We start from the raw sequence: 57,671 nt of genomic DNA, 5'->3' as shown, positions 1-57,671 counted from the left end.
CCTCTCTCCTTTCCGGTTTTCCCAGGATCGTCATAACGAGCGCATCTGGCCGATTACCTCGCACCCTGCTGATATTCACGGGGCGTACATCCAAACTCGCGACGGAAGACCGTGTGCAGATACTGCGCGGATTTGAAACCGCAACTGCGGGCAACGTCCGCAATCGCGGTGTCAGTGTTCTCCAGCCCGCTGGTGGCCGCCGCCAATTTGAAACGCAGGATCTCGTCGTGCACGCTGCAGCCTCGCACATTGCGAAAGTGCGCCTCCAGCGATGAGCGCGACACGCCGACATAAGCCGCGACCTGCGCCGTCTTGATGCCCTGGCAGGCATATTGGCGGATAAACAGCAGCGCTTGCATGACGTAGGGGTTGCCCAACGGCTGGTGCAAACTCGACACCTGCACGTTGATCGCATCAGGCGCAATCAGGATGTGCGTGCCCGTGGACGGCATGCCGTGCAGCATCTGGTGAAGTAACTGTGCGGCGGTGCGGCCCATGGTTTCGGTGCCCTGGATAACGGAACTCAGGGGGACCCGGGTCAGGCTGCGTGTCAGGGGGTCGTTGTCGATACCGATCAACGCCACCTGCTCCGGTACGGCGATCCCGGCGGTCAGGCAGGCTTGCAGCAACTGCCGGGCGCGGGCGTCACTGACGGCGATGATACCGATCGGCTTGGGCAGGCTTTGCAGCCAGGCGATCAGCTGTTCGACGGCGCTGTCCCACAGCGGAGCACTGGTGCCCATGCCGCGATAGACCTCAGCGTGCAAGCCGTCACGTTGCATCAATTGGCGAAAGGATTTTTCCCGTTCCTGGGCCCAACGATTGGCTTGCGCTTCCGGCAGGCTGAAGCAGGCGAAACGTTGCAGCCCCGCCTCGATCAAGTGTTCGTAAGCCAGGGTGATCAGTGCGTTGTTGTCAGTGGCGACGTAAGGAATGCCTTTCGGATAGGCGCGCTCATCCTGGTAGGAGCCACCCACTGCCACCACCGGCAACTTGATGTCGGCCAGCGCCTCGCCAATCTGCGGATCGTCGAAGTCGGCAATGATCCCGTCACCTTGCCAGCGCTCGATCCCTTTCAACCGGCAGAGAAAATCCTCTTCCAGGAACAGGTCCCAGGACGCACGGGTACTGCTCAGATAGTTGCCGATGCCACTGATGATGCCCCGGTCATAGATCTTGCTCCCGTTGAACAACAGTGCGATGCGGTGAACAGGCGGTACTGTTTTCATTGTTTTTATGCTTGTTCCGAGCCCCTTCTCACGGCGGCGGTCTGCACAGACTAGGCGTACATACGACGAATCTCAATACGCAAAATCGCACCCCGCGTTGGTGATTTTCATAATCAGCAGGCATAGGGCCGTTGCTAGTATCGAACCACCGCCAAGAACAACAAGGACATTGCCAATGCCGTACTTTCCCGATGTCGACAAGATTCGCTACGAGGGCCCTGCCAGCGACTCTCCCCTCGCCTTCCGTCATTACGACGCCGACAAAATCATCCTCGGCAAACCCATGCGCGAACACCTGCGCATGGCCGCCTGCTATTGGCACACCTTCGTCTGGCCGGGTTCCGATGTGTTCGGCGCCGGAACATTCAAGCGTCCGTGGCAACACGCCGGCGACCCGATGGAGTTGGCCATTGGCAAGGCCGATGCCGCGTTCGAGTTCTTCTCCAAACTGGGCATCGACTATTACTGCTTTCACGACACGGATGTCGCCCCGGAAGGCAACTCGCTGAAGGAGTATCGCAACCACTTCGCGCAGATGATTGATCACCTGGAACGACACCAGGAACAAAGCGGGATCAAGCTGCTGTGGGGCACCGCCAACTGCTTCAGCAATCCGCGCTTTGCCGCCGGCGCAGCAAGCAACCCGGACCCCGAAGTGTTCGCCTTCGCCGCTGCGCAGGTGTTCAGCGCGATGAACGCGACCCAACGCCTGAAGGGCTCCAACTACGTGCTGTGGGGTGGTCGCGAAGGCTACGAAACCCTGCTCAATACCGACTTGAAACGTGAACGCGAACAACTGGGCCGTTTCATGCGCATGGTGGTCGAACACAAGCACAAGATCGGTTTCCAAGGCGACCTGCTGATCGAACCCAAACCGCAGGAGCCGACCAAACACCAATACGATTACGACAGCGCCACCGTGTTCGGTTTTCTCCAACAGTTCGGTTTGGAAAAGGAAATCAAGGTCAACATCGAGGCCAACCACGCGACCCTGGCCGGTCATAGCTTTCACCACGAGATTGCAACAGCCGTCTCGCTGGGTATTTTCGGCAGTATCGATGCCAACCGCGGTGATCCGCAGAACGGCTGGGACACCGATCAATTCCCCAACAGCGTCGAAGAAATGACCCTGGCCACCTATGAAATCCTCAAGGCCGGCGGCTTCAAGAATGGCGGGTACAACTTCGACTCCAAGGTTCGCCGCCAGAGCCTCGATGAGATCGATCTGTTTCATGGTCACGTCGGTGCCATGGATGTCCTCGCCCAGTCCCTGGAACGCGCAGCTGCCATGGTGCAGAACGATCAGCTGCAGCAGCTCAAAGATCAACGCTACGCCGGCTGGCAGCAGCCGTTCGGGCAGGCGGTGCTGAAGGGTGAATTCAACCTCCAGTCATTGGCCGAACATGCCTTCGCCAACGATCTGAATCCGCAAGCCGTCAGCGGCCGTCAGGAAATGCTCGAAAACGTCGTCAATCGCTTCATCTATCGCTGATCGCCAACGGAGTCTGCGGGCGCCACAACGCTGTGACATTCGCACGACAAATCTGTCTGCGCTGCGTCTACCGATTCTCTACAGTTCTACCAGCCCGAGACTCATCGTCAGGCAGTGTCTTTCCAACAAAAATAAAAGGACGCACCACAATGAACAATGTAAAACGCGCGCTATTGGCCAGCGCCCTGGCGCTGCTGTCGCTACCGGTAATGGCCGATGCTGCCCACCCGAAAATCGGCTTCTCCATTGATGATCTGCGCCTGGAACGCTGGTCGCGTGACCGCGATTACTTCGTGGCGGCGGCGGAGAAAATGGACGCCAAGGTTTTCGTTCAGTCTGCAGATGCCAACGAGCAAAAGCAGATCTCGCAAATCGAAAACCTCATTTCCCGTGGCGTCGATGTCATCGTCATCGTGCCGTTCAACGCCACGGTGCTGACCAATGCGGTGGCCGAAGCGAAGAAAGCCGGGATCAAGGTCGTGTCCTATGACCGCCTGATCCTCAATGCCGATATCGACGCCTACATTTCCTTCGATAATGAAAAGGTCGGCGAGATGCAGGCCAGCGGCGTGCTGAATGCAGCGCCCAAGGGTAATTACTTTCTGCTCGGTGGTGCGCCCACTGACAACAACGCCAAAGTCCTGCGTGAAGGTCAGATGAAAGTGCTGCAACCGGCCATCGACAAGGGCGATATCAAGATCGTCGGCCAACAATGGGTCAAGGAATGGAACCCTACCGAAGCGCTGAGCATTGTTGAAAACGCCCTGACCCGCAACGACAACAAAATCGATGGCATCGTCGCCTCCAACGACGCCACGGCAGGCGGCGCCATCCAGGCACTGGCCGCTCAGCAACTGGCTGGCAAGGTGCCGATTTCCGGGCAGGACGCAGACCTCGCAGCGGTCAAGCGGGTGATCGCCGGCACGCAAACCATGACCGTGTACAAACCACTGAAACTCATCGCCTCCGAAGCCGCCAAGCTCTCGGTACAACTGGCGCGGAACGAGAAGCCCGCCTACAGCTCGCAGTACGACAATGGCAGCAAAAAAGTCGACACCATCCTGCTCACCCCGACGCCGTTGACCAAGGACAACATCGACCTGCTGGAACAGGATGGCTTCTACACCAAGGCGCAGATCGCTGGACAGTAACCCAGGCATTGATCCCTGGTTATGCGAAACCCTTGTGGGAGCGAGCCTGCTCGCGAAGACGGTGTTTGGCCTGTATCGCGCTTGAATGTACTGGCGCCTTCGCGAGCAGGCTCGCTCCCACAAAGATGAGTGCCACATGAGTCTTTGGTATGCGAGCCCTCTCCATGTCCGACTATCTGCTGCAAATGAACGGTATCGTCAAAACCTTCGGCGGTGTCAAAGCACTCAATGGCATCGACCTCAAGGTCAGGCCGGGTGAGTGCCTCGGGCTGTGCGGCGAGAATGGCGCCGGCAAGTCCACGCTGATGAAGATCCTTTCCGCCGTCTATCCGCATGGCACCTGGGACGGTGAAATCCTCTGGGACGGTCAACCGCTCAAGGCGCAATCGATCCGCGAAACGGAAGCCGCCGGCATCGTCATCATTCACCAGGAGCTGACGCTGGTTCCCGACCTGTCGGTGGCCGAGAACATTTTCATGGGCCATGAGCTGACGCTGCCCGGTGGACGGATGAATTACCCGGCGATGATCCACCGCGCCGAAGCCCTGATGCGTGAACTGAAAGTGCCGGACATGAACGTGTCGCTGCCGGTTTCGCAGTACGGCGGCGGCTATCAGCAACTGGTGGAAATCGCCAAGGCCCTGAACAAACGCGCGCGCCTGCTGATCCTCGACGAACCTTCATCGGCCCTGACCCGTTCGGAAATCGAGGTGTTGCTGGACATCATCCGCGAGCTCAAAACCAAGGGTGTCGCCTGCGTCTACATCTCCCACAAGCTCGATGAAGTGGCCGCGGTGTGCGACACCATTTCGGTGATCCGCGACGGCAAACACATCGCCACGACCGCCATGGCGGACATGGATATTCCACAGATCATCAGTCAGATGGTCGGGCGGGAAATGAGCAACCTCTACCCCACCACGCCACACGCCATTGGCGAGGTGATTTTCGAGGCTCGCCACATCACCTGCTACGACGTCGACAACCCCAGGCGCAAACGGGTCGACGATATTTCGTTCAGCCTCAAGCGCGGGGAAATCCTCGGCATCGCCGGACTGGTCGGTGCAGGCCGCACCGAACTGGTGACAGCCCTGTTCGGCGCCTACCCCGGCCGCCACGAAGGCGAAGTCTGGCTGCAAGGCCAGCTCATCGACACACGCACGCCGCTCAAATCCATCCGCGCCGGCCTGTGCCTGGTACCCGAGGACCGCAAGCGCCAGGGCATCATTCCAGACCTGGGCGTCGGTCAGAACATCACCCTGACCGTGCTGGACCGTTACGCGAAACTGACCCGCATCGATGCCGAAGCCGAACTGGGCAGCATCGATCGGGAAATTTCGCGCCTGCACCTCAAGACCGCGAGTCCGTTCCTGCCGATCACCAGTCTGTCCGGTGGCAATCAACAAAAAGCCGTGCTGGCGAAGATGCTGCTGGCCAAACCGCGGGTGCTGATTCTCGATGAGCCCACCCGAGGCGTGGATGTCGGTGCCAAGTACGAGATCTACAAGCTGATGGGAGCACTGGCAGCCGAAGGCGTGTCGATCATCATGGTTTCCTCGGAACTGGCGGAAGTACTCGGCGTTTCCGACCGCGTCCTGGTGATCGGTGAAGGCCAGTTGCGTGGCGACTTCATCAACCAAGGACTCACCCAGGAACAGCTGCTCGCCGCCGCACTCAGCCAGCCTGATGGCCATAACAATAATGATCGGAAATCCGCGTAAATGAATCAGGTCAAACAACTCTTCACCCGCTACAAAATGCTCGCGCTGGTGTTTGCCGTGGCGTTTATCTGGCTGTTCTTCAGTTGGCAGACCGAGGGCGGGTTCCTGACACCGCGCAACCTCTCCAATCTGCTGCGCCAGATGTCCATTACCGGGATTCTCGCCTGCGGCATGGTACTGGTGATCATCAGCGGCGAGATCGATCTGTCGGTCGGCTCGTTGCTGGGCTTGCTCGGTGGGGTGGCAGCCATTCTCGACGTTGTCTACCACATACCGCTGCTGGCGAACCTGAGCCTTGTCGTGGTGTGCGGGCTGCTGATCGGCCTCGCCAACGGCTACATGGCGGCCTATCTGCGCATTCCGTCGTTCATCGTCGGATTGGGGGGCATGCTGGCTTTCCGGGGCATTTTGCTGGGGATTACCGGCGGCACGACCATCGCCCCGGTATCGCCTGAACTCGTCTACATTGGCCAGGGTTATCTGCCTCACACGATCGGCACGGGCCTGGGCCTGCTGTTGTTCGCCCTGACGGTATGTCTGACCTGGAAGCAACGGCGCAATCGCGCCCTTCACGGCCTGGCGGCACACTCACTGGTGCGTGACGTCGTCCGTGTGCTGTTGATCGGCGCGGTGCTGGCCGGCTTCGTCCAGACGCTCAACAGCTACGATGGTATTCCCGTGCCGGTCCTGCTTCTGCTGGTGCTGCTGGGCGGGTTCAGCTACGTGACCAGCCAGACCGTGTTCGGCCGGCGCGTTTATTCCGTGGGCAGCAACATGGAAGCGACGCGCCTGTCGGGTATCAATGTGCAAGCCGTGAAGCTGTGGATTTTCGGGATCATGGGCGTGATGTGCGCCCTCGCCGGCGTGGTCAACACCGCCCGCCTGGCCGCGGGTTCGCCCTCGGCCGGCAGCATGGGCGAACTCGACGCCATTGCCGCCTGCTTTATCGGCGGCACCTCCATGCGCGGCGGCGTCGGCACCGTCTACGGCGCCCTCCTCGGCGCGCTGGTCATCACCAGCCTGGACAACGGCATGTCGATGCTCGACGTCGACAGTTACTGGCAGATGATCGTCAAGGGCAGCATTCTGGTGTTGGCCGTGTGGGTGGATGTGAGCACTCGGACTGGTAGGCGCTGATGCACTGTGGAAGAAGTGCTCCGCGGCAGGTTGCTTCTGGTCAAACGTTAATTGCCCAGTCGATCCCGCACAATCGCCGGCTTTTTCTGGGACAGGACGTGCGCATGCAACGTACTGCAACTCTGGGCAATGCCGGTAGCGGTAGAACTACTCTCGCCCGCGCCTTGGGCGAGCGGCTCGAACTTCATGGCGTGCATCTGCATACCATCTTTTGGGAGCCCGATTGGGTCGAGCCCGATGCAGGGCAAATTCGCTTACGCGTCAGCGAAGCGATCACTGCCGAGGCCTGGATTTCTGACGGCAATATGCCCGGGGCACACTCGACCCTGCCCATGCCGACCTGATCATTTTGCTTGATACGCCGCGAATACCTTGTTTTACCCGGGTAATAACGTCTGCTTCTGGCGAACAACGGTCAGCCGTGAACGGTAGCTCTCGGCCAATAGATGATTCTCGAGAAGCAGTCAACCGCTGCCAACTTGATGTTCACATTCTGCGCTGCGACTGATCAATACCTGGGTAGCGTGGATCAGGATGCCATAGCCCGCCTTGCCCCCAAACCCATAACGCATCGGTGAGCGGGCAAACTCAGCCGCGTTCCTGACGCTGCAAAGGGGCTGCAGGAACGTTGGTCGGAGTGCCTGGTTGGGCTTGCTTAGCCGGGTAGTTTGGCCGCAAGGACTTCAACCTTCTCAATTGATGGCGGCTCGGCAAACAGCTCGGCAGACTTTGCCATAAGCGCCGCTGCGACCTTTCCCGAAAGATGAGCCTGCCGCCCTGCTTCATCCGGGAACGCGTCAAATATGCCAAAGGTGGAAGGCCCCAAGCGAATTCCGAACCAAGCCGTCGTGGCTGGTTCTTCCTCCACTAATGGAAGGCCACTCAAGAGAAAGCTCTCTACCTCTTTTTCTTTCCCGGGTTTTGCTTCCAGACGAACGAACAACGCTACCTTGACCATGACGTGGCTCCTGTTGTTACGGTGCGGCTGGCGCTATCAGGTCATGATAGCCACAAGGGGCATCCGATTCTTAACTATGGTCGACGATATCAGGATTACCAACCCAAGGAGACCACCGGCAGGTGGCGCACGAACATTGAGAATGACGTAGTGGGCAGCGCGTAAGCCGCAGGTCAGCCGCTTGATCACTTTTCCCAACCTGAAGCCTGAAATAAAGACTTAACGATATCTGAAATTCAGGAAAACATAACAGATCATGGTCGCTGTCAGGCCGGCCAAGATGTACTCGACGCGGGGTAGGAATATAACCAACCCACTCAACGACAATACGATCAAAGTGTTTTGTATTATGTATTTTCTTATTATTGGCACGGCTACAAAATAACCATATTGTTTACCCAGAAAAAATAAGGTCATGCCGATAATTGACATAACCTGAAAATCAAGCATCACAATATCATTCAAAATCGCATGCTTGATCAAATTGGCGAGGAGTGCCAATCCCATAAATAGAAAAAGGTGCGAATAGATCAATGAGTGCCCACTCATGCTACTTTCATTTTTGCTCAACAGGTAAAAGCTGTCAAAATAGATCCACCAGATACTGCAAATCATGACAAATCCGGTGATTGCCGTCATCACATTATAACGATCCCATATATTGTCGGATAATCCCGCAGAAAGGCTTATTACTGACTCGCCCAATAAGATGAGGGTGAGCAAGCCTAGTCGTTCAATCAAGTGTTCTGTATGTGCTGGCAACGGCTTTAGTTTACCCCAAACAAATACAGGAAATAGAACATCGAGAAAAATCCCAAAGTAAGCGACAAAGTAACGGATAGGCGGGTCAAAAAAAATGGATGAAAGACTAATAACCGCGCTAGCCAATAGGGCGAAGCCGAGTCTGGAAGAAAACTCGCCACGGTGATTGAGCTTACTTCTGGACGAAATATACATAATACTGATGATGATACGTATACCAGAATAGCAAGCAATCACCAGCGGATAGTTTGCTTCTATCGCTCCCCCAATAAGTGCGGATAGTACTATTAGCAGCAACATCATAAATAATGTTGCCAAACGGTGAGGACTACTGTCTGAGTCAAACCTGTTGGAGTAAATCGTGTGACTAGACCAGACCCACCATAACGGGACAAAAAGCAGCAAAAATGTCCATAACTGCTCCGGCTCAAAGTGCTCTTCGTGAACATGCCCGAGAATATGCGTTACCTTGCCAATTGCAACAACAAAAATCAGGTCAAAAAACAACTCCAACCATGTGGCGCGTCGATTTTTTTCATAATACTTTAAAGACTTCATTCGCTGCGGGCTCCGTATGCACCTCTTAAATATAGAAGGAAACCACCGCTGGTTCGTCTTCGGCTTCGGCGTGGGTGTTGCCTGACCAATGTCGCTGTCTGGCGATTTCACCCTCGCATTAAAGAAAGCTCAATCATCTGAGTCATTTCGGTGAACTCTGGAACCCCGTCATAGCGAAGCCCGTCTATGTAAAACGCTGGGGTGCCATTCACGCCGCTGCGTACGCCGCCATTAAAATCGGATTTTATTTTGGGTACGTAAGTACCGTCTTGCATGGCAAGATACAGCTCTTCGTCGGAGAGGCCGTGTTTTAAAGCAATGGCCCGAAACAGCGGCAGGCCCAATCGATCCTGATTTTCATACAGTTCGTCGTGAGCCTCCCAGAAGAATCCTCGACTCCCGGCAAACTCAGCGGTGACAGCTGCAGCCATCGCATGCGGGTGAGCAGTAGTCAGTGGAAAATTACGGAACACGAGCAGTAAATCATCGCGAAAATGCTGTTGCAGATCCTTGACCATCCAATACGCTTCACCGCAATAGGGACATTGATAGTCACCAAATTCCACCAGTGTGACCTTGGCATGCGCACTTCCTTGGCGATGGTCGCCGGCATTTACCGGGACTTTGAGAGTGGCCATGGGATCACCTGTCTATTTAGGTTGGCGTGCTTTGTGATGAATTCGCTAGCGCATCCAGCGCATCCAGAATGCCGTCCGCTCCGGGATTTATTGCCATCGGGGAGACGTAGCTCCAGGCTATTACCCCCTCCTTGTCAATCACGAACAGTGCCCGCTTACAAACCCCCAGGTGGGAGTCGTACGCTCCATACTGTCGCGCCACAGCCCCTTTGGGCTCGAAATCGGCAAGCAGGTTGAAGTGGAAATTCCGATCTTTGGCAAAGGCCTGATGACACCATGCGCTGTCAACCGAAATACCCAGTAGAGTCGCACCATATTCTCTGAATGTGGGTAACAACTGGTTGTACAAGGTCAGTTGGTCGCCACAAACCGCACTCCAGTCAGCAGGATAAAACGACAGTATCACCGGATTTCCCTTTAGCTCGATTAGCGACAACTGCTGGTCGGGAGTCGCGTAAAGCGAGAAGTCGGGCGCGACAGTGCCGGCTGGCAGCGGCCCCTGAACCAGGCCGTCATTCGTTTCTTTTGCGTGATCCAATCCTGAAGTGTTCATTGCCTGAGCCCTGATAGATGGGGATTGAGGTGTACTCAGGGAGATACGACTTGCCAGGATGGCTGACTCCATCCTCCGTCAAGGGAATATAAATGGCGACGATGCCTCGATCTCAGCCTGAGTCTGAGAGTTTTCGGAAGCGAGACGTTCAGTTTCCGCATCAAGAAGCACGAAGAAGCCTGCCGAGACTTCTCGGTATTGGATTGAGGGCCAGGAGGGTAACGCAACGGCAGGATTCGCTCTGGCTCACCAGTGACTATAGTCGTTGTGGGCGCTTGCCGTAGTCGCTGAACGAATTTTTCTTCCAGTGCCAGCATCACCTTGCGCGCTTATCTTGCCGCCATTCGCACCCCAATCTCGACCACCTTACCCCTGAACAACTGCGCGCTCTGGCAGAGCAGTTGATGCAGCGTGTGAAAAGTCTCGATCAGACAGTCGAAACAATGGGCAAGAAGATCCATCGCGATCACACGGTGATCGAGAAGCTGACTCATGAGATTGCACAGCTCGAGCGTTTGAAGTTTGCAAGCGCAGCGAACAGATGATTCCTGATCAGGCTAGCTTGCTCGTTGACTTGATTAATACCGATATCGCGGCGATTGAAGCAAAGCTTCAGGCCTTGCGAACAGTGCCAGCGGCGACCGAGAAAAAGCAAAAGCCCAAGCGCACAGCGTTGCCGGCATAGTTTCCACGCAGCCAATTCTGCGAAACAGCGGCTGTCGTTTACAACGTCAGCCCCAGCAGGGCTGGTGAGCACGCTCGCAACTTCCTGCAGGACTGGAAAGGCTAGCTGGTGTGTGATGATTTTGGCGGTTACAAGGCCAGCTTTGAACTCGGCGTCACCGAGACCGGCTGCATGGCCCATGCGCGCCGCAAGTTCTTCAAACTGCACGCCAACAACGAGAGCCTGCTCGCCGAGCAGGCCCTGCGTTTTATCCAGTTGCTGTAGGAAATCGAGAGCGAAGTCCGCGACCTTGAACCGGGTTTACGGGGCCGAGCGGCAAGTAAGAGCCGTACCGGTGATGGATATGCTGTATGCCTGGATGGTGGCCCAGCGTGATCTTGTACCCGAACGATCGGCTATCAGCAGAGCGCTGGAATACAGCCTGAAACGCTATTCAGCACTGTCGCGCTACCTAAATGACGGGGCCGTACCCATAGACAACAATCGGGCGGAGAACCAGATCCAGCCGAGGCCCTTGGACGCAAGAGCTGGCCCTTCGCAGGGTCACTACGCAGCGGAAAACGGGCAGCGGCGATCATGAGTTTTGATCCAGTCTGCGCGGTTGAATGGGCATGATCCGTATGCTTATTTGAAGGATGTTCTCGCGCGGCTGCCAACGCAGCGCGCGAACGAAATCGACCAGTTGCTGCCGCATACCTGGCAGCCACCTAAACTGGGTTAACTCACTAACCTAAGGACATAGAATGCTCATTGTCTTCAGCGGCCTTCCAGGTACCGGAAAAACGACTATCGCAAGTGACCTTGCCACCAGAACAAGTGCCGTGTATCTGCGGATCGATACGATTGAGCAGGCTATTCGAGATTCCGGTGCTCTTGCACAAGACGTAGGTCGGAGCGGTTACATGGTCGCCAATGAGCTTGCTTTGAGCAATCTTCGTTTTGGCAGTACGGTCATAGTTGACTGTGTTAACCCAGTAATCGAAAGCCGAAAGGCGTGGAGCGATATCGCCGCACGCTCTGGTGCTCCATTAGTGAACATCCGAGTGATCTGCTCTGATAAACATGAACACCAGCGCCGGGTAGAAACCAGAAAAATTGATATTCCTGGGCTGACTCCACCAACTTGGCAATCTGTGCTGGATCACGAATATGAGGCGTGGGAAAGCACTCCGTTTAATATAGACACAGCCCTGACGTCTCCGGCGCATGCGGTGGCGATGATCATCGAACGATTTTTATCCGAGGAGTAGCGCCAGCTAAAAGCCCTAGGTCGTTAAGTCGTAAATCGCCTCAATTCGAGAGCGCTCAGTTCCTCAAGGATATTCAGCAGTTCGCCTTCAGGACGCTGTATTCGCGCGACATCGCTTCCGGCCATCTTTTTGATTCCAATAATTGATTCCTCGCTTTTTACACGGTGTCACTCACAACCGTTTTCGGTCAATTTTCGTTCGCCACGATAGATGACACTCGGATGATGCCTATGTATAAGCGACAGTAGCCTGCCCTTGGTGATGGCTAGCTATCGAAAAAACGTGAAAGCTATTCTGGATAGGTTGGCGCGAGTCAAGGGTGGCGATTATCACACGAAGTTCGGGTATGGTCGGGCAGCCGGCTGGAAGGCCGCGAAGTGGACATTCAATAATGAGTCCACTGATCAATGATCAATGATCAGGTCATAGAGGTTCTGGCGGTATGGTTGAAATGAAACTAAAAATATTCACCATCGGACTTTTGTGTAGCGTCAGTCTATTTTCCAGCGCCGTAGAGGTTCCGATCAAAGAGGGAATGCCATTTGCGCAAGCCCGAAATGCGTTGATCAAAAATGGCTGGAAGCCGAATCCGACTTACTCAGGTGAGTTCGGGGTCGAAAGCGTCATCCAAAGAAAAGGCTTCAATGAAATCGAGTCCTGCTCGGAGGGCGTTCGCTACTGCAGCTTCAACTACGTCAAGAACGGAGATTGCCTGGGTGTCGGAACTGTCGGCGAAGAAGTCAGGGACATGACAATCTACTCCTGGAACTTCAAATGTCCTGAAAAGGATTGAAGCCAGCAATCAAAGAGGACAGAAATCTGTTCCTTTTTGTTTGGCGGTGACTTCTACCGAAGCTCAGAAATACCTGAATCAACCCGGATTTCTGGATTTTTCGAAAATCCGCTTTTGCTCCCAGTCACGATGTCCGCCTTCGAGGGCACCCTCGCCTGTATCAAAACCGAACTGGGCGGTCGCTGCTGTGAGCTGGAATTAATAGTGTGCGTCGCAGCCAGATTGGCTTGGAGCGAGGTGGGGATCACTCCTGAGGTAGCTTTGCTCGCTGCTCGAGCGGGCGCGTCGATCAAGGTTGTTTTTCCCACTAAGGCTTAAGCGAGCGTAATTTCCTCTCCACATGTCTACTCGGGTCGAAAACTGCCTCGCGTGACTGAATGCTGTTTGCCTTGGTACCCCGCTCAGCCATATCGTCGACAAACCCGCGCAGGTGAACAATATCTTCGTTTCAACTCAGCCACTTAGGCTTTGATCCATCTGCAAAGATCTTCAAGCGCTTCTTTGAATTGAACAGGGAAAGGCTGACAGAACGATTCTCGGCTTCCCATCCAGTAGCAATACCGAGACGACGCGTTTCAATGCAGCAATCGTGCAGGCGTCACCGTGCCGGACTCTCTCCCTATCTTGCCGAGTAATTCTAGTCGGGCCGCCGCGAAGGCATTCCAAGCCGACCTATGGGCAAACGTCGGCAGCGAGATGGCTTCTCCATAATCAAAATCCTCAAGCGCGGCGTCCACGATGGCCACTGCACTCTGGAAATGAATCGGCTGCAAACCCGCATACAAGACGGTTTGAACACGTACGGATAGGTTATTGAAGCGCTGTTGCAGCGTATCGGACAGAGAGAGAAGAAAAGCGCTACTCGCTGACTGGATGGCCGAGCCTGAACTTGCCTCGAAGACGGGCACCAGGTTGATCACTATGCCGGTGTTTCGTTTTACAAAACCATTTACCAAGGCATCAGAAAAGCACATGAGAGCTGTCACCCCCAACGCGATTGCCGCGCCTGTCTCATGTGCCTCGGTGACGGAGTGATGATTGATTAACATCGTGATACTGGCGTCCTGGCTTAACACGCCTTCGATGCGGGCTATCTCGGTGGGCACTGCCAAATCCGCATTCAACACTTCGATCGATCGACCGCTGGAGTCGGTGAGCGATGCCGCGAGTATCATTAATCGCGGCCGATTTGCCGCAATCAGAATCAGGTCGTAACCGCGCTGTGCCAGTCGGTGGGCGAAGGCTGTGCCTATTGTGGTATCTGCGCCGGTTATGACGGCCGTGCCTTTATGAGACATGCGATTTGCTCCAAAGGCGAGTGCACGATAGACGGCCAGATTAGAGTGCGCCCTGACGTCAGTAAAGGCCGAATAACCGTCGTTTTCGGCCTTTGCGCCTAGCAGCAATGCGTCTGGCGAATTGGGTTCGTGGTGCATTCCAATGAATGCTCTGACTGCGGATTGACGCTCTCGTGCGTCAGTATCGGCCTTACTGAATTTAGCCGGTAAAAAGCCAATTCCCGCGAAATCGCGGTTGTGCTTGCAGTCCTCCGGTTTTCGCGCATGCTTACGTTTCGCGTGCCACCAGAATCCATGCCTCAAGCCGGTGTTCAGCTGGGCAAACGGGAGTTTTTATGCAAAGTGTGGCGTTAATCGTACGGCCTGATTTTCAGGTGATGAGCCTTGCTGCGCTTTCAGCTTTCGAGTTTGCCAACTTGGCTGCGGGTGAAAAACTTTACGACATCAGTGTGCTATCCGAGCATGGCGGTCTAGTCGCCAGCTCGCTGTTCGCGTCGGTTGATACTCAGCAGTTCAACAGAACTGATTTCGATACCGTCTTGATCAGCGGTGCAATGGATCGCAGCTCGGCGTCGGACGGTATTCACTCCTTTCTGGTTGAAGCCAATGCCAATTCACGGCGGGTAGGCGCTTTGTGTGTCGGCGCTTTCGCGCTTGCCGAGACCGGTTTGCTCGATGGGCGCCGAGCCACAGTGCACTGGGCTCGTGCCAAGGAAATGCGCGATAGATATCCCGCAATAAAAGTTGAAGAAGATCGCATCTTCATCATCGATGGAAAGATCTGGACCTCGGCGGGCATGACCGCTGCGCTCGATTTAACCATCGGGATGGTCGAGAAGGACTACGGTGCTGCTCTGGCCCGAACCGTCTCGCAACGGCTGGTGCTTTACCATCGTCGCGCGGGTGGGCAATCCCAGCATTCGGCGATGCTGGAACTGAGCCCGAGCTCCGACCGCATTCAGCAGTCGCTGGACTTCGCTCGCAAAAATCTGCGCCGCGACCTTTCCGTAGAAGACCTTGCGGATGCGGCGTGCCTGAGTCCTCGGCAATTCAGTCGAAGCTTTCGCGAGCAGACCGGCAGCTCCCCCGCCAAGGCTATTGAGAACCTGCGTCTGGAGGCCGCCCGATTGATGATCGAACAGGGGCGCCTAACACTTGAAGCAGTGGCCTCGGAGACCGGTTTTGGCGACCGTGAGCGTATGCGCCGGGCCTTCCTGCGCGTGTATGGTCAATCGCCGCAATCTTTACGCCGGACATTCGGCTCAGATGCCCAGCTATAAGTTTCTATTTTTCGCAACACAATAACGGCGGCCATCGGCCGCCGTTATTCATTCTTGGAACGCTGAGCCAATACTGGAAAACTCAGTGCATAGCCCAGAGCAAATAACGCGACCAACTGGCCCGCCGTGGCAGCGCTAACGCCAAGATTCTAAAAAAAAAGCCCCCGCGAGGGGGCTTCGTTTGGTCTCTGAGCTATAGCCACCCGAGTCTGGCGAACGACGTTACGCAAACGCCTCTTCTTTATAGAACTCGTAGTCGGTGTAACCCACCTCGGTACCGCCAAAAAAGGTCGGACGGTCATAAGCGTTCAGTGGCAGATTGTGACGCAGGCGCTCCGGCAAATCCGGGTTGGCGATGAAGTGGCGACCGAACGCCACCAGGTCGGCGTCGCCAGCCTGAAGGATGGCCTCGGCGGATTCGCCGTTGAAGCCACCGGCAGCAATGATCACGCCTTTGTAGTGCTTGCGCATCAGTTGGGCAGCGACAGGCGCCGGGTTGGCATTCTCGTCCTCGATGTTACCCAGGATGCGTGGCTCGATCAGGTGCAGATAAGCCAGGTTCAGCGGCGCCAGTTGTTGTGCGACGTAGGTAAACAGACCTTCTGGATCGCTGTCGCCCATGTCCCCCCAGGTGCCGCTCGGACCTACACGTACGGCCACACGGTCACTGCCCCACACCGAAATCAGCGCGTTGGTCACTTCCAACAGGAAGCGAGCGCGGTTTTCAAATGAGCCGCCATAGATATCGGTGCGCTTGTTGCTGTTGTCCTGCAGGAACTGGTCAACCAGATAACCGTTGGCGCCATGCAGCTCTACGCCGTCAAAACCCGCTTTCACACCGCGCTCGGCAGCAGTACGAAAGCTTTCTACCAAGCCTGCGATCTCTTCAATGGTCAGGGCGCGGTTGGGGGTATTGGGTACCCAACCGTCGTTGGTGTAAGCAACGCCGCCGTGCAGGACTTCCGATGGGCCGACGGGGATGCTGCCTGCAGGCTGCACGTCGACATTGGATTGGCGCCCCGCATGATAGAGCTGGAGAAAAATCTTGCCGCCTTTGGCGTGTACGGCATCGGTGACATGTTTCCAGCCCTCGATCTGGCTGTCGTCGAACAGGCCAGGTGCGCCTAGATAGCCATTGCCGTTTGGTGCGGCAATGGTGGCTTCACCGATCAGGAAACCGCCTTCGGAAGTGCGCTGAGCGTAGTACTCGGCCATCAGGGCGCCAGGACGAGCGCCATCTTCGGCACGCATGCGAGTCAGCGGTGCCAATACAATTCGGTGGGCGAAGGTGAACCGCCCGACTTTAACTGGGGAATGAAGTTTGGACATGATTGCCTCGATGCAAGTGTATGTGTAGAGCCATTGGATATCTGCCCGCGTCGATAGCCATTTGGGCTTTCGGGGTTGGGCGCTTGGCGTCAGTAAAGGTGATTTTCCGGGGTGAATAAATGGGTCGCGTTTCCCATCACTTCGGACTTTTTGGCTGTAATGCTGGCGATCATGGAGATCGAACCGTCGATGTCCGGATAACGGCGCCCGCACTCATGCACGCGCCGCATATCGCTCACTGGGCATAGAGTTCCAATATCTGGGTGTTGAACTCAGTGACAAAGGCGTGTTCTTCCGCCCCGGCATTGGCGCGCATTGGCTTGGCCCGCTCGACCAGAATTTCCACCGCGTCCGTGCCCAGCACCGCTATTGTCTCGGCAATAAACTCATCTAATGGCATCGCCAGTTCGACTTCGGAGCTGTTCATCAACTCGGTACGCACCCAGGGCGGTGCGATTTCCAGCACCTTGACCGAGGTGTCGCGCAGCATGAAGCGCTGTGAAAGTGCATAAGAATGCAGCGCGGCCTTGGTGGCGCTGTACACCGCCGTCAACGCCATGGGCACGAAACCGAGCACTGAGGAGGTGTACGCCACATAGGCGTCATCGGCTTTTTTGAGGTGCTCGATCAGCGCCGAAGTCATGCGGATGGGACCCATCAGATTGGTGATAACGGTCGACGTCAGCACCTCGTCATCCACGGAGCCGTCCGCAGTGTCCGGCAACATGATCCCGGCGTTATTGATCAGTACATTGAGCTGCGGGAACTCGTTGATCAACTGGTTAGCGACCGCGGTAATACTGGCTGGATCGGTAATATCCAGTTCGACCGCGTGCATGCCCGGGTTGGCCGCAACGATAGCTTCCAGATGGCCCTTGCGCCGACCTGAGATAATTACCTGGTTTCCCAGCTTGTGCAGTGCTTCGGCCAGCCCACGGCCAATGCCAGAGCCGCCGCCGGTGATGAAGATAGTGTTTTGAGTGAGTTTCATGGGTGAGTCCTCTGAGGTTTCAGAAATGCAAAGCGTGAACAATGGAGGGGATATATCGCTTACTTGGCAGCGCGAATGACTAGGTCAGCGACAGCGGCAGGTGGTCGTACTCAGGCCGGCGGCCTCGATCAAGGCACGCGATTTGTTCCGACTGGTGCTGTCGGCCCAGGCACCGTGTACAAGAATGAGGTGTTCGATAGTGCTCATGGCCTGCTCCTGATTTCGAGTAGACGGGCAGGTTGCCCGTGCGGTGAATTCAGGGTTTATCCTAGGCGCGAGCTAAGCCGTAGATGGGTCGAAATACCGACGTTTCGGGACATCTCACGGGCTGCAGGATTGGAAAACGCTGCAGAGAATGGAACCGACGTAAAGACAACTTTGCGCTTAATGATCATCCTTGCTTTGAATGTTCATCTGCAGGTCCGTTTAACCTTGTCGAAGGTGCCATCAGTTCAGATTCATGAAGGTTACTGGCCCCCATGAATAGCCTGTGTCTTCCTTGCGCAGGCGCCCAAAGCCAGGAAACGGCATATGAGCACCACCGACCAGGGTTTTGTCCTCTGCCAACTTCACGAAAAGTGCTTCGCGGGTCTTGATTGCCGTTGGTCCGTCAGCGTCGAACGCGATACCCACTTCGGGATGTGCCATTTGCACAGAAACGACGTGGGCAACATCGCCCCAGATCAGCAGCGATTGCCCCTTCGACAATATCCTGTAACCCACATGCCCTGGCGTATGCCCCGGGATGGCAACTGGAGCAATGCCCGACACGACTTCATCCATGCCCTGCAATGGCTGCCATTTGCCAGCCGCCCTGTAAGGCGCAGCGGCAGCCTGGGCAATCTGGAAAAATATTTTTGCGTCCACCGGCGCTTTTTCCGCAATGTCCTTCGACAGCCAGAAGTCACTCTCGGTCTTCATCATGGAAATCTGTGCCTTCGAGAACACGCGTTGGCCTTTGGCGTCGTAAATTCCGCCAACGTGGTCAGCGTGCAAATGCGTCAGCAACACCAGGTCGATTTGTCCAGGTTTGTAGCCGGCAGCCCTCAGGTTGTCAGTGAGCTTGCCAAGTGTAGGCCCACCCCAATGGCCTCCCGTGCCGGTGTCGATGAGAATGAGTTTTGAACCCGTATTGATCAGATAGCCCGTTACTGAACCGGACACCTTTTGCGGATCATCGAAGAATGATCGCAACAGCAGCGACTGGATGAGGGCCGGGTCGCCGCTCAGCAGCGATGAATCAATACTGATGCCGCCGTCGAAAAGTGCGGTCACCTCGAAATCGCCCAGCATCATGCGATAGAAGCCCGGGACTTGTTTGTATTGCATAGGCGCTGCGGCCTGAACCGGGGCAGCTGTGAAAAGTCCTCCGCCGATAGCCAGCGTTACTGCAAAGACGACGCGCGAAGCTAGCGTGGAGGGTTTCATTCCCATTCCTTTTCGTTAGTAGAGGAGCACTGCAAGGGACGAAGCCAACCGGCAGTTCCCACTAGCGACCAACAGCACTGGCTGTTGATGTTAGTTGAGCATTCGAGAAGTCGTATTAAAAAGGCGGTCAACGCCGACGCCTGGCTGCCGATTACTTCCCTTTCCAATTTCCCCGCCCGCCTCTACTCTGCCTAAACCCTTTCCCAGCACCGAGCACACCTCAAATGATGGACAGCCTCAGCGGCATCACGGCCTTCATTCATGTGGCCGAAACCCGCAGCTTTACCGAAGCCGGTCGCTTGCTGGAGATCTCCTCCTCCGCCGTGGGCAAGAGCGTGGCGCGAATGGAAGAGCGCCTGGGGGTGCGGCTGTTCCATCGCAGCACCCGCAGTGTCACCCTGACCACCGAAGGCGAACTGTTCCTGGACCGCTGCAAGCGTATTCTCAGCGAAGTGGAAGCGGCAGAAATGGAATTGCTGGAGCTGTCCACTACCCCGCGCGGCAAGGTACGCATCAGCGTGCCGATCCAGAACGTGTTGATCATGCCGGTTCTGGCCGGGTTCATGCGTGCCTACCCGGACATCGAACTGGACGTGGACATGTCCGACCGCATGGTGGACGTGATAGAAGAAGGGTTCGACGCGGTGATCCGCACGGGCGCACCGCAGGATTCGCGGCTGATGGCGCGCAAGCTGGGGGGTTATCAATTGCAGTTGGTGGCATCGCCAGGGTATCTGGAGCGACATGGCGATCCGACACACCCCGACGATTTGGTCCGCCACGTGTGCCTGCTGCACAAATTTCCGGCCACCGGGATGATCGAGCGTTGGCCGCTGCGCGTCGACGATACGCACATCGAGCCGAACCTGACGCGGGCATTGACCTGCACCACGATGGATCCGCTGACGTACCTGGCGATCGATGGGGTGGGGATTGCCTGCCTACCGGATTTTTCAATCCGGCAGCCGTTGGCCGACGGCAGGCTGAAAGTGGTGCTGGAGAACTATACCGATCACACCGGCAACCTGTGGATGCTCTGGCCCGCGTCGAAGCAGACGGCACCGAGGTTGCGAGTGTTGATCGATTTTTTCAAAGACAACATCTTGAAGGTTTGAATCAGCGTTGCAGCGCGTCGGCAATCGGCGCTTTGCCGAGACCGAAACTGAGCATCACCGCCAAACCCAGCACCCCGATGGCGGCACCCAGCCACAACGCAGAAGACGCGCCGGCGTGATCAACCATCAAGCCGCCAAACAGCGACCCCGAAGCAATCGCCACCTGAAACGTGGTCACCAACATGGCTGAACTGGCTTCCGGCAATTGCGGCGACGTCAGTTGCATCCAACTGCTCACGCCCAACGGAATTGCGCCGTAGGCAACCCCCCACACCAGCACCGCCAACGTCATGCCCCAACCCTGCAATCCGGGCAAGGCCAATTGCGCGATCACCATCAGCAAGACCACGGCGCCCAGCGACGCGCGCAAGTGCGTGGTGATGCTCCCGGCCATGGCGAAGTTCGCCAACATACCGACCAGGCCAAAGCCCAACAGAATCGCAGTGATCGCACTCGGCGAGAAACCCGCCTCTTGCCCGAGGAACGGCGCAATGTAGGTGTACGCGGTGAAATGCGCCGCCACCACCGTACCGAGCAACAGCATGCTGCGGCGGGCAGTGCTGCGTGACAAAAACGCCAACAGCGCGCGTACCTGCAAGCCCTCGCGGGAAGGCAGCGAGGGTAGCGTCAGCCATTGAGCAACCAGCGCCAGCAACGCCAATCCTGCGGTCACGGCAAACGACATCCGCCACGAAAACAGCGTGCTGACAAACGTACCTAACGGCACACCGAACACCGTCGCCAAGGTAATCCCGGCAAAGATCAGTGCCGTCGCTTTCGCCGCTTTTGACTCGCTGACCAACCGACCGGCAGCCGCAATCGCCACCGCCCAGAAACCACCCAGTGCCACTCCCAACAAGCCGCGGCCCAACAACATGATCGGCAATGACGGTGCCACCGCGGAAACGGCGTTGGACGCCACCAGCAACAGGGTCAACAGCAGCAACAGGTGTCGCCGATTCATGCGTCCGGCACCCAGCATGATCGCCGGCGCCGACACTGCCGCAACCATGCCCGGCACGGTCACCATCAACCCGGCCACACCATCGGTGACGCCCAAGCTATCGGCAATTTGCGGCAGGATGCCGACCGGCAGGTATTCGGTGGTGACAAAGGCGAAAGCGCCCAAGGCCACGGCGGACACCGACAGCCAGTCGCGCCAGGAGGACGGCACCGCTGGCGCGAGCGCAGCGGTGGCCGGTGAGGCAGACAGATCGTTCATGGCAAAGCTCCACAGTAATGAGTGGCGCCATGCTAGGTAGCTGACGACTGCGGAAAAACAGTGCGCAGCTCCGATCACTGCGGATCAATCATTCCACAATCGAACGTGTGTGCCGTGCCGCCATTAGCGCCTTTCCTGTCCGCAGAGTTCGGCCCTGTGGCCGGTTTTTCCGCGAGGCTGCGCTCCCTAGACTTCACCTCGTCAGTCAAACCCTACGAGGACATTCCCATGACAACTGCACACTCACCTATTCGCGTCGGCATCATCGGCGTTGGCAACTGGGCTCGCCACGGCCATCTGCGCGTGCTGAATCTGTTGCCGCAATATCACCTGCAAGCGGTGTACAGCGAACGCCGTGAACGTGCCGAAGCTGCGGCCAGCGAGTATGCCATCAGTCAAGTCGCCGATTCGGTCGAAGCGTTGGTCAACAACCCTGAAGTCGATCTGGTCGTGGTGCTCAACACCGCCCCGCAACACGAAAAAACCGTGCGCGCCGCCATCGCTGCCGGCAAAGACGTCTACTGCGAATGGCCGTTGACCACCACCACCGCAGACTCCGAACAATTGCTGCACCTGGCCAAAGACGCCGGCGTGCGTCATATCGTCGGCCTGCAACGCCGCCACGCCCCGCACAACCGCTACCTGCAAGACCTGCTTCAACAAGGCTACGTCGGCAAGGTGCGCTCCGTGCGCATGCACGTCAGCATGAATTACTTCCAGGCCTTGCGCCCCAACGCCCTGCGCTGGACCGCTCCAGAGGAAAACTTTTCCAGCGTCATTGCCATCTACGCCGGACACTTCCTCGATATGCTCTTCACGGCCACCGGCTGGCCAGTAAGCGTCTCGGGGTTGATGGTCAACCAATTCCCGAAAGTGACCATCAAGGAAACTGGCGAAACGCTCGACAGCACTGCCCCCGACCAGCTCGTACTCAGCGGCATGCTCGAAAACGGCGGCGTCATTTCGATCCACATCGAAGGGGGAAAACGCAACGGCTCAGGTGTGCAGATCGATATCACCGGCGACCAGGGCGACCTGAAAATCACCAACCGTTCGGCGTTTGGCGATGTCGGCGACGACTATGTCGTCGAGGGCGCGCATGGCGATAACCTGACGCTGGAAGTGTTGCCCGTGCCTGAGAGTTATCAGCGACTGCCGGTCTCGTCATTGCCGTCAGCCGTGCTGGAACTGGCAGAGCTCTATCACGTATACGCGCAGGACGTTGCCGAAGGCACCCATGCGGCGGCAACGTTCAACGATGCATTGCGCCTGCATCGGTTGCTAGATGCGGCAAAGAGCGGAACTCAAACTCCCCTGAAATGGGTCGTGTGACGACGCCTGCTCGTAAAAATCGCTCGATATCGAACTATCGAGTATGAAATCTCGTTGGCGCAGCCGGGGCGGACTCATCCCCGTCCCGAAGCACCCTCTAATCTCAGGGGCCAAGATTGGATTGTCGCAGCCTCCCCCTTTACTCAATTGAATCCGGGAAACGTGCGCCGAACATGGGTAGGCCACTGGCAGAACTGACTGTGGTGGCCTCGTCCTGGAGCACGTCCCAGTGTTCGACGAGAATGCCATTTTCGAGACGAACGATGTCTACTGCGATAAGTGCAGTCGGACTACCGTTTCCAGAGAAACGGCCATGAACCATCACTTTGTCATCCGCAGCCATTATTACGTTGGGTTCATACGTCAGCGTATTGGGCAAACTTTTGATCAAGTCGAATAAGCCCTGCCGACCGTGAGGGATAAGCGCACTGTGCTGAAGATAATCCGCAGACCAATACTTCTCGGCCGCATCGTAGTCACGTTGATTGAATAAAGCATCGAAAGCTTTAAGTACGATGGATTTGTTTTTTACTTCAATATTCATAGTTGCTCCTGACTGCATTGGGACTTGTAGAGATAGAGCGCAGACCATTCGAGTTTCAATGGACACTTACAACGACGCTGTAGGTAATACATCCTAGCCCTGAGGATTTAAGCGTATAAGCCGAAAAACCGACATTTCATGCCAAACCGATCCTCCCGACCGAGGATTTGATGAGCGTAAGTCGTGGTTATTTAGCGCAGGAGCCACCGCAGCGCTGAGTCCACGGCTCCGTGAAGGGCTGCTATGAGTTGCAGACGGTCACGCACGAATGACTGCTGATGATCGTTTTTTCTGCCTGTCGCGAAAGACAGAAAACCACCCAAAGCACTCCGTCGCTTGAATGGAAGGCGAACGACCTCGTCAATGGTGTCAATGACAGGACGCTTATTTCAGGGATTGCTTGGACAACGCAGCATTGAGGGCTTCTGAGACCATTTCGGTCAGAATCGGTTTGGAGCTCGACTCCATCGCCATGCCAATCTTGTTTTGTTGTTCTCTGACTTTCGACGCGTACCTTGATGATCGCCCTTCCAAAGCGAGCGAGGACAACTCCTCCTCAGAGAATGTTTTTTCAAATGCTTGCGCGATGTTTTCATCCCACTGGGGTTGATACTTCGGCAGCAGTGCATCGATCTCCTGCGATACCGCTGAAGACGCATCCGCGCGCCCCAATTTGGCAGCGAGCGTCGTAAAGCTCACGGTCTGTGTCGCTACCGTTAGCGCAATACCACGAAGGTTTCGGCCGATCTGAGCCTGATTGACGAAGACTTTAGCGTCCCGATGGGAGGGCGTTTCCGCGAAAACTCCATTTGAAAATGCAAAGAGCAACATTAACGCGAGGGCGTTGGGTTTAATCCTTTTCATTACTCGCCTCCATCAATTTGCCTTCAAAACCCTTGAGTAATGATAGGCGGCGACTGGAAGGGAGGCGATCCGTCGAAAAAGGGAATGCTGGTGAGCGTCTGCTGCTGGCCGATTGCAACCGATCACTTAGATCTGCAATGCACTCTTAGGTATCTATCAAAACGAGACCTGTCATGTCCAAACTCGCCGAATTCCGCCAACTCGAAAAACACCTCGCCGAGCAGCTCCAGGCTCTCGAAGCCCTGAAGGGTGATGCAAGTCTCAAGAAAGAAATCGAATTCGAAACGAAGCTGCGCGATCTGCTCGCAAAGTATGGCTACAGCCTGAAAGACGTTATCAACCTGCTTGACCCACGAGCCAGCCGTCGCGCTCCAACCGTCGAGTCTAGAACCAGTCGCAAGCCGCGCCAGTTGAAGATTTATAAAAATCCTCACACCGGCGAAGTCGTGGAAACCAAGGGCGGTAACCACAAAACGCTTAAGGACTGGAAAGCTGAACATGGCTCCACGACTGTTGAGTCCTGGCTGACCAAGTGATTTTGGTTTGAATAAAAAGAAGGCGTTTGACGGCCCTTTTCTGGTCAGCTTTTGCTCCGCCGGCAACGCTCCGAGCAGTAACGCACCTCCTCCCAGCAGCGTGCCCACTTTTTCCTCCAGGTGTAAGGAAGGCCGCAGGTCACGCACGTTTTGACTGGGAGCTGACTCTTTTTCAAAATGACCCCACCATCATCTGCTTTTATGGGCAGCCCCTGATGAAATAGCCTGAAGGGACTCGACTCTCATATTCATACATAGGTTAAATCATATATTTGCTGGAGCTGAAGCAGTCCTTTCAGGCGAGGCTTTTCAGGAACGATAGACTTCTTAACTCTTACAGCTGCTACAAGCCGCCCACCACGCCGGAGGCCAGACTGCCAAAACGCAGCAGTCGCGACAATCGACTGCCCGGCACAGCCGACGATTCGGGCCGGCGTGGTTTCACGAATTAAAGACTAAAGCGACTGCGCCAATAAGCAGGCAAACGCACGCCACGGCAGTCAGGCGCAATCGCATTGGCAGGTACCAGGCGTGCAGGCTCACAACCCGAACCAACCGCCGGTCTTGCCAGAAATGCACGACAAATCCGATCACCAATAGCAAGCAACCCACTGGTACAGGCAGTAACGTGCTGAGCCACGCGATAAGCGCCGGAATGACGCTCCATATAAGCCGGTCGCGGCGCAGTTCGGCGCTCATGTTTTGCACTGACATGGCGAAGCCCCAGTGCAAGGCGCCGATGAAGCTGAGGATGACAGCGCCATAGTTGAGCAGCGCTACAGCCCAAAACTGTCGATCGTCCAGAGAAGTGAGGATGAGGAGCGCAAGACCAATAAACGGCAGCAAACCGCCGTAGCCCAGCAGGAAGACATACCTTGGCGGCGAGATCGATGACGACAGGTTCATTTCAATTGCTTCCAGTGCCAGATATACAAGACTGTAGACCCAAAAGCTCAGAGCAGAAGCGCCCGCAGCCGTGCAGAACCGCCGTTCCTCTCCAGCAGCTCGGCATCGGTGCCTGTCTGTTACGCCCAGCCCCTCCCCGACTGTACCTGTGCTCCAGGCCGCGTAGCTGCGAGTATTCTTGCCTTAACCTGGCGCTGTGAATCTGAACGTGATGGATCTTATTGCTGATTTTCCCGAATTCTTCCTGCCCCGCTGCACGTTGCGGCGGATTCATCCGCGTGATGTCGATGCGATTTTCGCTGGGCTGTCTGACCCGCAGGTGATTGCCCACTACGGCGTGTCTTACGCCAGCCTCGAAGCGGCGGAAGAGCAGATGCGCTGGTACGACGCGTTGCTGGAAGAACGCCGGGGCATATGGTGGGGCATCGCCTTGCCGGGGCGGGATGAGTTGGTGGGCGCCTGTGGCTTCAATGACTGGTCTCACGCCGATCGCCGCCTGGATATCGGCTACTGGCTGATGCCGGAGTACTGGGGACAGGGTCTGATGCAGGCTTGCCTGCGTGCCATTCTCCGCTTCGCTTTGAGCAGCCTCGGCGTACACCGCATCCACGCCGATGTCGAGCCGGAGAATCCCGCCAGCGCCCGCCTGCTGGAGCGACTCGGTTTCATGTTTGAGGGAACCCTGCGGGAGTTGGAGTACAAGGACGAACGCTTCCTCAGCCTGCACCAATACAGCCTGCTGGCCACTGACCCGGCGGCGCGAGCGTTGTTGACGGCCGATACGCCAATCCTGCGCCCGTCCCGTGGCGCGGATGCGCCGGCGCTGAGTGCCCTGGCTAAACGCAGCAAGGCCCATTGGGGTTATCCCGAGGCCTGGATGCAGGCGTGGGAAGCGGCGCTGACTGTAACCCCGGCACAACTGGCGGGGCATTACGCAGTGCTGGTCGCAGCGGATGGCCCGGTACTGGGATTCTATGGCTTGGAGCGCGACGAGGATGGCTGGCAACTGGAGCACTGCTGGGTCGACCCGTCGGCCATGAAGGGAGGCCACGGGCGACGCCTGGTGGAGCATGCTTTATCTGTGGCGCGGGGGCTGGGCGTGCACACCCTATCGGTGGAGTCCGATCCGTCGGCACAAGCATTTTACGAGCGACTCGGCGCTCGGCATACGCGCAACGTATCGCGCCCGGTGTGTGGCGAATCCCGGCAGCTGCCGGTACTTCAATGGCTGCTCGGTGACTAACGCTTGAGCGCGAGTAAGGTGCACAGATTTATTGGCTGCTGGCGGGCTGTTTTTGGACGGAGGCAGTCGTTTGTGAGTGGCTGCTATCGGTTAAAAGCGGACGTTGGCAAGCGACCGCTACTGGCCAAAAGCAGTCGGTGGACAGAGTACGGGCAAATAGATTGTGTCCTGCTACCCTCTTTATCGTAGTCGGGCTTGCCGTCATCCCTATCGCGTTATACCTCGATAGATCTCGCGCTTACCACGACATGGCATGTCAACGAATGAGAGAGTGTCAGGATAGCGCCATGAAAGTTCGATGCCCTAGCTGCGGTTATATCGCAGACAAGCTTCCGCCAAGTCTTAGGTGTCCTAAATGCGACGATTTTTCCCACGACTGGCTGATTTATGATTGGGAAAGCTTTGCTTCAATGAAGCGTCGACATCTTAGATACAACTTATTCATTATTGGCATATCTCTAATTAATTTACTTGTGGCGATCACCTTGAAATCAACAGACGTGTTTCAGTGGTTGTTCACCTTGTTGTTTTTCCCAGCCATTATCAGTTTGTTTTATTGTCGGAAACAGCTTGATAGTGAATCGGAGTATGAGGGGCATAGAGGCAGAGCTTTACTTTTCTGGCTTTTCGGTTTTGCGGGTACCTAAAGCGGCTAACAAATCGCATATGGACTCTCCCTACCCGTGGTGAGTATAGCTGTCATTGAATTGAGGTGACGAAGTGGGTTTCGAGGCCTACACGTGAGGGACATAGTGCATTAATCAATACGACGGCATCGTCGCCCTGGTTAAGGTAGATCAACGAGTCACCGGTCTCGAACGTAACTCTGAATCCTGCCAGCCAAGGCTCTTGCCCGTTGAAAGAGTCAACAACTCCCTCAACGGCGCAAATTTTTGTGTTCTCGAGGTGGGTTGCTGATAGATCTGCAAGCAGGTTTTCCCTCTTCCAGGAGCAGGTCAAGTTCGGCTCTATCTCGAAGGAAGCCGGTGTATCAGAAGGCAACAAGTCCGCACCTACTCTCACGCCATCACTCAAGAGATACATGGATAGAATCTCTCCCTCGCCAAAACGCCACTCTAGAGAACCTATGTCTCCCAGATCTTTCTCGTCGTTGAAATAGTACTGGTCGTGCAGCAGCATGCTCAGCCGCTTTCCCAAAAGCGAACGTGCGTTTTGCAGATCTAAGACAGCTCTTGTAGGGGATGGCGAGTGTCGGCTAGACATCGTGCCCTCATATAGGTTGGAAGAGAGGTGATACTACACCAGCGCCATTACGTCCGCTTCTGGCCCTTGTCTGCCGGTCACTACCGGCAGCTCTTGGCCGTAACCCGCCGCTCAGCCAATCAGCCCGCTGACGCCAGATCGGCACGATCCATCATCTGCACGCTGGCAAACGTCGATTCATTTCGGGCCTGATCGAGCGTTGTCAGCGGTCTGCTCGTTGACGGCTGCATGGCCGGCTTACGGCTCATTTCAGAGCCTGAGCGCTCGTCGCTCGGTGGGACGCCAAAGTGCTCGCGGTAGCATTTGGAAAAATGCGGTGTGGAGACGAAGCCGCAGGCGTATGCCAGTTCGACGATGGACAAGGAGGTTTGCTTGAGCAGTTGTCGCGCGCGAATAAGCCGTAACCTCAAGTAATAACGCGACGGCGTGCATTGCAGATACTTCTGAAACAGCCTCTCCAGCTGTCGACGAGACAAGTCGACGTACTCAGCCAGGTCATCCAGGTCGATCGGCTCCTCGAGATTTGCCTCCATCAAGGCAACGACTTCCTGCAGCTTGGGCTGATGCGTGCCGACCACATGCTTGAGCGGCACGCGTTGCTGGTCCTGCTCGCTGCGGATGCGTTCGTAGACAAACATTTCCGAGATCGCCGCGGACAGTTCTCGACCATGATCGCGACCGATCAGGTGCAGCATCATATCCAGCGGTGCCGTGCCTCCGGAGCTGGTGAAGCGATTGCGATCCAGGGTAAAGAGACTGGTACTCACGCTGACGCGCGGAAAGGCTTCCTGCATGGCCGCGAGAAACTCCCAATGCACACTGCACTCGTAACCGTCGAGCAGCCCGGCCTTGGCGAGTGCCCAGCTACCGGTACACACCCCGCCCAAGCGTTTGGATTGACGTGCCAGGGCGCGCAGCCAGGTCGTGTGCTCGCGGGTGATGACGCTCTGAATGCCCACGCCACCGCACACGATGACCGTGTCCGCCACGCAGGGGTTGCTCCATGCAGCATCCGGCGTGATCGGCACGCCGTCGCTGGCCCAGACCGGCGCGCCATCCGGGCTGAACGTATGCCAGCGATACAGGGTCCGCCCCGATAACTGGTTGGCCATGCGTAATGGCTCAACCGCGGCGGCCAGGGACATGAGCGTGAATCTGTCCAACAGCAGAAACCCAACCGATTGGGTCGCTGCGTCGGCCACGGCGAGGGTCGATGACATCGTGATCATGTCCTTGCGAAGAAGGGCTTGCGAAACCGGCGTCTGTGATTGCCGGCCGTGGTTCAAGCGGAGGACGTATCCGCCTCGATGTGAACCCCTACCCCACCGATGTGATGCTCGCCGCCGGCGATGGATGACGCGACGTCACCACGCCGATGAAGGAAATCGCCAGCGCCAAGCCAAGCGTTGTGCTGACTTCGGTGCGGTGTTCCGGGGTAATCATCATCACCGCCAGCGCTGCGCAGATGAACACGATCACCAGCCACGTCAGCCATGGAAACAGCCACATGTGAAAGCTCAACTCGACCTTGCGCTGACGCAATATGCGGCGCATGCGCAACTGCGACACCGCGATCGCCAGGTACACCAGCAACGCAATCGCTCCGGAACTGGCCAGCAGAAACTCGAACAGGCCGGCGGGCATGAAGTAGCTCCAAACGGTGATCGACGCGCCGAGCACAGTACTGGCAATCACCGCCGCACGCGGCACGCCTGCCGCAGAGGTCGCCTTCAGGGATTTTGGCGCATCGCCACGACGTCCCAGCGAGTACAACATGCGCGAGGCAATATAGATCGAAGAGTTCATGCAACTGGCCACGGCAATCAGCACGACGACATCGACCATGAACTTGGCATGGGGAATGTTCATGATTTCCAGTGCACGCTGATAAGAGCCTACCGAGGCCAGCAGCGGATCGTTCCAGGGCACAACAGAGATCACCACGAAGATCGACAGCAGGTAAAAAACACTGATGCGCCAGATCACCGAACGCGTGGCTTTGGCGATGTTCTGCGCCGGGTTGTCCGACTCTGCCGCCGCGATTGTCACCGCTTCGGTACCGATGAAACTGAACATGATGGTGATGAAAGCGCCGACAACCGCGGACAAGCCGTTTGGCGCAAAACCATCGTGCTGCGCCATCAGCCCGCTCAAGCCGCTGACCTCGCGATCGGGGATCCAGCCCATCAACACGGCAAAACCGACACCGATAAAACCGATGATCGCGACGACCTTGGCCATGGCGAACCAGAACTCGAACTCGCCATACTTCGACACGCTGAACAGGTTGGTCACCACCAGCGCAATGATCGATCCCAAGGCGAACAGCCAGGCATCGACTTGGGGAAACCATTGGTTGAGCACATGACCCGCCGCCAGCGCCTCGATGGGAATAACCAGAACCCAGAACCACCAATAGAGCCAGCCGATGCTGAAGCCGGCCCAACGCCCGATGGCCTGGTCGGCATAGGTCGAGAACGAGCCGGTGTCCGGATTGGCCACCGCCATTTCGCCGAGCATGCGCATGACCAGCACGACCAACAATCCTGAGAACAGATAGGCCAGAAGCACCGCTGGCCCTGCTGCCGCGATCGCATGCCCTGAGCCAACGAACAAACCGGCGCCGATAATTCCGGCGATGGACAGCATTGTGACGTGACGAGGCTTGAAGCCCTGCGCCAATTGGCTACTCGAATCCATGAAGTTCGGGCTGATCATTGGTTTTTTTATTCTCTGCTGATCGACATTTAAGCGAGCTGACTAGGCAAACGATCACTGTCGTTGCCTGCGCGGGCCCCATAAGAAGCCCCTTCAACCGCCGCAGTTCTGGTCAAACTCATCATCACGATGTAGTGACGTTGTTGAAACACGCGTCACCTTACCCGGCCCCTCCGACGGCCCAATAGCCTGATTGCGCCATATATGCGTCTGATATCGACACAACAAGACCTAACGGTCTCGATTAAAACCAGCTGGTCACCCAACCGCCAGAGCGTTTTATTTTTGGCTTGTCGAGCGCACGTCGGTTGGACGACTCACTGGACGTCCGCTTCTAGAGGCAGGCAGTTATGCCCGACCATGCGCCATGAACGGTTGAATATCGCTCACGGCGAGCCGGGGGATGATCGCTTTCACAGAAAGGATTGTCGGGCTCGAGAGCCGATGGGCGGGAAACCCGGTTCAAGTTCCCACCCAAGTGGTCTCGGAGAATGACTGATCAATCAGAAGCCAAGAGCTTCCTGACTTCAGCAATGATCAAGTCGATGTTGAATGGTTTGGCCAGCACAGCATCAAACAAGTCCGATCTCTCCATGCCGATGTGCGCCTGAGCGCCGCTCATCAGGATAATCGGCAGATGTTTGCCCGAGGGAAGGGATCGGACCGCTGTCGCGAACTCCAGGCCGTCCATGATCGGCATCATGAAGTCAGTAATGATCAACGCAGGCCGTTCTCGATCCAGCACTTCCAGCCCTTTTTGACCATTACTGGCAGTCACCACCATGAAACCCTCATCCTCCAGCGCGAAACTGAGAATGTCAGCTATCAAATACTCGTCGTCGACGACCAGGATGGTGGTCATGTTAATTCAACCCGCACAAAGACTTAAGATGTTGAACCTGATGATGACTCAGTGGGTACTGATGGTTCATGTCTTGAAGCCTTTTTCAGAAAAACATCTTGATCACGGATCACGACCTCGAATCTGGAAGGGTCGTAAGAGCTGTCTCGTACCTTAAGAATGGAAAGCGTCCTGCTTAGTTCAGAGTGATTTTCAGAGAAACGCATCAGCATCAGGTTGTCGACGATACTGGACAGGTCAGAGTTCGGTGCGCTGACCTCGGAGCCAAAGAGATCGCGCATCTCCCAGGAGGCAAATACGGTAACGCCCCTGGAGCGCAATTCGTTCATCAGTGCACTGAAGAAATCCGTAATGCGCGCCGGGTTTGTGGTGACGCGGGTCATGCCGCTCAGGCTGTCGATGAACACACGCTTGATGCCCTTTTCTTCAACCATGCCGAGCAGGCGTGCGCCAAGTGCATCCAGCAGCCCCTCGGTGGTGGGCTGCCAGGCAATGCTCAGTGCGCCACTCTCTTCCATGCCTTTGATGTCGATGCCCAACGACAGGCCTTTCAGGCGCAACCGTTGTGGACTCTCATAGAAGCCAAAATGCAGGCCCGGAGCATCCACCGTCGATTCCGCCAGGAACTTGAGGCCCAGCGTTGTTTTGCCGATCCCGGACGGCCCGATGACCAGCGTCACACTGGAACTGTGCAGGCCGCCGCCCAGGATACCGTCAAGCGATTCGATGCCACTGGCGATACGTGTCAAATCGGCGCTGTCGGGCGCAGATGGGTGGCTATAGAGACTTTCGAGTCGAGGATAAACCACCAAGCCGTTCTCGGTGATCTCACACTCATGCAGGCCGGTCATCGCTCCGCTGCCACGGGTTTTGCGCAATTGAATGCGGCGCACCGAGCGCGTGCCATAGAGCTCTTCACCCATCTCGATCACACCATCAACCATGGTGTGCTCGGGACTGCCATCATCCAGACGTGAGCTGGTCAGAAACAGCACCGTGCATCCCGCAAATGCGGCGTGTCCTTGTAACTCCGAAATGAATTTTTTCGTGTCGATGGGCGAGTCGGCTTTAGAGCGCGCATTCAGCAAGCCATCCACCACCATCACGGTAGCTTTTTGCCGGCTGATCTCACGCCGAAGCAACTTTACGACCTCGTCCAAGCCTTCATTTTCGAGAGTGTCAAAAGCACTGACAAACTGGATTTCGGCGCCGACTTTGGAGGAGTCGAAAAAACTCAGCGTGGAGAGAAACTGAAAAAGCCGGTCATGCGATTCAGCCAACAGCGTGGCCACCAGAACCCGGCCGCCATTGCTCGCATGATGAAATCCAAGTTGATTGGCGAGGATCGTTTTCCCAGACCCCGGGCGCCCCTGGATTATGTATGAAGCCCCCTCGACCAGCCCACCCTTGAGCAAGGCATCGAGCCCTTCTATTCCGCTTTGAAGGCGTTTTAGCTTTTCCACAATGCGACCCTGACCTGAAAACGAGCGGTTTAAACCTTATAAAGGGAATGCTAACGCCATTTCTGATCGGGAGCCATGCAGATTCCATTGAAAGTTGGTACGGCGTTCGTGCGCTCTCTGCCGCACAAGCATTCCTTTGCGGCTGCTTGGGCAGTTTTTTCCGCCATCGACCACGATCAGGATTTGGACTTTGAGGGCCGTGTTTCTCATCGTCGCAGCTGAATATCAACTTTCTGGCCTAGTTAGCCGGGTAGCTTGGCCGCACGTACGTTAACCTTCTCGATTAACCGCTGTCGGGAAAACAGTTCGGGAGCCTTTGTTACCCCGGCAGGCGGCCCCTGCTACCCTCTCCTCTCCGCCACCTATCCTGAGCGCTTATGCAAACCGGCATCATTTCCGATACTCACGGATTGCTCCGCCCCGAAGCCCTCGCCGCTTTGCACGGCTGCGAGCGCATCATTCATGCGGGCGACATTGGTCATCCGGAGATCATCGATCAATTGGCGTTGATTGCTCCGGTGCACGTGGTGCGCGGCAACAACGATCTGGGCGCTCCGTGGGCCGCGGACCTGCCGGATCGGCTGACCTTCGATCTGCAGGGCTGGCAGGTTCTGTTGGTGCACGATATCGCCGACGTTCCTGCCGATCTCGACTCCGACATCAACCTTGTCATCACCGGGCACTCGCACAAGCCCTGCATCGAGTGGCGCGGCGAGCGGCTTTATGTGAATCCAGGAAGCGCCGGGCGGCGGCGATTCCGGTTGCCGGTGACGTTGGTGGTCATGGAGGTGTTGGTGGATTCGCTGCAGCCGCGGCTTGTTTCGCTGATTGATCTGCCTGGCTGTTCCTGATCAATCAGGCGCGATGCCATTCTTTGAAGAATGCGTCCAGTTCACCAAGAAAATGTCACCGCTGCATGACCCTGCCCCTCTTGGCAAACACCCTCCCTCCGCCCAGAGATCACATTGGCCAAAGAATGATAACGGTTGGCCATCATGCGCAAGAAGTTGCGCACTTTCGTCACCAAAATAAAATCCAACGGGGCTGCAACCGCTCAAGATCAAGCTTTTCATTCAAGTGCGCAAGAAGTTGCGCAGTACTGCGCAACTTCTTGCGCACTTCGCCACATGATTGTGACTTCAAACCGGTAAAGCCCGTTTTGGCCGAGCGTAACTTTCTGATTTGAAAGGTTGCGACTTTGCTTGGCACGCTACTTGATGGAAGTCAGGCTCCCACCGGGCGATTTCGCCTCTCGGGCACCCCAAATTTATTCCGCAAGGAGAGCACCCATGGCTACACCAGCGTACATGTCGGTTACCGGCGAAAAACAAGGCCTGATCACCGCCGGCGCCTTCACCGCCGACTCCGTTGGCAACACTTACCAGGAAGGTCACGAAGACCAGGTCATGGTTCAGGCTTTCCAGCACGACGTGATCATCCCGCGTGACCCGCAATCCGGTCAGCCAACCGGTCAGCGCGTGCACAAGCCAGTGATCATCACCAAGGTCTACGACAAGGCTTCGCCTCTGCTGCAAGCGGCCCTGACCTCTGGCGAGCGCATGAGCGAAATCGTTATCCAGTGGTACCGCACTTCGGCTCAAGGTACCCAAGAGCACTACTACACCACCAAACTGGAAGACGCGATCATCGTCGCCATCAACAACAAAATGCACAACTGCCAGGATCCAGGCAACTCGCACTTCACCCACCTGGAAGAAGTGCAGTTCACCTATCGCAAAATCACCTGGACCCACGAAGTATCCGGTACTTCGGGTTCCGATGACTGGCGTGCTCCAGTCGTTTAATTACGGCTGATCGTTTCAAGCATCGACCAGCCCTGCTGGTCGATGTTGTTTACGCCCTCCAGAATTTTTCGCGTCCGCAAGCTCCCGCCCGGGTGTAGGCGTTCGCCGCTGCACAGCACGAGGAACAAGGGATGTTCGCGCCGGCCAATGAAACCCACTTTGCCCTGACTATCGAGGGCCTTTCCAGCGACTTCCAGGTGTTATACCTGCAAGGCCGGGAAGCCATCAGCCAGCCTTTTGTCTTCGAGGTGGAGCTGGTCAGTGAGCAGCCGTCGCTGGATCTCGAAACCCTGCTGCACAAACCGGCCTTCCTCCAGCTTTCGCCCGATGGCAAAGGCATCCACGGCCTGATCTACCGCGCCGCGCAAGGCGATTCCGGCAAGCGTCTGACGCGCTACGCCGTGACCCTGCGCCCGCAACTGTCGTACCTGGCGCATCGCGTCAACCAACGCATTTTCCAGAACCTCAACGTGCCGAAGATCATCGGCCAGGTCCTGGAAGAGCACGGCATCCAAGGCAACGCCTACGAATTCAAGACAGGTTCGATCTATCCCGAGCGCATCTACTGCGTGCAATACGACGAGTCGGACCTGCATTTCATCCAGCGCCTGTGCGAGGAAGAAGGGATCCACTTCCACTTCCAGCACAGCGCCACGGCGCACAGACTGGTGTTCGGCGACGACCAGACCGTGTTCCCGAAACTGGCCCCGGTGGCCTATCAGCAAGACTCCGGCATGGTCGCCAGCAACCCGGTGATCAAGCGTTTCGACCTGCGCCTGGAAACCCGCACCAGCCGCACCACCCGCCGTGACTACGACTTCGAAAAACCGCGCATCACCCTCGAAAGCGAAAACCGTGGCGATGCCCTGCCCGACCTCGAAGACTACGATTACCCGGGCCGCTTCATCGACCGCGAGCGCGGCAAGCACCTGGCCAAACGTGCCCTCGAACGGCACCGCAGCGACTTCCAGCTCGCCGAGGGCAAGAGCGATCAGCCGCTGCTGGTCAGCGGCCATTTCCTCGCCCTGACCGAGCACCCGAAAGCCAAGTGGAATGACCTGTGGCTGCTCACCGAAGTTATGCACGAAGGCAAGCAGCCGCAAGTGCTGGAAGAGTCGGTGACCAGCGACACCACGGCGTTGAAAGACGATTTCCATCAGGGCTATCGCAACCGCTTCCAGGCGACCCCGTGGGACGTGCCCAACCGCCCGCCCCTGCGCCACCCGAAACCGCGCATCCTCGGCAGCCAGAGCGCCGTGGTCACCGGCCCCAAAGGCGAAGAAATCCACTGCGACGAGTACGGCCGGGTCAAGGTGCAATTCCACTGGGACCGCGAAGGCCAGGCCGACGACAAGACCAGTTGCTGGCTGCGCGTGTCGTCCGCCTGGGCCGGCGCCCAGTACGGCGGCATCGCCATTCCGCGCATCGGCATGGAAGTGCTGGTCACCTTCCTTGAGGGCGATCCCGATCAGCCGCTGATCAGCGGCTGCCTGTACCACAAGGAAAACACCGTCCCGTATGAGCTGCCGGCAAACAAGACCCGCAGCACCTTCAAGACCCTGAGCTCGATGGGTGGTGGCGGCTACAACGAGCTGCGCATCGAGGACAAGAAAGGTCAGGAGCAGATCTACCTGCACGCCCAGCGCGACTGGGACGAAAACGTCGAGCACGACCAGAAGATCCGCGTCGGCAACGAACGCCACGACACCGTCGAAAAGAACAGCTACACCGAATTCAAGGCCGAAGAGCACCACACCGTCTACGCCGACCGCAAAGTCGAAACCCGCGCCAACGACCACCTGACCGTAGGCGTCAACCAGCACATCAAGATCGGTACCGGCCAGTTCATCGACGCCGGCCAGGAAATCCACCTGAGCAGCGGCATGAAAGTGGTGCTGGAGGCCGGCGCCGAACTGACGTTGGTCGGTGGTGGCAGCTTCATCAAGATCGACGCCGGCGGCGTGACCATGAGCGGGCCGGTGATCAACATCAACTCAGGCGGCAGTCCCGGCAGCGGCACCGGTGCCGCCCCGCTGCTGCCGGGCGTGTTGAAACAGGCCGACGCCGATAAGGCGGGCCAGCCCCTGACCCCGGCCCAGATAAACACCCTCAAACGCAATGCGCCGTTCTGCGAAGAATGCGAAAAATGCAAGGCAGGTGCCTGTGCCATCTGATCGAATGACACCCAAGGATTGGCTGGCACAACAGCCGCTGCAGACTGGCGAGCACTTGTATCTGGTGATCAGTGCGGCGAGCGATGCCGAGCCCCTCAAGCCCTTCTACCAGCAGGAACTGGCCCCCCAGCTGTTGCCCATTTGGGCGGGAACGCCCTACGCCGACTGGCAGCCGGTAATGCCCTACCTCGCGCAGATCCCTGCCAATGCAGGTTTTCTGCAGTGGGTTGCGGAAACCGATGCACTGGACTGGGGCTGGCTGGCTGTGTCGCGCTCCGAACCGAACGAAGTGTTCGAGCATCTGCGCAGCCTGACCCAAGTGAAAATGCCCGACAGCACCGAAGTGTTTTTCCGCTTCTGGGATGGGCGACATCTCTATCCGATTCTGCATGGACTGGCGGACCAAGCCGGCGAATTGATGCCGATGTTCGAGCGTTACCTGATCAATGGTCGGTCATTGGTCGTCGAGCGAAGAGTGGTACCGAAGGCCAAGGATTGGCCGTGGTGGGAGGTACCGCAGACATTGCTGGATAAGTTGACCAATGACGACCCCTCTACCGTCATTGGCAACATGATGCAGTGGCTGCAAGAAGAGCATGCCGAACTTTACTACGCGTTTCCCGAATCCAACTTGCAGCAGAAAGTAGCGCGCTTCGTCAAACGCACGCCGCTCACGGAAGAAAATTTCACCGGGCTGCTGAAAGCCCACCTGGAAAGTGAGGTGGATGTATGAGCTTGGGCGAGACATTTATTTTTCTCAATGAAAAACAACCTAAATACGAGACGATAATTACCGAGTTCAAACAATGCCTTGATGACTACAGATCCTATACGCAATACCTTCCCGGACTCGATCTTGAACAGAAGTTTCAGGTTGGCGATGAAGTTCTGCCGGCGTCATCGGCAAACAGCAGAGAGAAACCGGTAAATTTTGCTACCTGCCCGGAAAATGGAAAACTCACGCTCATTCACAGCTTCGACGCGGCGCGCTTCGTTCCGATCGGCAATACGCCCGTCGTCCTTACGCCTGTCGATTCACAGGGCAAGGTCGTTGGCGATCCTATCAAAAGGAAAATTGGTCCCAGTGGTATCGAGGTCATTGCAGATCTCAAGCCGTATCAACGATACCGCATCATTTTCTTCCCCAACCCTACCTCGGCTGACCTCAATCGCTTGTTCAAGTCCTACGATGACGTCATCGGTGACATATCCCGATGGCTGAATAACGAATGGACCACGACTTGCCTGCCCCTTTGGAAAGAACACGCCAATGCATCCATTCCAGAAAGACTCTGGCAAAAGATAAACGCTGACTGGAAAGGATTCTGGGGTTTCGTCATGAGCATCTGGGGCGACATCAAGATGCTCTACAAGATCGTTTCGAAACCACGTGAAAGCTACCAGTATCTAAAGCAGTTCTTTACTGAGGAACAAATCAAGCGAATCTATAACTCGTCGACAGAAGCCCTTCGCACCAGCTTTTTGATCGCGAGCGATGAACCGCTGCTGTGGATCTACATCTCCGCTGTCTGGGCGTGGGTCAGCATGCTGCCGCCCCAGACACGCGCAGAGGTCATGGCCAGGCTCAAGACAGAAATTGCGTACATTGTCCTGGGTGTCATATTCACCGCAGGTCTGGGCATTGCACTGCGTGCAGGCGCGAAAACCGTGACCTCCACTCTGCAGGCCGAGAAGGCCCTGCGACTGGTGGAGAAGCTCACCGCCAAGCTGGTTTCCGTCAGCAGGATGCGCTCCGTAGCTCATGCCGAGGCCGCCTCCGCGACGAGATTTACGGGCGCCGGCGTCACAAACGCCAGCAGAAAAGCCGAGGCGAGAATCGCCCCCCATACGCCGGCGCAGATGGCAACGCCTCCAAAGCGACCCACTCCGGCCGCCGGCGCCAAAGTAGAGCCCGATACGCAAGTCCACACTCGCAGCAAACAACACAATGAAACCCGAGTGGAGCAACAGGAGAGAGTCGACAACGCCCCCAATCAGTCAAAAAACCCGGCCGACAAACCGAGTGATTGCGTGGCCAGTACCTGCAAGAACGGTGACCCGGTCTCCATGGTGACTGGTGAAGAGTTGCTGACCCTCACGGATGGCACGCTGGGCGGGCTGATGCCCTTCGAGTGGACACGCCTCTATCGCAGCAGCGCCGTCGAGATCGACAGCCGCCTTGGCTACGGCTGGAGCCATTCGCTGTCTCACCGTCTGCAAGTCGATGACGAAGGCGTGTTATGGACGGACAACGAAAACCGTCAGACCCGTTTTCCGCTACCCACGCAGCAGCGCCCTGCTATCACCAACAGCCTGGCGAAAGCGGCGATTTTCCTCGGCGATGCACCGGGTGAGCTGATCCTCACCCAGGCCGGACCCAAAGCGCGCTTCTTTCACTTCCGTGCCGGGCGCTTGATTACCGTCAGCGATGCCTACGGTAACGAGCTGCATATCAGCTACGATCTGGTTGAGCGCATACAGCGGATCGACAATGGCGCCGGACGTGCCCTGCTGCTGCGTTACGACGACAAGCACATCGTTGCGCTGGACTACCAGCAACAACGCGCCGAGTACGACGATCGTGGTCACCGCCAGGACCCTTGGCTGACCATCCAAACGCTGATGACTTATGGCTACAACGACAGAAGCCAGCTCATTTCAGCAACCAATGCCGTCGGTGAAACGGAGCATTACCGCTACAACGAACAGCACGTCATTCTTGAACGGCAACTGGCCGGTGGTGCAAGTTTCTTCTGGGAGTGGGAACACGAAGGCAAGCTCTCGCGATGCATTCGCCATTGGGCGAGTTACTCGCAGCTCGAAACGCGTTACGAGTGGGACGATAAAGGCACGGTTACCGTCTACAACGCGGATGGTAGCGAGCAGGTCTACGTACACGACGAAAATGCACGCCTGGTTAGCGAAACCGCGCCAGACGGTGCCGAAACGCAAAAAGCGTACGACGAGCAAGGTCGGCTGTTCGCAGTAAAAGATCCGATGGGTGGCGTCACCCGGTACATGTACAGCGATGCGGGTCGCTTGATAGCGGTCCTGCCGCCAAAGGATGAACCCACTCGATACAACTACTTCAACGGACAACTCGTTGATGTCCAGCGCGGTAAGGCGCGTTGGCAGTATGAGCGGAATCGTCAGGGAGACATCACCCGACAAATCGATCCTCTGGGTAACGAAACTCACTACAGCTACGACCAACAAGGTCGATTGCTGGAGATCCGCCACCCCGATGGCGGTCGAAACCAATTGGGCTGGAATGCCCTGGGTCAATTGCTGGAAGAACGCCTTCCCGGCGGTGGCCAGCGCAAGTATCGCTACGACGCTCTTGGCCGACAGATCACGCGGCAGGACGAGAACGGCGCCATCACCCATTACCAATGGGATGCCGTCGATCGTCTGACGCAGGTCACCCTGCCGGGTGGTGCCACCCGTGCTTTCACCTACAACGCTTACGGACGCGTGACAGCTGAGCGAGACGAACTCGGCCGCGTCACCCGTTACGAATACGCTGACAACCTGCACGTGATCAGCCGCCGCATCAACCCCGACGGCAGTCAGTTGCGCTATCGCTATGACAACGCGCTTCTGTTGGTCACCGATATCGAAAACGAGCGCGGCGAGCATTACAAGCTTGATTACTACTCGAACGGTTTGATCCAGGAGGAAACCGGCTTCGACGGCCGTCGTACCGCTTATGAATACGATCTCAACGGCCAACTGCTGAAGAAGACCGAGTTCGGTGACGACGGCAGCGAATTGGTAACCGAATATCAGCGCGACGTCGCTGGCCGCCTGGTGATGAAGACCCTGGCCGACGGGGAAAAGATTCAGTACGGCTACGACACCCTCGGCCGCCTCGTCAGTGTCGACGATGGTCATTGGCCTCTGGCTTATGAGTACGATGTACAAGACCGCCTTGTCACCGAGCACCAAGGCTGGGGCACCACGCGTTATGAATACGACAGCACCGGACAACTGAGTCACTGCCGCCTCCCCGATGGCAGCAAAGTCGACTACCGCCGTCAACCTGGCGGCCAACTCGCCAGCATTGATCTAAACGGGTCACGCCTGACCACGCACCAGTTCAACGCGGGTCGCGAACAGCAGCGGCAACAGGGTCTACTGCTCAGCCAATACCAGTACGACGACCAGGGCCGCCTGAAAGCCCATAGCATCAGTCAACGCGACAAGAACCTGCTGCAGCGCCAGTATGCCTACGACGCCACTGGCAATCTCGGCGCCATTGATGACAGCCGCAAGGGCAACCGCAGCTTCCACTACGATCCTCTCGATCGTTTGATCAACGTGCGCGGTGCGACACCCGAGAGCTTCGCCCACGATCCGGCAGGCAATCTGCTCGGCCAGAACGACCTGCCCGTGGCCAATCTTGCCAACGTCAAAGGCAACCGATTGTTGATGCAGGGCGACCGTCATTATGACTACGACGCCTATGGAAACCTGATCCGCGAAAGCCGTGGCACCGGTCAGAAACTGGTTACCGAATATCGCTACGACTGCCAGCACCGCCTGATCGCTGTCAGCCTGCCAGGCGGTAGTACCGCCAGCTACAAATACGACGCCTTTGGCCGCCGCATCGAAAAGACCGTCGACGGTCAAACCACGACATTCCTCTGGCAAGGCGAACGCCTGCTCGCCGAGAGTGCTGAAAACCGCTATCGCAGCTACCTCTACGAACCCGACAGTTTCCGGCCGTTGGCAATGCTCGATGGTGAAGGTCCGCTGCAAGCCACGCCGTTCTACTACCAACTCGACCACCTCGGCACCCCGCAGGAACTCACCGACTACAGCGGCGAGATCATGTGGTCAGCCAAGTACCGCGCCTACGGCAATGTAGCGGCGCTGGACGTCAGCGAAATCGACAACCCGCTTCGATTCCAGGGGCAGTACTTCGACGCTGAAACGGGTCTGCACTACAACCGTCATCGTTATTACAGCCCGAGCACCGGGCGCTTTCTGACACCTGATCCGGTAAAACTTGCCGGTGGTTTGAACAACTACCAGTACGTACCCAATCCCACGGGATGGGTCGACCCTCTTGGGTTGACGTCGAGTACACAACTGAAACCGGATTTGCGCTGTCCTCCCCCGGTGGGCACTTCGCCGGCTTCTACCGCGCCGCTCAAGAACGCCAGCGTGAACACGGGAGATGTCACACCTCCGCTAGTCACCGAGAGCAAACCTGATTTTTATGTGGGCCCATCAGGGCCAGACTCAACGCTGCCATCAACGGCCTATCGTTATGCCAGCTATAAAGACGCAAGTGGTGCTGTCGATGTTTACGCACAGAACACAATCAACACCGGTGAGGCGCGGCTCTCTTACTTCGGTTTTGAAAAATTCGAAACCGGAGACGCCGCAACGGAAGCTTTCCAGATACGAGCGCCTAAACACGTCACAGCGGCGGACCCATCACCCGCATGGGGTGATGGTCGTCTGCGATTGAAGTTCGACACATTGCAGCTCTACGAGAACGGTACACCGAGAGTAACGGTTCCGTATGAGTTTGGCGGTAAAGGTCCGGAACTGGAGCCGTTCACTACAGCCTATCCTCAATACGGAAAAGGGGGCTCACGACAACTGATTCCTAAACCAGGCCCATCACCGGTTAACATCAAAGCCGATGAAGTCACTATTCTGCCGAGTAACTAAAATGCTGACCGATCAACAGGCTCGCTCGTTTTTAAAAGACCTGATTCAAAAATACCTGAAAGGCATCGATCCCGATTATGAGCGTCTGATAAAAATTGTTGAGGACCCGACGCGGCAAGTCCCTATCAGAGGGGTGCTTGAAGACATCAGGACGTTCAATAACGTGCAATTCACCGCGACAGAACTGGCCCTGATCGAGGAACTGCTTTACATGTACGGGTAACGTCGTATCCGCTGATCTGCCCGGCAGCGGCGCTAACGTTCAGTCATCGGCGCCTGCAGGCGCCTCTCCCCTTCCAATACATCTGGCAGCTAAACGTCTGCCGCAGGCGTGACCGTTGCCGAGCAATTTCCCAGCAAGCGCTGAGCGACCACACGATACGCGTCCTATGGCTGCGCCTGTTCCTGCGCACGCCACTTGCGCGGGGTCATGCCGAACTTGCGCGAAAACATTCGGCTGAAATGCGACTGATCGACGAAGCCGCACGCCAGGCCGACTTGGCAGATGGGAGAATCATTTTGCTCGAGCAGTTGTTTGGCGCGGGTCAGTCTTGCCAGTTGCAGCCAATCGCTGGGCGAGTGGCCCGTGGCGACTTTGAACGCCCGGGAAAAATGACTGCGCGACAAGCAACACGCCTTGGCGACCGCTGAAATCTGAATCCCGCCTTCGAGGTTTTCCAGAAACATTGCCTTGGCCTTGCGTTCCTGCCAGCCACTCAAGCGGCCGGACTCGCACGGGATTGCCCTGGCCCGCTGGGCAGCATGGCCAGCGGCATCGAAAAAAATGGTTGTCCGAGGGTGATCGCCCTGGCTGGACTTGAGAGCTTCGACAAAGTCCACGTCGCTCATGGTGACCTCGAATGTTGGAGACGAGGTCTATTGTGGCCAGCATCCTTCGGCCACAAGCGCTCGATCAGGCCTTGCGAGCGCCCATTCGGGCCTTCACCGGCGAGGCTTGCGCAGCTCGCTCGGGGTCAGGCCCAGATGACGTTTGAACAGACGGGCCAGGTACGAGGGAGACTCCAGGCCGACCGCCAGGCAGACGTCGAGGATCGGCAGAGTGGTGCCTGAAACCAGTCGCGCAGCCGTCTCGACGCGGGTGCGATTGGTGAAATCCAGCAGGGTTTCACCGGTCGCGGCTTTGAACAGGCGCGTCAGATGACGTCGTGACAGATGGAACTGATGCCCGATCAATTCGATGTTCAGGTCGCTCGCCAGATTCTCTTCAACGTAGCGTTGTATATCGTGCACCAGCGTCGCCTGCTGCTGACGCGCACAGGGTTGCGCCTGCGCCTGCTGACTGGCGATGACCCGCGCACATTCTTCGAACAATAGATGATTGAGATGGGGTAACTGGCGCTGAAACGACGCCGCCGATGCACTGGCTTGCAGTTGGTCGTGCAGGCGCAGGATGCTCTCCAGGTTATCGGTTGCCTGCCAGATTCCCGAGCGATCGACCTGCCTGGCGAAACCGCGGTAACCGTGCAACTGCCCCTGGCGTTTGACATAAGCGGGGTCGACATACAACGTCATGTGCTTCTCTCGCCCCGGAGCCGCTTGGGTAGCGTGCGCAAAGTCGGCCGGCACGAAAGAAAATGCCTGCCGCGATACGTGCGACGCCTGGCTGCTTTCGGTCGACAGAAACAGCCCACCCTGACGTGGCAACAACAGCATGTGGCAGTCATGCGCATGCCAATCGACGGCATAGCCACAGGTGTCGCTGGTCTCCAGGCAAAACACGTCAGGCGACGGGCCACTGAGCTTGGGCGACAGGTAGGCCATTTCAATAAAACCCTTGATCAGTGACATTGTTCTTTGCGTTTGCGGGCGGCGAATGTCGCGCTGCCGACAGCACCGCGGGGGATTATCACACAGGCCGGGCCAGACGCCTTGCGGCGCCCGTATTGCGTTGACGTGCGCGACTCGTCTGGCCGATTTCGCGCCGTCAGCGAACGCGCGAAACGCCATCGGCCAAACCTAAGTATGCCCCGCCCATACCCATGGACGATGGTGCGCTGCACGCCTCGTCAATAGGCTGCCCAGACCGGTACTTCGCGTATTTGCCCGACGCCTTGCCAGCGTGCCATGCCGAGCGTACCGGCCCTCCTTCGCCGCAACCGCGGCCCCAGACGAGAGCCAGCAGCATGACCGATGAAACCCGAGGCACCACCCGCCGCGCCCTGATGAACGCCAGTGTGGCGGTCGCCGCCCTGGCCGTGGCTGTCCCCGCCCTGGCGGGTCAATCAAACCCTACCCCAGCGCCTGCCAGCCGCAACGCCGGACCACGCCGACAAGGCTCTGCCTACCTGACGCTCAAGGACGGCACGCGCCTGTTCTACAAGGACTGGGGCAGCGGCCAACCGATCGTGTTTCACCACGGCTGGCCGTTGTCCGGCGACGATTGGGACAACCAGATGCTGTTCTTTCTAGCCAAGGGCTACCGGGTGATCGCCCATGACCGCCGTGGCCACGGGCGCTCCAGTCAATCGGCCGAGGGCAACGAGATGGACACCTATGCCGCCGACGTTGCCGAACTGGTGGCTCACCTCGACCTCAAGGACGCCGTGCACATCGGCCACTCCACCGGCGGCGGCGAAGTGACCCGCTACGTCGCCCGCCACGGTGACGGCGGTCGTGTCGCGAAGGCCGTGTTGATCGGCGCGGTACCGCCACTGATGCTGCGCACCGACAAAAACCCAGGCGGTTTGCCGGTGACCGTATTCGACGGTTTCCGCGCGGCGCTGGCTGCCAATCGCGCCAATTTCTATCGGGACGTGGCCGCAGGCCCCTTCTACGGCTTCAACCGAGCGGGCGCTAAAATCGCGCAAGCCGTGATCGACAACTGGTGGCGGCAAGGCATGAACGGTGGCGCAAAAGCGCAATACGACTGCATCCAGGCCTTCTCGGAAACCGACTTCACCGAGGACCTGAAGAAGATTGCGGTGCCCACCCTGGTCCTGCATGGCGAAGACGATCAAGTGGTGCCCATCGCCGACTCGGCGCACCTGACGATCAAGCTGCTCAAGCACGGCACATTGAAAACCTATCCCGGCCTGCCCCACGGCATGTGCACCACCCATGCCGAGACCATCAATGCCGATCTGCTGGCATTCATCCAGGGCTGACCCGAGGGCCGTCCTGAACACGTGCAGTTGCAGTCGAACAGATCCGCAGACGCGTGCTGCGGATCAACCGCCTAAACCACCGCGACGGGTGCCGGCAGCGTGAATTGCACCAGAGCCCCGCGCGGCATATTCGCGCCGGCCCATAGGCACCCGCCATGGGCATCGATGATCGACCGGCAGATCGACAGCCCCATGCCCAGGCCCGTCGCCTTGGTGGTGTAGAACGGCGCAAAAACCTGCTCGGCCGCCTCCCCGGCGAACCCTGGCCCGCTGTCGGCGACCGCTACCCGTACGCCTGCGGAAGCGTGCTCGGTACTGATCAACAGGTGTCGCTGGCGGGTCGGCTCACTTGCCATGGCCTCCAGCGCATTGACAATCAGGTTGAGCAGCACCTGCTGCAGCTCCACGCGGTCGGCCGTCACAAGCGGCAAACCCGGCGCAAGGTGCGTGCGGACCACAGCGCCATGCTTGATGGCTTCGCTGCGGGTGAACTCGACCATTTCCAGTACCGCCGCGTTGACGTCCACCGCCTGCTTCTGCGGCGGCGTCTTGCGGATCAGGGCGCGGATGCGGCCCAGCACGTCCGCCGCCCGGTTGGCGTCCTTGATGATGCGCCCCAACACCTGCTGCACCTCGCCCAGTTCCGGCGGCTGCGCGCCCAGCCAGCGCAACGCGGCGTTGGCATTGGTCACGGTCGCGGCAATCGGCTGGTTCACTTCATGGGCGATGGACGCCGCCAGTTGCCCCATGGTCGCCACGCGGTTGGCGTGAGCCAGTTCCGTCTGCACCTCACGGTAGCGGCGCTCGCCCTCGCGCACCTGCTCCTCGGCCTGCTTGCGCTCGGTCAGATCGAGCACGAAAGCAACGCCTTGCTGCGCGCTCGCCTCGAACGCCGCCAGGCCGACGATCACTGGCAGATGGCGACCATCCTTGCAGATGTATTCCTTCTCGAAGGGTTGCGCATGGCCGGTCAGCACGGCGGTGTCGAGGGCGGCTTCGCTTTGTGCTCGCCATTGTGGCGGGGTCATTTCATGCCAGCGCACCCGCCCGGAAACCACGTCGTCACGCTCGTAACCCACCATGCGCAAAAACGCATCGTTCGCCTCGATGATGTCGCCATTGGCACTCCAGACCACAATGCCGATGATATTGGCATCCACCAACCGGCGGATCTTCGCTTCGCGCTCAGCGACGTCCCGATACAGGCGCGCGTTCTCCAGCGAGATGGCCGCCTGCGAAGCCACCAGTCGCAGCACGGCGATTCGCGCCGGGCTGAACGCTCCCGCCGTAAGCGTGTTTTCCAGGTAGAGCGCCCCGGTAAGCCGCGCCTGATTCATCAGCGGCAGGCACAAGATCGAGCGGGCCTGCCGCTGCTGAATGTAACGGTCCGCCGCGAACGCCGGATCGGCCGAGGCGTCCTCCAGGCACAGGTTTTCCCCGGTACGCAGCACTTGATAGAGCACCGATTCCGCCAGCGCGGCAGCACTCAGCGGGCCGTCGCGCAACTGCGTGGTGCCGGTGCGCGTGTCGGCTTCTGCCACCACGCGGGGTTCGCCGGCCTCGGCGAGAATCAGCAGCCCACGTTCCGCCCCGGCCTGTTCGAGGGCGGTGCGCATGATCATGTCGATGAGTTTTTCCAGAACGATCTCGCCCGAGGCGGCTTGGGAAACCTTGAGCACCGTGGCCAGATCGAGGTGCTCCACCGAGGTGGTGATGGTCGTCGTCGGGCCGGGGCTCGGCTCTTCGTTGCGCAGATGACGGTGGCGTTTCTCCAGTTGCCGCACCTTCCCTTCGGCACCCCAGCGCAGGTAACCGTAGCGCGCGTCCTGCAGATACAAGCGGGCGATCTTGCCGAGGCCGCGCGCACCGTAGAAACGCGACGCCAGCTCGTTGGCCAGCGCTTCGAGATGAACGAAGCCGCTGTCCTGAGCCAGTTGAATCGACTGTTCGTAGAGCATTTGCGCCTCGATCAGACGCGCCTCGACGCGGGCGATCTCGGCGCCCACCAGTGCCACGTGGCAGGCGAAGTTTTCCGCGCATTGCTGAGCCCAGACGTTGAGTTGCTGGTGGTGCTCGGCCAAGGCGTGGCGTGTCGACGCGAGGTCATCAAGGCTGCTATCAAAACGCGCGGCCAGCGTCAGCGCGGCGTAGAAGTGATACTCGGCCTCTTCAAAAAAGCACGACGCAACCCACATCAGCGCCTTGGCCTGCGCCGCGCACGCTGCAGCCACCGCATAGTCGCCGGCCAGGTAACGCGCCTGCAGCTTGCGCACCCAGTATTTTCCGGCCGCCAGGGCCAGGTCCGGGGTTGAGTTCAGGTGCGCCTCGAAGCGCCCTTCGTCGAACTGATTGTCGTCGAAGCAGCCGAAGGTCGGCGTTTGCCCACGCAGGGTGCGAATCAACGCCAGCTGAGTGCTGATAAAGTCGATGACCAGGCCGAAGCGCACCTTCTGTGCATGGGCCAGGCCATGCTCGGCTTCGCCCTGCACTTCCGGCAGCGGCTCGCCGATAAACAGCATGTCGGAGATCAGGCCGTTACCGACATAGGCACCATACGGCAGGTCGCCGACCCGATTGGCCGCAACGAACGCGCGTTGCAGCAGTTCCCGGCATTCACGCACCGGCCGCATCCAACGCACCACGAACATCGAAAAACACAGATAGGTACTCGCCTCGAAACGCCTCAGGCCGCGCCGGTCGACCAGTTCGCAACCCAGGCGGCCAAAACGATAGCCCACCTGATAGTCGCCAAAACGCCGGCCGGCCACCCGCCCGACGTTGGCGTAGAGCACACAGGATGCGTCGCAGTTGCCATGCTCCATGCTCAGGCTGACGGCTTTGCAGATGGTCAGGCAGGCCAGGTTGGCGTCGGTCTGCAGCGCCGGCGCGATGAGCTTGCATAACGTGTTGAGGATCACCAGCGACGCCGCGTCCTCCATCAGCGGCAGGTCGATGAGCTGCTCAATGCTGCGCTCGCCCAACCGAGTCCAGATCTGCGCATATTCGTGGCATACAGCTTCGTCGTCCGGGTGCGCGGTCCAGTCGATCCCGACCTGACGCAAATATGCCAGGCAGACACTGACCGCACGATCACTGCGGTCCAGCATCAGGCAGACATCCATGCGCAGGCACGCCAGCGCCGCGCACTGCAATGTCGTGGCGGCGTGCGGCGCGAGCGCGGTGAGGCGCGCGTCGGCCACATCCAGTTGCCCGGTGAGGAACTCGCACTCTGCGCGGTCGAGTTCCAGGGCAAAGCGCAGTTCTTGCCGGCACGCCCAACTGTGCTCATCCAGCAACTCCGCGCCGCTGCCCAGATACGCCAGCGCCGACGCGTAGGCCGTGGAAGCCTTCGCACGCTGGCCGGCCAGCAGGTTCAACTCGGCCAGTTGCTCACGCTCGGCCGGGTCGTTGATCAGCCTGGCACCACGGTTGAGCTGCCCGACGATTTCGAAAATGCCATCGTCGCGTCGCGAAGCTGGCATTTGCCCGGCCAGGAGCCGACCGATCCGCAAGTGCACCCAGGCCCGATCGACGTCGCTGATCATCGAGTAGGCTGCTTCATGAATACGGTCATGCACAAAGGCACAGGCGCCGTCCCGGTGCTCGACCAGTTCCTGGCGCACCGCCGCCCACAACACGGCATTAACCTGTGCCGGTGTCAGGCCCAGCACTGTCGCCAGGGTGTCGGTCTGCGCCACGTTGCCCAGACATGCCAGCTGTTGCAGGGCCTGCTGCGTCTCCGTCGGCAGGCGCACAAGCTTGCCGACCATGAGATCGACGACGTTGTCGGTGTAGCCCTTGGCAAGGATACGCTCCGGCGCCCAGTGCCACTGCCGATCCGTGTGGTCATAGCTCAGCAGTTCTTCCTCGGCCAGGGCCTGGAGGAACTGAATGACAAAGAACGGGTTGCCGGCCGTCTTCTCCTCCACCAATCGCGCCAGGGCCTCGATGCTCGGGCGTGGACAGCGCAGCGCCTCGGCGATCATCTGCTCGATGTGCGCCCCCGCCAGCGGTACCAGGCGGATCTCATCGATACGCACGCCGGCCTGGCGAATAGACTGCAACTTGCGCGTCAGCGGATGGCTGGCATCCACCTCATTGTCGCGGTAAGCGCCCACCAGCATCAGGTGGCGCAGTTCGGAATGGCTCAGCAGGTCTTCAAGCAGGTCGAGGGTCGCCATGTCCAGCCATTGCAAGTCATCGAGAAACAACGCCAGCGGGTGATCGGCGCGGGCGAACACCCCGATGAAACGGCGAAACACCAGCAGGAATCGCCGTTGCGCCTGCTGCGGTTCGAGATCGGGCACCGGTGGCGGCTCACCGATGATCAGCTTCAGCTCCGGGATCAACTCAGTGATCAGCCGGGCGTTGGGCTCAAGCGCCTCCAGTAACGCCGCGCGCCAGTGCGCCAGGACTTCGTCGGACTTGCCCAGCAATGTCCGCACCAGGCTCTGGAACGCCTGCACCAGTGTCGAATAAGGGATGTCGCGCTTGTACTGGTCGAACTTGCCGGACGCGAACAATCCGCGCGGCGGCACCAGCACCTTGTGCAACTCGTTGACCACTGAAGACTTGCCGATACCGGAATAGCCGGACACCAGCACCAGCTCCGGGGCGCTGCTGTCGACGATGCGCGCAAATGCCTCGACCAGGGTCTGCACCTCCTGCTCGCGGCCGTAGAGTTTTTCCGGAATCAGTAAACGGTCACGGCTGCCCTGCTCATCCAGGGCAAAGGTTGCGATAACGCAGCCGCGCTGCAACTCGGCGAGGCAAAGGCGAAGGTCATGCTCGAGCCCGGCGGCGCTCTGGTAACGCTCCTCGGCGGTCTTGGCCAGCAGCTTCATGACCACCTGCGAGAGCATGACGGGTACGCCAGGCATGCGCTCGCACGGTGGCAGCGGCATGCGTGCAATGTGGCAGTGCACCCACTCCATCGGATCGCTGGCATTGAACGGCAGACTGCCGGTGAGCATCTGGTACAGAGTAATGCCCAGCGCGTAGAGATCGCTGCGTGAATCGATCGAGCGATTCATCCGCCCGGTCTGCTCGGGCGCCATGTACGCCAGGGTGCCGGCGATGGTTTCCGCTGGCTCGGGAGCCTGGCGTTCGCGTTGCAGTCGCGAAGTCAGGCCGAACCCGGTCAGGCGCGTCTTGCCGTCGCGGCAATTGACCAGCAAGTGGTTGGGTTTCAGATCGCGGTGTACCAGACCGCGTTGATGCAAGTGCCGCAGCGCCTCGCTGATACCGATGGCCAGATGCAGGCAGGCCTCGACCTCCAGCGGCTCGCGCAGCAAGCGCGACAACGGTTCGCCACCCGGGTCGTCGAGCAGCAGGCGCGTCTGCCCGCCGTCCCGGCTCAGCGCCTGCGGGCGCAATGCCCAGTCGCTATGCAATTCGTCCCTGAGGCTGTACTCATGGGCCAGTCGGTCGAGGGTCGCTGGCAGGGGTTGCGCCGCGGACGGCCGCACGCGCAACACAGTGCCGCCCCCCTGACCCTGACGTTGCACGCGCACGAGCACGCGCTCGCCGTCGTCCCACAAGATCTGCTGTCTGCTCGCCATGGCCGGCACCGTCGAAATTTTCTATGAGATTGAACGTGAAGCTCTGCGGCGGTTTGGCCAATGCGGCACAGGCGTCGCTCAGGCGCTGCGGTGCGAAGGCTCAACGCCCAGTGACTCGGCCATGCGCACCAGATCGGCCACTGAGCGCGCACCGAGTTTCTTCATCACCTGGCCACGATGGACCTTGACCGTCACCTCGCTGAGGTTGAGCTGCGCGGCGATCTGCTTGTTCATCAACCCGCTGATGACGAAGCGCAGAACTTCCCGCTCTCTCTGCGTCAGCGCCGCGAAGGCATCACGCAGGGCGGCGCCCGATTGCTCGAGCCGCAGCCGTTCACTGTCGCGCGCCAGGGCACTGGCAACGGCATCGAGCATGTCCTGATCCCGAAACGGTTTGGCCAGAAAGTCCACCGCACCGGCCTTCATGGCCTTGACGGTCATGGCGATATCGCCATGACCGGTCATGAACACGATGGGAGTGCGCACACCGCTCTTCTCCATCTGTTCCTGGAACGCCAGACCGCTTTCACCGCGCAGGCGTACATCGAGGATCAGGCAACCGGGCACATCGCGTTGCGCTGACGCGAGAAAATCCTGGGAGGATTCGAAGGTTTTCACCTGCAGGCCAATCGAGCGCAACAAGCCGTCGAGTGCCAGTCGCATGGACTCATCGTCATCGACCACATAGACCAACGGCTCCTTGAGAGCCTGCGGGCTGTGTGCCGGATGTGTAGGCGACCACGAGGTCATCTTGCCTCCTTGACGGGACCGCATCACCGGCAGTGTGCAGGTCAAAAAAGATAGTTCATGATGACAGCCACGACAATGCGCCAGCCAGGCGGTCACGGAGCGCCTGGCCAGTGATTGCAGGCCTCAGGCCCGCCAGCGCGCGCTGGCACAAGGAGTTGCCCGTCGAGCAAAACTAGCACGCCGGCACGCGCGGTGGTTAGGCCAGAAACCCCTGAAAAACGGCCAGCCCCACCGCGTTGCAAACGCCCGGCGCTGCCCTCTCTCAGCCGCCATTCGAACAGGCAGGATTGCATGACGACTTCCCCGATCCAGCGTCGCTCGACCCACCCTCAACCCTGGCCACGGGACGTGGTATTTGTCGCCTACCCGCAGATGGGCCTGCTTGACCTGAGCGGGGCGCAAACGGTGTTCTGGGCGGCCAGCAAGGCACTCTCCCAGCGCGGCTTGCCCGGCTATCAGTTGCGCACGGCAAGCCTTGCGGGCGGCCTGGTGAACACCGTCGAGGGCCTGGCGGTGGACACCTGCCCATTTGCCGCCCTTGATCTGGCCGTCACCGATACCCTCGTGGTGCCCGGCGCCCCCGACATCTGCGAGACCCTGGACAGCCACGTCGAACTGGTGGCCTGGCTGCAACGCGAGGCCGCCAGCGCACGGCGCGTGGCCTCGGTGTGCAGCGGCGCGTTTCTGCTGGCCAAGGCCGGCCTGCTCGACGGCCGCCGCGCCGCCACCCATTGGGCGATGTGCGACACGCTGCAGCAACGCTTCCCCGCTCTGCAAGTGGATGCCGACGCGATCTATATCCAGCAAGGTGCCGTGTGGACGTCGGCGGGCGTAACCGCCGGCATCGACCTGGCGCTGGCCTTGGTCGAGGCCGACTGCGGCCGCGAGATCAGCATGCAGGCGGCGCGGGAACTGGTGGTCTACCTCAAGCGCCCCGGTGGGCAGGCGCAGTACAGCACGCTGTTGCAGATGCAAACCCAGGACCGCTCGGCATTCGACGATTTGCACGTGTGGCTGGCCGAACACCTCGGCGATCCGGAACTGACCGTGGAGCGCCTCGCGGCACAGGCGAAGATGAGCCTGCGCAACTTCTCCCGGGTGTACAAACAGCACACCGGACGCACACCCGCCAAGGCCATCGAGCTGCTGCGCGTAGAGGCGGCGAAGCGTCTGCTGGAGAACTCGCCGCGCAACATCGAACAGATCGCCCGCGCCTGCGGTTTCGCCGACGAAGAACGTCTGCGCACCACGTTCCAGCGCCACCTGGCCATTTCCCCGCGCGACTACCGCAGCCGCTTCAGCCGTGCCGACTGACACCCTGTTTCACGCCACTGCCAACACCCGCGGGCGCTCGACCGGCTGCGCCAGGTGACGAGAAAAACAATCGCGCAGCCAACGCTCGCGCGGGTCATCGTGATGGGTGCCGCGCCAGGCCATGCACAGGTCCGGGCTCGCCAGTGACAGCGGCGCGCAATCGCTGTACAGCCCTGGATGGGCCAGCAGTGTCTGCGCCACATAATCCGGCACCACGGCGAGCAAATCACTGCCCGCCAGTACCCCAGGCAACACGCTGCATTGCGAGACCGCCAGCACCACCCGCCGCTGCCGCCCCAGGCGGGCCAGCGCGCGGTCGACCTCGTCGGTCACGCTGCCCTGCGTCGAGACCACCACGTGCGGGCGCCGGCAGAACTCCTCCAGAGACAGCGGGCCACTGGCCGAATCGGCGCGCAGCACTCGCGATTTCATCGGGCGCAGACGACGGCAGCGCGAGTTGGCCGGCAGTTCCTGCGCAAGGCTGATGCCCACGGAGATGTCACCGTTGGCCAGCAACTGCGGCAACTGCCACTGATCCACCCGATGCACCACCAGCGTGACGTTCGGCGCCTCGCTGCGCAGCGGCTTGAGCAGCGTCGGCAACAGTGCGTACTCGACATCGTCAGAAAGCCCGACGTGGAAGCAGGCGTCGCTGCTGCGCGGATCGAATGTCTGGCTGCAACTCAGGGCTTGGGCAATGCCTTCGAGTGCCGGGGTCAGGCGCGCGTGGATTTCTTCGGCGCGAGCCGTCGGCTCCATCAGCCGGCCGGTGCGGATGAACAAGGCATCGTCGAACATGGCTCGCAGTCGCGCCAGTGCGCCGCTGACGGCGGCCTGACTGAGAAACAGGCGCTCCCCTGCACGGGTCACGTTACGCTCGCGCATCATGGTTTCAAAAACCACCAGCAGATTGATGTCGGCATGCCGTAGATCGTTTCTGTTCATGCTGTCGGCCTGTCGGGAGAAGTTGGATTCGAACAGCGCAAGAGCGCAATGTCGGAACACGCGCAGGGGCAATGTGGCCAGCGTATGCCGATGCAGCGCCGGCGTCTTTTGTACATCGGGGCAGCAAAATTATCCGTTGGATAGTCGTCGTTATACTTGGGTATCTTCGCTGAGCGTTTTTGTTGAACCGGCAATTGAACGGCGCTTGGCTATGGAAGTATTCGATACCAAGGCCTGGTTGGCTTATACCTAGGTATAACTTCTCCGCCCGGGGTGACGGCGTATCTTGCAAGTACGGCAGGCGCCGCCATGAGTGCCCGACACAATGCAAAACCATCACGCTCGCAAAAACCTGGTCATCGCCGTGGTCGACGACGATGAATCCCTGCGCATCGCCCTGGAGGGCTTGCTGCGTTCCATCGGCTATCAGGCGCGAACCTACGCCGCCGCCCGGGAATTCCTCGACTCCGAAGGCCCGCTGCTCGCCCGTTGCCTGATCTGCGACGTGCAGATGCCCGGCATGTGCGGTGTGCAGTTGTATGACGCATTGCGCGCTCGCGGCCTGCACATCCCGGTGATCTTCATCACCGCCTTCCCGGGGGAAAACCTGCGGATCACGCCGAACATGCCCGGCGTGATCGCCTGCCTGCGCAAGCCGTTCGAGCCGGACCGGTTGCTCGACTGCATAGAAGCAGCCGTGCGCAAGACTCACTGATCTGCCTCTGCAACTTGCCTCCCTATACCTTCGTATAGCGCCGTTGAACGCATGCGTAATGCGCCCACACCGATGGAGAAGTGCGCGGCGAAGTTGTCCGCCCTAGCATGAACCCACAGCGGACGATTGCTCCCAGAACCTCAATCTCGGAACTGCGATAGATCGTCATGCGAACTTGAACGCCTGCTTCAAGTTTCATTCATCCATTCGAGTCGGGAGCACATCATGAAACAGCAACTTCTGGTTATTGGCGCAGGGTTCGGCGGTCTGTGGAGCGCCCTGAGCGCCGCCCGCCTGCTGGACATGCATGACCGCCAGGACGTGGAAATCACCCTGCTGGCACCGCAAGCCGAGCTGCGCATTCGTCCGCGCTTCTACGAGCCTGATGTGCACAGCATGTTCGCCCCGCTGGATGCGCTGCTCGACGCGGTGAACGTGAGTTTCGTCAAAGGCACCGCCGAGCGCATCGATGAACAGACACGCCGCGTCGGCTATCGCGATGAAGCCGGGCGCCCTGGCGAACTGAGCTACGACAAACTGATCCTGGCCTCCGGCAGCCAACTGTCGCGCCCACCGGTCCCGGGCCTGAGCGAGTACGCCTTCAACGTCGACCAGATCGAATCGGCGGCGCGCCTGGAACGTCATCTGCTGTCACTCGGCAAGCAACCGGCCAGCCGCGCCCGCAACACCGTCGTGGTTGCCGGTGGCGGCTTCACGGGCATCGAGACCGCCACGGAAATGCCCGCCCGCCTGCGTGCGGTGCTGGGCGCCGACGAAGACGTGCGGGTGATCGTCGTCGATCGCAGTGCAGGTATCGCCGCGACCATGGGCGACGGCATCCGTCCTTCGATCGTTCAGGCGTCCGAGGCACTGGGCATCGAGTGGATCACCGGGGCGACGGTTGCGTCGCTGGACGCCAACGGCGTGACCCTCGCCGACGGTCGTCATATAGAGAGCCACACGGTGATCTGGACCGTCGGTTTCCGCGCCAGCGCGCTCACCGAACAGCTCACCGGCGAGCGCGATGGCCTCGGCCGTCTGCACGTTGACGGCAACCTCAAGGTGCGTGGCCAGGACAACGTATTCGCCGCCGGTGATGTGGCCTATGCCGCCACTGACGACCTCGGCAATTACGCCGCGATGTCCTGCCAGCACGCCATCAGCCTCGGCCGCTACGCCGGCAACAACGCGGCGGCGGACATGCTCGGCGTCGCGCCAATGCCCTACCGCCAACCCAAGTACGTCACCTGCCTGGACCTGGGCGCGTGGGGCGCGGTGTACACCGAAGGCTGGGATCGTCAGCTGAAACTGGTTGGCGAGGAGGCCAAGCAACTCAAGACGCAAATCAACACCGTGTGGATCTACCCACCGGCCGCCGACCGCCAAGCCGCGCTGGCCGCCGCCGATCCGCTGATCCCGGTGGCCTGAGCCTCGCGCACTCGCCATGCCTTCGCGAACGTGACATTCGCGCCACACCACAGGAGAACGAACATGAACATGCCTCTGACAACCTTCACCCGGCAGGACGATGCCTCACAACCAGCGCCTACTGAAGAACTGGTGCCCTCGCGCTATGCTCTGCGGCTCGGCGACATCGACGTCATGGTGATCAGTGACGGCGTGCTGCCGCTGCCAACCGAAACCATGTCGACCAACGCCGATCCGCAAGCCCGCGCGGCATGGTTCAAAGACATGCACCTGGGCCCGGACATGTTCGACTGGGCGCTGAACGTGCTGGTGGTACGCAGCGGCGAGCAGACCATCCTCGTCGACGCCGGGCTCGGCGGGCAGTTTCCGGGATTCCCGCGTGCCGGGCAGTTCCCCAAGCGTCTCGAGGCTGCCGGTGTCGAGCTCGGGTCGATCACTGACGTGATCATCACCCACATGCACATGGACCACGTTGGCGGCCTGCTCGTCGAAGACGTGAGGAAGCGTCTGCGTGACGATATCCGCATCCACGTCACCGCCACCGAAGTCGACTTCTGGAGCACGCCCGACTTCACCCAGACCGAGATGCCGCAACCGGTGCCCGATGTCCTGCGCAAAACCGCCAGACAGTTCATCGAGCAGTACCGCAGCAAATTGCACATCTTCGACACTGAGTACCAGGTGGCCCCGGGTGTGGTCGCCAAGATGACCGGCGGGCATACGCCCGGCCATTGTGTGGTCTACGTGAACTCCGGCGGTGAACGCCTGACTTTCGCCGGCGACGCCCTGTTCCCGGTGGCCTTCGACCACCCTGAGTGGCACAACGGCTTCGAGCACGATCCGCAAGAATCGGTGCACGTGCGTGTGCGCCTGCTGCAGGAAGCCGC

General features: G+C 58.6%; 47 protein-coding genes and 3 pseudogenes (1 of these 50 only partly in view). 24 read left to right on the top strand and 26 right to left on the bottom strand.

Going from position 1 to position 57,671, the window contains the following annotated elements; all coding sequences use genetic code 11:
- Window positions 1-53: 53 nt before the first annotated feature.
- The gene (locus QRN70_RS00485; RefSeq protein WP_285415229.1) at window positions 54-1,229 is read right to left on the bottom strand and encodes a XylR family transcriptional regulator; all 1,176 of its coding nucleotides are present in this window, start codon (window positions 1,227-1,229) and stop codon (window positions 54-56) included.
- 175 nt (window positions 1,230-1,404) lie between these two features.
- On the opposite strand from QRN70_RS00485, the gene xylA reads away from it, so the two are divergent.
- From xylA to QRN70_RS00460, 5 genes and pseudogenes are all read left to right on the top strand, one after another.
- Window positions 1,405-2,721 carry a xylose isomerase gene (xylA, locus tag QRN70_RS00480; RefSeq protein WP_285415228.1) on the top strand — a complete coding sequence of 439 codons (1,317 nt, stop codon included), beginning with the start codon at window positions 1,405-1,407 and terminating at the stop codon, window positions 2,719-2,721.
- Between the two features lie 149 nt (window positions 2,722-2,870).
- Complete coding sequence (gene xylF / locus QRN70_RS00475; protein ID WP_285415226.1) at window positions 2,871-3,872, top strand: D-xylose ABC transporter substrate-binding protein; 1,002 nt, start codon at window positions 2,871-2,873, stop codon at window positions 3,870-3,872.
- A 164-nt stretch (window positions 3,873-4,036) separates the two neighbouring features.
- Complete coding sequence (xylG, locus tag QRN70_RS00470; RefSeq protein WP_285417967.1) at window positions 4,037-5,593, top strand: D-xylose ABC transporter ATP-binding protein; 1,557 nt, start codon at window positions 4,037-4,039, stop codon at window positions 5,591-5,593.
- Complete coding sequence (locus QRN70_RS00465) at window positions 5,594-6,730, top strand: sugar ABC transporter permease (RefSeq protein WP_285415225.1); 1,137 nt, start codon at window positions 5,594-5,596, stop codon at window positions 6,728-6,730. It begins immediately after the preceding gene.
- Between the two features lie 104 nt (window positions 6,731-6,834).
- Window positions 6,835-7,121, top strand: a pseudogene (locus QRN70_RS00460) (P-loop NTPase family protein); the annotation flags it as partial.
- Between the two features lie 264 nt (window positions 7,122-7,385).
- Here the strand turns inward: QRN70_RS00460 and QRN70_RS00455 are convergent.
- The 5 genes and pseudogenes from QRN70_RS00455 to QRN70_RS27740 all read right to left on the bottom strand — a co-directional run.
- Entirely contained in the window at window positions 7,386-7,688 is a 303-nt protein-coding gene (locus tag QRN70_RS00455; RefSeq protein ID WP_285415223.1) for a putative quinol monooxygenase, read from the bottom strand.
- Window positions 7,689-7,907: 219 nt separating this feature from the next.
- Window positions 7,908-9,008 carry a low temperature requirement protein A gene (locus QRN70_RS00450; protein WP_285415221.1) on the bottom strand — a complete coding sequence of 367 codons (1,101 nt, stop codon included), beginning with the start codon at window positions 9,006-9,008 and terminating at the stop codon, window positions 7,908-7,910.
- A gap of 107 nt (window positions 9,009-9,115) precedes the next feature.
- Window positions 9,116-9,646, bottom strand: coding sequence for a DsbA family protein (locus QRN70_RS00445; protein WP_285415219.1), 531 nt, complete (start codon window positions 9,644-9,646; stop codon window positions 9,116-9,118).
- A 16-nt stretch (window positions 9,647-9,662) separates the two neighbouring features.
- Complete coding sequence (locus tag QRN70_RS00440) at window positions 9,663-10,199, bottom strand: redoxin domain-containing protein (RefSeq protein WP_285415217.1); 537 nt, start codon at window positions 10,197-10,199, stop codon at window positions 9,663-9,665.
- A gap of 78 nt (window positions 10,200-10,277) precedes the next feature.
- A pseudogene (locus QRN70_RS27740) lies at window positions 10,278-10,500 on the bottom strand (hypothetical protein); the annotation flags it as partial.
- On the opposite strand from QRN70_RS27740, the pseudogene tnpC reads away from it, so the two are divergent.
- The 3 genes and pseudogenes from tnpC to QRN70_RS00425 all read left to right on the top strand — a co-directional run bounded on the left by tnpC (window position 10,487) and on the right by QRN70_RS00425 (window position 12,927).
- Window positions 10,487-11,605, top strand: a pseudogene (gene tnpC / locus QRN70_RS00435) (IS66 family transposase). The pseudogenes QRN70_RS27740 and tnpC overlap by 14 nt on opposite strands.
- Window positions 11,606-11,627: 22 nt before the next feature.
- Window positions 11,628-12,134 carry a P-loop nucleotide/nucleoside kinase family protein gene (locus QRN70_RS00430; RefSeq protein ID WP_285415215.1) on the top strand — a complete coding sequence of 169 codons (507 nt, stop codon included), beginning with the start codon at window positions 11,628-11,630 and terminating at the stop codon, window positions 12,132-12,134.
- 442 nt (window positions 12,135-12,576) lie between these two features.
- Window positions 12,577-12,927, top strand: a complete 351-nt coding sequence (locus QRN70_RS00425; protein ID WP_285415213.1) for a hypothetical protein — start codon at window positions 12,577-12,579, stop codon at window positions 12,925-12,927.
- A gap of 575 nt (window positions 12,928-13,502) precedes the next feature.
- Here the strand turns inward: QRN70_RS00425 and QRN70_RS00420 are convergent.
- A complete protein-coding gene (locus QRN70_RS00420; protein WP_285415211.1) occupies window positions 13,503-14,363 on the bottom strand; it encodes an SDR family NAD(P)-dependent oxidoreductase in 861 nt (286 codons plus the stop codon).
- 197 nt (window positions 14,364-14,560) lie between these two features.
- Here QRN70_RS00420 and QRN70_RS00415 point away from each other — a divergent pair, with 197 nt between their 5' ends.
- On the top strand, window positions 14,561-15,505 hold the full coding sequence (locus QRN70_RS00415; RefSeq protein ID WP_285415209.1) for a GlxA family transcriptional regulator: 945 nt from the start codon (window positions 14,561-14,563) through the stop codon (window positions 15,503-15,505).
- Window positions 15,506-15,727: 222 nt separating this feature from the next.
- Here the strand turns inward: QRN70_RS00415 and QRN70_RS00410 are convergent, their stop codons facing one another.
- From QRN70_RS00410 to QRN70_RS00395, 4 genes are all read right to left on the bottom strand, one after another.
- Window positions 15,728-16,834 carry an alkene reductase gene (locus QRN70_RS00410; protein WP_285415206.1) on the bottom strand — a complete coding sequence of 369 codons (1,107 nt, stop codon included), beginning with the start codon at window positions 16,832-16,834 and terminating at the stop codon, window positions 15,728-15,730.
- 235 nt (window positions 16,835-17,069) lie between these two features.
- On the bottom strand, window positions 17,070-17,825 hold the full coding sequence (locus QRN70_RS00405; RefSeq protein ID WP_285415204.1) for an SDR family oxidoreductase: 756 nt from the start codon (window positions 17,823-17,825) through the stop codon (window positions 17,070-17,072).
- A gap of 84 nt (window positions 17,826-17,909) precedes the next feature.
- Window positions 17,910-18,032, bottom strand: a complete 123-nt coding sequence (locus QRN70_RS00400) for a hypothetical protein (RefSeq protein ID WP_285415202.1) — start codon at window positions 18,030-18,032, stop codon at window positions 17,910-17,912.
- 240 nt (window positions 18,033-18,272) lie between these two features.
- Complete coding sequence (locus tag QRN70_RS00395) at window positions 18,273-19,253, bottom strand: MBL fold metallo-hydrolase (protein ID WP_285415200.1); 981 nt, start codon at window positions 19,251-19,253, stop codon at window positions 18,273-18,275.
- A gap of 227 nt (window positions 19,254-19,480) precedes the next feature.
- Between QRN70_RS00395 and QRN70_RS00390 the strand changes: the two genes are divergently transcribed.
- Window positions 19,481-20,368: a LysR family transcriptional regulator gene (locus QRN70_RS00390; protein WP_285417966.1), complete on the top strand. Its 888-nt coding sequence runs from the start codon at window positions 19,481-19,483 to the stop codon at window positions 20,366-20,368.
- A 1-nt stretch (window position 20,369) separates the two neighbouring features.
- Here QRN70_RS00390 and QRN70_RS00385 read toward each other — a convergent pair whose 3' ends face one another.
- Window positions 20,370-21,590: an MFS transporter gene (locus tag QRN70_RS00385; RefSeq protein WP_285415199.1), complete on the bottom strand. Its 1,221-nt coding sequence runs from the start codon at window positions 21,588-21,590 to the stop codon at window positions 20,370-20,372.
- Window positions 21,591-21,650: 60 nt separating this feature from the next.
- Here QRN70_RS00385 and QRN70_RS00380 point away from each other — a divergent pair, with 60 nt between their 5' ends.
- Complete coding sequence (locus QRN70_RS00380; RefSeq protein ID WP_285415197.1) at window positions 21,651-22,922, top strand: Gfo/Idh/MocA family protein; 1,272 nt, start codon at window positions 21,651-21,653, stop codon at window positions 22,920-22,922.
- A gap of 139 nt (window positions 22,923-23,061) precedes the next feature.
- Here QRN70_RS00380 and QRN70_RS00375 read toward each other — a convergent pair whose 3' ends face one another.
- A complete protein-coding gene (locus QRN70_RS00375; protein ID WP_285415196.1) occupies window positions 23,062-23,466 on the bottom strand; it encodes a nuclear transport factor 2 family protein in 405 nt (134 codons plus the stop codon).
- Between the two features lie 384 nt (window positions 23,467-23,850).
- Window positions 23,851-24,330, bottom strand: coding sequence for a hypothetical protein (locus QRN70_RS00370; RefSeq protein WP_285415194.1), 480 nt, complete (start codon window positions 24,328-24,330; stop codon window positions 23,851-23,853).
- Between the two features lie 173 nt (window positions 24,331-24,503).
- On the opposite strand from QRN70_RS00370, the gene QRN70_RS00365 reads away from it, so the two are divergent.
- Window positions 24,504-24,866 (top strand): histone-like nucleoid-structuring protein, MvaT/MvaU family, encoded by a 363-nt coding sequence (locus QRN70_RS00365; protein WP_285415192.1) that lies wholly within the window; start codon window positions 24,504-24,506, stop codon window positions 24,864-24,866.
- Window positions 24,867-24,910: 44 nt separating this feature from the next.
- On the opposite strand, the gene QRN70_RS00360 is transcribed toward QRN70_RS00365, so the two are convergent.
- Both QRN70_RS00360 and QRN70_RS00355 read right to left on the bottom strand, forming a co-directional pair.
- The gene (locus QRN70_RS00360; RefSeq protein ID WP_285415191.1) at window positions 24,911-25,042 is read right to left on the bottom strand and encodes a DUF2256 domain-containing protein; all 132 of its coding nucleotides are present in this window, start codon (window positions 25,040-25,042) and stop codon (window positions 24,911-24,913) included.
- A 265-nt stretch (window positions 25,043-25,307) separates the two neighbouring features.
- Window positions 25,308-25,772, bottom strand: a complete 465-nt coding sequence (locus tag QRN70_RS00355) for a DUF3429 domain-containing protein (RefSeq protein WP_285415189.1) — start codon at window positions 25,770-25,772, stop codon at window positions 25,308-25,310.
- A gap of 211 nt (window positions 25,773-25,983) precedes the next feature.
- Here QRN70_RS00355 and QRN70_RS00350 point away from each other — a divergent pair, with 211 nt between their 5' ends.
- Window positions 25,984-27,015 carry a GNAT family N-acetyltransferase gene (locus QRN70_RS00350; protein WP_285415187.1) on the top strand — a complete coding sequence of 344 codons (1,032 nt, stop codon included), beginning with the start codon at window positions 25,984-25,986 and terminating at the stop codon, window positions 27,013-27,015.
- Between the two features lie 699 nt (window positions 27,016-27,714).
- Here QRN70_RS00350 and QRN70_RS00345 read toward each other — a convergent pair.
- The 5 genes from QRN70_RS00345 to QRN70_RS00325 form a co-directional block, all read right to left on the bottom strand.
- Window positions 27,715-28,155, bottom strand: coding sequence for a hypothetical protein (locus QRN70_RS00345; protein ID WP_285415185.1), 441 nt, complete (start codon window positions 28,153-28,155; stop codon window positions 27,715-27,717).
- Between the two features lie 203 nt (window positions 28,156-28,358).
- Window positions 28,359-29,468, bottom strand: coding sequence for a choline metabolism transcriptional regulator GbdR (gene gbdR / locus QRN70_RS00340; RefSeq protein WP_502941485.1), 1,110 nt, complete (start codon window positions 29,466-29,468; stop codon window positions 28,359-28,361).
- Between the two features lie 88 nt (window positions 29,469-29,556).
- On the bottom strand, window positions 29,557-30,957 hold the full coding sequence (locus tag QRN70_RS00335; protein WP_285415182.1) for an amino acid permease: 1,401 nt from the start codon (window positions 30,955-30,957) through the stop codon (window positions 29,557-29,559).
- A gap of 499 nt (window positions 30,958-31,456) precedes the next feature.
- Window positions 31,457-31,819 (bottom strand): response regulator, encoded by a 363-nt coding sequence (locus QRN70_RS00330; RefSeq protein WP_285415180.1) that lies wholly within the window; start codon window positions 31,817-31,819, stop codon window positions 31,457-31,459.
- A 23-nt stretch (window positions 31,820-31,842) separates the two neighbouring features.
- A complete protein-coding gene (locus tag QRN70_RS00325) occupies window positions 31,843-33,285 on the bottom strand; it encodes an ATPase domain-containing protein (protein WP_285417964.1) in 1,443 nt (480 codons plus the stop codon).
- A gap of 374 nt (window positions 33,286-33,659) precedes the next feature.
- On the opposite strand from QRN70_RS00325, the gene QRN70_RS00320 reads away from it, so the two are divergent.
- The 6 genes from QRN70_RS00320 (at window position 33,660) to QRN70_RS00295 (ending at window position 43,169) form a co-directional block, all read left to right on the top strand.
- Window positions 33,660-34,133, top strand: a complete 474-nt coding sequence (locus QRN70_RS00320) for a metallophosphoesterase family protein (RefSeq protein ID WP_285415178.1) — start codon at window positions 33,660-33,662, stop codon at window positions 34,131-34,133.
- 438 nt (window positions 34,134-34,571) lie between these two features.
- The gene (locus tag QRN70_RS00315; RefSeq protein ID WP_285415176.1) at window positions 34,572-35,087 is read left to right on the top strand and encodes an Hcp family type VI secretion system effector; all 516 of its coding nucleotides are present in this window, start codon (window positions 34,572-34,574) and stop codon (window positions 35,085-35,087) included.
- Between the two features lie 131 nt (window positions 35,088-35,218).
- Complete coding sequence (locus tag QRN70_RS00310; protein WP_285415175.1) at window positions 35,219-37,261, top strand: type VI secretion system Vgr family protein; 2,043 nt, start codon at window positions 35,219-35,221, stop codon at window positions 37,259-37,261.
- A 4-nt stretch (window positions 37,262-37,265) separates the two neighbouring features.
- Window positions 37,266-37,994 carry a DUF4123 domain-containing protein gene (locus QRN70_RS00305; RefSeq protein ID WP_285415173.1) on the top strand — a complete coding sequence of 243 codons (729 nt, stop codon included), beginning with the start codon at window positions 37,266-37,268 and terminating at the stop codon, window positions 37,992-37,994.
- Entirely contained in the window at window positions 37,991-42,946 is a 4,956-nt protein-coding gene (locus QRN70_RS00300) for an RHS repeat-associated core domain-containing protein (protein ID WP_285415171.1), read from the top strand. The genes QRN70_RS00305 and QRN70_RS00300 overlap by 4 nt, the downstream gene beginning before the upstream one ends.
- 1 nt (window position 42,947) lies before the next feature.
- On the top strand, window positions 42,948-43,169 hold the full coding sequence (locus QRN70_RS00295; protein WP_285415170.1) for a hypothetical protein: 222 nt from the start codon (window positions 42,948-42,950) through the stop codon (window positions 43,167-43,169).
- Between the two features lie 164 nt (window positions 43,170-43,333).
- Here the strand turns inward: QRN70_RS00295 and QRN70_RS00290 are convergent, their stop codons facing one another.
- Together QRN70_RS00290 and QRN70_RS00285 are read right to left on the bottom strand one after the other, a co-directional pair.
- Entirely contained in the window at window positions 43,334-43,795 is a 462-nt protein-coding gene (locus QRN70_RS00290; RefSeq protein ID WP_285415168.1) for a helix-turn-helix domain-containing protein, read from the bottom strand.
- A 93-nt stretch (window positions 43,796-43,888) separates the two neighbouring features.
- Complete coding sequence (locus QRN70_RS00285; protein WP_285415166.1) at window positions 43,889-44,755, bottom strand: AraC family transcriptional regulator; 867 nt, start codon at window positions 44,753-44,755, stop codon at window positions 43,889-43,891.
- 335 nt (window positions 44,756-45,090) lie between these two features.
- Between QRN70_RS00285 and QRN70_RS00280 the strand changes: the two genes are divergently transcribed.
- The gene (locus tag QRN70_RS00280; RefSeq protein ID WP_285415165.1) at window positions 45,091-46,071 is read left to right on the top strand and encodes an alpha/beta fold hydrolase; all 981 of its coding nucleotides are present in this window, start codon (window positions 45,091-45,093) and stop codon (window positions 46,069-46,071) included.
- Window positions 46,072-46,142: 71 nt separating this feature from the next.
- On the opposite strand, the gene QRN70_RS00275 is transcribed toward QRN70_RS00280, so the two are convergent.
- Both QRN70_RS00275 and QRN70_RS00270 read right to left on the bottom strand, forming a co-directional pair.
- A complete protein-coding gene (locus QRN70_RS00275; protein ID WP_285415164.1) occupies window positions 46,143-51,632 on the bottom strand; it encodes a trifunctional serine/threonine-protein kinase/ATP-binding protein/sensor histidine kinase in 5,490 nt (1,829 codons plus the stop codon).
- Window positions 51,633-51,710: 78 nt separating this feature from the next.
- Complete coding sequence (locus QRN70_RS00270) at window positions 51,711-52,382, bottom strand: response regulator transcription factor (protein ID WP_285415162.1); 672 nt, start codon at window positions 52,380-52,382, stop codon at window positions 51,711-51,713.
- 291 nt (window positions 52,383-52,673) lie between these two features.
- On the opposite strand from QRN70_RS00270, the gene QRN70_RS00265 reads away from it, so the two are divergent.
- Window positions 52,674-53,696 carry a GlxA family transcriptional regulator gene (locus QRN70_RS00265; RefSeq protein WP_285415161.1) on the top strand — a complete coding sequence of 341 codons (1,023 nt, stop codon included), beginning with the start codon at window positions 52,674-52,676 and terminating at the stop codon, window positions 53,694-53,696.
- 9 nt (window positions 53,697-53,705) lie between these two features.
- Here QRN70_RS00265 and QRN70_RS00260 read toward each other — a convergent pair whose 3' ends face one another.
- Complete coding sequence (locus QRN70_RS00260) at window positions 53,706-54,641, bottom strand: LysR substrate-binding domain-containing protein (RefSeq protein WP_285415160.1); 936 nt, start codon at window positions 54,639-54,641, stop codon at window positions 53,706-53,708.
- Between the two features lie 325 nt (window positions 54,642-54,966).
- On the opposite strand from QRN70_RS00260, the gene QRN70_RS00255 reads away from it, so the two are divergent.
- From QRN70_RS00255 to QRN70_RS00245, 3 genes are all read left to right on the top strand, one after another.
- Window positions 54,967-55,356 carry a response regulator transcription factor gene (locus tag QRN70_RS00255; RefSeq protein ID WP_285415159.1) on the top strand — a complete coding sequence of 130 codons (390 nt, stop codon included), beginning with the start codon at window positions 54,967-54,969 and terminating at the stop codon, window positions 55,354-55,356.
- A gap of 225 nt (window positions 55,357-55,581) precedes the next feature.
- A complete protein-coding gene (locus QRN70_RS00250) occupies window positions 55,582-56,784 on the top strand; it encodes an NAD(P)/FAD-dependent oxidoreductase (RefSeq protein ID WP_285415157.1) in 1,203 nt (400 codons plus the stop codon).
- A 63-nt stretch (window positions 56,785-56,847) separates the two neighbouring features.
- Window positions 56,848-57,671: the 5' portion of an MBL fold metallo-hydrolase gene (locus tag QRN70_RS00245; protein ID WP_285415155.1), read on the top strand. The gene runs 109 nt beyond the window's last position; the window shows 824 of its 933 coding nt (coding positions 1-824); it begins with the start codon at window positions 56,848-56,850; its stop codon lies beyond the right edge, outside the window.

The sequence above is a fragment of the Pseudomonas sp. efr-133-TYG-5 genome (genome assembly GCF_030209175.1).
Taxonomy (GTDB): Bacteria; Pseudomonadota; Gammaproteobacteria; order Pseudomonadales; family Pseudomonadaceae; genus Aquipseudomonas.
Note: the sequence above shows the minus strand (reverse complement) of the source record. Positions and strands in the feature narration are given on the sequence as shown.

What these genes read in the sequence shown, in the direction of transcription:
- QRN70_RS00485 (WP_285415229.1), bottom strand. Translation starts at nt 1,229, where the DNA reads ATGAAAACAGTACCGCCTGTTCACCGCATCGCACTGTTGTTCAACGGG.
- xylA (WP_285415228.1), top strand. Translation starts at nt 1,405, where the DNA reads ATGCCGTACTTTCCCGATGTCGACAAGATTCGCTACGAGGGCCCTGCC.
- xylF (WP_285415226.1), top strand. Translation starts at nt 2,871, where the DNA reads ATGAACAATGTAAAACGCGCGCTATTGGCCAGCGCCCTGGCGCTGCTG.
- xylG (WP_285417967.1), top strand. Translation starts at nt 4,037, where the DNA reads ATGTCCGACTATCTGCTGCAAATGAACGGTATCGTCAAAACCTTCGGC.
- QRN70_RS00465 (WP_285415225.1), top strand. Translation starts at nt 5,594, where the DNA reads ATGAATCAGGTCAAACAACTCTTCACCCGCTACAAAATGCTCGCGCTG.
- QRN70_RS00455 (WP_285415223.1), bottom strand. Translation starts at nt 7,688, where the DNA reads ATGGTCAAGGTAGCGTTGTTCGTTCGTCTGGAAGCAAAACCCGGGAAA.
- QRN70_RS00450 (WP_285415221.1), bottom strand. Translation starts at nt 9,008, where the DNA reads ATGAAGTCTTTAAAGTATTATGAAAAAAATCGACGCGCCACATGGTTG.
- QRN70_RS00445 (WP_285415219.1), bottom strand. Translation starts at nt 9,646, where the DNA reads ATGGCCACTCTCAAAGTCCCGGTAAATGCCGGCGACCATCGCCAAGGA.
- QRN70_RS00440 (WP_285415217.1), bottom strand. Translation starts at nt 10,199, where the DNA reads ATGAACACTTCAGGATTGGATCACGCAAAAGAAACGAATGACGGCCTG.
- QRN70_RS00430 (WP_285415215.1), top strand. Translation starts at nt 11,628, where the DNA reads ATGCTCATTGTCTTCAGCGGCCTTCCAGGTACCGGAAAAACGACTATC.
- QRN70_RS00425 (WP_285415213.1), top strand. Translation starts at nt 12,577, where the DNA reads ATGGTTGAAATGAAACTAAAAATATTCACCATCGGACTTTTGTGTAGC.
- QRN70_RS00420 (WP_285415211.1), bottom strand. Translation starts at nt 14,363, where the DNA reads ATGCACCACGAACCCAATTCGCCAGACGCATTGCTGCTAGGCGCAAAG.
- QRN70_RS00415 (WP_285415209.1), top strand. Translation starts at nt 14,561, where the DNA reads ATGCAAAGTGTGGCGTTAATCGTACGGCCTGATTTTCAGGTGATGAGC.
- QRN70_RS00410 (WP_285415206.1), bottom strand. Translation starts at nt 16,834, where the DNA reads ATGTCCAAACTTCATTCCCCAGTTAAAGTCGGGCGGTTCACCTTCGCC.
- QRN70_RS00405 (WP_285415204.1), bottom strand. Translation starts at nt 17,825, where the DNA reads ATGAAACTCACTCAAAACACTATCTTCATCACCGGCGGCGGCTCTGGC.
- QRN70_RS00400 (WP_285415202.1), bottom strand. Translation starts at nt 18,032, where the DNA reads ATGAGCACTATCGAACACCTCATTCTTGTACACGGTGCCTGGGCCGAC.
- QRN70_RS00395 (WP_285415200.1), bottom strand. Translation starts at nt 19,253, where the DNA reads ATGAAACCCTCCACGCTAGCTTCGCGCGTCGTCTTTGCAGTAACGCTG.
- QRN70_RS00390 (WP_285417966.1), top strand. Translation starts at nt 19,481, where the DNA reads ATGGACAGCCTCAGCGGCATCACGGCCTTCATTCATGTGGCCGAAACC.
- QRN70_RS00385 (WP_285415199.1), bottom strand. Translation starts at nt 21,590, where the DNA reads ATGAACGATCTGTCTGCCTCACCGGCCACCGCTGCGCTCGCGCCAGCG.
- QRN70_RS00375 (WP_285415196.1), bottom strand. Translation starts at nt 23,466, where the DNA reads ATGAATATTGAAGTAAAAAACAAATCCATCGTACTTAAAGCTTTCGAT.
- QRN70_RS00370 (WP_285415194.1), bottom strand. Translation starts at nt 24,330, where the DNA reads ATGAAAAGGATTAAACCCAACGCCCTCGCGTTAATGTTGCTCTTTGCA.
- QRN70_RS00365 (WP_285415192.1), top strand. Translation starts at nt 24,504, where the DNA reads ATGTCCAAACTCGCCGAATTCCGCCAACTCGAAAAACACCTCGCCGAG.
- QRN70_RS00355 (WP_285415189.1), bottom strand. Translation starts at nt 25,772, where the DNA reads ATGAACCTGTCGTCATCGATCTCGCCGCCAAGGTATGTCTTCCTGCTG.
- QRN70_RS00350 (WP_285415187.1), top strand. Translation starts at nt 25,984, where the DNA reads ATGGATCTTATTGCTGATTTTCCCGAATTCTTCCTGCCCCGCTGCACG.
- QRN70_RS00345 (WP_285415185.1), bottom strand. Translation starts at nt 28,155, where the DNA reads ATGCTGCTGCACGACCAGTACTATTTCAACGACGAGAAAGATCTGGGA.
- gbdR (WP_502941485.1), bottom strand. Translation starts at nt 29,468, where the DNA reads ATGATCACGATGTCATCGACCCTCGCCGTGGCCGACGCAGCGACCCAA.
- QRN70_RS00335 (WP_285415182.1), bottom strand. Translation starts at nt 30,957, where the DNA reads ATGATCAGCCCGAACTTCATGGATTCGAGTAGCCAATTGGCGCAGGGC.
- QRN70_RS00330 (WP_285415180.1), bottom strand. Translation starts at nt 31,819, where the DNA reads ATGACCACCATCCTGGTCGTCGACGACGAGTATTTGATAGCTGACATT.
- QRN70_RS00320 (WP_285415178.1), top strand. Translation starts at nt 33,660, where the DNA reads ATGCAAACCGGCATCATTTCCGATACTCACGGATTGCTCCGCCCCGAA.
- QRN70_RS00315 (WP_285415176.1), top strand. Translation starts at nt 34,572, where the DNA reads ATGGCTACACCAGCGTACATGTCGGTTACCGGCGAAAAACAAGGCCTG.
- QRN70_RS00310 (WP_285415175.1), top strand. Translation starts at nt 35,219, where the DNA reads ATGTTCGCGCCGGCCAATGAAACCCACTTTGCCCTGACTATCGAGGGC.
- QRN70_RS00305 (WP_285415173.1), top strand. Translation starts at nt 37,266, where the DNA reads ATGACACCCAAGGATTGGCTGGCACAACAGCCGCTGCAGACTGGCGAG.
- QRN70_RS00300 (WP_285415171.1), top strand. Translation starts at nt 37,991, where the DNA reads ATGAGCTTGGGCGAGACATTTATTTTTCTCAATGAAAAACAACCTAAA.
- QRN70_RS00295 (WP_285415170.1), top strand. Translation starts at nt 42,948, where the DNA reads ATGCTGACCGATCAACAGGCTCGCTCGTTTTTAAAAGACCTGATTCAA.
- QRN70_RS00290 (WP_285415168.1), bottom strand. Translation starts at nt 43,795, where the DNA reads ATGAGCGACGTGGACTTTGTCGAAGCTCTCAAGTCCAGCCAGGGCGAT.
- QRN70_RS00285 (WP_285415166.1), bottom strand. Translation starts at nt 44,755, where the DNA reads ATGTCACTGATCAAGGGTTTTATTGAAATGGCCTACCTGTCGCCCAAG.
- QRN70_RS00280 (WP_285415165.1), top strand. Translation starts at nt 45,091, where the DNA reads ATGACCGATGAAACCCGAGGCACCACCCGCCGCGCCCTGATGAACGCC.
- QRN70_RS00275 (WP_285415164.1), bottom strand. Translation starts at nt 51,632, where the DNA reads ATGGCGAGCAGACAGCAGATCTTGTGGGACGACGGCGAGCGCGTGCTC.
- QRN70_RS00270 (WP_285415162.1), bottom strand. Translation starts at nt 52,382, where the DNA reads ATGACCTCGTGGTCGCCTACACATCCGGCACACAGCCCGCAGGCTCTC.
- QRN70_RS00265 (WP_285415161.1), top strand. Translation starts at nt 52,674, where the DNA reads ATGACGACTTCCCCGATCCAGCGTCGCTCGACCCACCCTCAACCCTGG.
- QRN70_RS00260 (WP_285415160.1), bottom strand. Translation starts at nt 54,641, where the DNA reads ATGAACAGAAACGATCTACGGCATGCCGACATCAATCTGCTGGTGGTT.
- QRN70_RS00255 (WP_285415159.1), top strand. Translation starts at nt 54,967, where the DNA reads ATGCAAAACCATCACGCTCGCAAAAACCTGGTCATCGCCGTGGTCGAC.
- QRN70_RS00250 (WP_285415157.1), top strand. Translation starts at nt 55,582, where the DNA reads ATGAAACAGCAACTTCTGGTTATTGGCGCAGGGTTCGGCGGTCTGTGG.